Source organism: Pedococcus cremeus (genome assembly GCF_900111375.1).
GTDB classification, from domain to species: Bacteria; Actinomycetota; Actinomycetes; order Actinomycetales; family Dermatophilaceae; genus Pedococcus_A; species Pedococcus_A cremeus.
Genome location: NZ_FOHB01000008.1, coordinates 168,240 through 225,179, shown reverse-complemented (window position 1 = coordinate 225,179; position 56,940 = coordinate 168,240). Strand labels below are relative to the sequence as shown.

The 56,940-nt window shown below is 70.0% G+C and carries 52 protein-coding genes and 1 tRNA gene (2 of these 53 running past the window's edge); 27 read left to right on the top strand and 26 right to left on the bottom strand.

The features are described from left to right. On the bottom strand, positions 1-65 hold the start of the coding sequence (locus BMW78_RS16210; protein WP_091761842.1) for a DUF4118 domain-containing protein. The gene continues 730 nt to the left of window position 1, outside the view; only the first 65 of its 795 coding nucleotides appear in the window; its start codon is at positions 63-65; its stop codon lies off the left edge, out of view. Between the two features lie 90 nt (positions 66-155). Between BMW78_RS16210 and kdpF the strand changes: the two genes are divergently transcribed. The 7 genes from kdpF to BMW78_RS16175 all read left to right on the top strand — a co-directional run bounded on the left by kdpF (position 156) and on the right by BMW78_RS16175 (position 9,974). After that, positions 156-326, top strand: a complete 171-nt coding sequence (gene kdpF / locus BMW78_RS21225) for a K(+)-transporting ATPase subunit F (protein ID WP_245735913.1) — start codon at positions 156-158, stop codon at positions 324-326. Then, positions 326-1,975: a potassium-transporting ATPase subunit KdpA gene (kdpA, locus tag BMW78_RS16200; protein ID WP_091761837.1), complete on the top strand. Its 1,650-nt coding sequence runs from the start codon at positions 326-328 to the stop codon at positions 1,973-1,975. The genes kdpF and kdpA overlap by 1 nt, the downstream gene beginning before the upstream one ends. After that, the gene (gene kdpB / locus BMW78_RS16195; protein WP_091761835.1) at positions 1,972-4,020 is read left to right on the top strand and encodes a potassium-transporting ATPase subunit KdpB; all 2,049 of its coding nucleotides are present in this window, start codon (positions 1,972-1,974) and stop codon (positions 4,018-4,020) included. The genes kdpA and kdpB overlap by 4 nt, the downstream gene beginning before the upstream one ends. A gap of 6 nt (positions 4,021-4,026) precedes the next feature. Next, positions 4,027-4,602, top strand: coding sequence for a K(+)-transporting ATPase subunit C (gene kdpC / locus BMW78_RS16190; RefSeq protein ID WP_281247094.1), 576 nt, complete (start codon positions 4,027-4,029; stop codon positions 4,600-4,602). 114 nt (positions 4,603-4,716) lie between these two features. Further along, positions 4,717-7,209 (top strand): DUF4118 domain-containing protein, encoded by a 2,493-nt coding sequence (locus BMW78_RS16185; RefSeq protein WP_245735912.1) that lies wholly within the window; start codon positions 4,717-4,719, stop codon positions 7,207-7,209. After that, positions 7,206-7,889: a response regulator transcription factor gene (locus tag BMW78_RS16180; protein WP_091761830.1), complete on the top strand. Its 684-nt coding sequence runs from the start codon at positions 7,206-7,208 to the stop codon at positions 7,887-7,889. Before BMW78_RS16185 ends, BMW78_RS16180 begins: the two co-directional genes overlap by 4 nt. A 153-nt stretch (positions 7,890-8,042) precedes the next feature. Then, positions 8,043-9,974 (top strand): potassium transporter Kup, encoded by a 1,932-nt coding sequence (locus BMW78_RS16175; protein ID WP_091761982.1) that lies wholly within the window; start codon positions 8,043-8,045, stop codon positions 9,972-9,974. Positions 9,975-10,700: 726 nt separating this feature from the next. On the opposite strand, the gene BMW78_RS16170 is transcribed toward BMW78_RS16175, so the two are convergent. The 3 genes from BMW78_RS16170 to BMW78_RS16160 form a co-directional block, all read right to left on the bottom strand. Further along, positions 10,701-12,233, bottom strand: a complete 1,533-nt coding sequence (locus BMW78_RS16170) for a SulP family inorganic anion transporter (RefSeq protein WP_218144386.1) — start codon at positions 12,231-12,233, stop codon at positions 10,701-10,703. Positions 12,234-12,328: 95 nt separating this feature from the next. Beyond that, positions 12,329-12,727 (bottom strand): MerR family transcriptional regulator, encoded by a 399-nt coding sequence (locus BMW78_RS16165; protein WP_245735911.1) that lies wholly within the window; start codon positions 12,725-12,727, stop codon positions 12,329-12,331. 138 nt (positions 12,728-12,865) lie between these two features. Further along, positions 12,866-14,044, bottom strand: coding sequence for a cation:proton antiporter domain-containing protein (locus BMW78_RS16160; RefSeq protein ID WP_245735910.1), 1,179 nt, complete (start codon positions 14,042-14,044; stop codon positions 12,866-12,868). Positions 14,045-14,337: 293 nt separating this feature from the next. Here BMW78_RS16160 and BMW78_RS16155 point away from each other — a divergent pair, with 293 nt between their 5' ends. Further along, entirely contained in the window at positions 14,338-15,030 is a 693-nt protein-coding gene (locus BMW78_RS16155) for a DUF4396 domain-containing protein (protein WP_091761826.1), read from the top strand. A 28-nt stretch (positions 15,031-15,058) separates the two neighbouring features. Here the strand turns inward: BMW78_RS16155 and BMW78_RS16150 are convergent, their stop codons facing one another. From BMW78_RS16150 to BMW78_RS16140, 3 genes are all read right to left on the bottom strand, one after another. After that, positions 15,059-15,847: an ABC transporter permease subunit gene (locus BMW78_RS16150; RefSeq protein WP_091761824.1), complete on the bottom strand. Its 789-nt coding sequence runs from the start codon at positions 15,845-15,847 to the stop codon at positions 15,059-15,061. Beyond that, positions 15,837-16,772: an ABC transporter ATP-binding protein gene (locus BMW78_RS16145; protein WP_091761822.1), complete on the bottom strand. Its 936-nt coding sequence runs from the start codon at positions 16,770-16,772 to the stop codon at positions 15,837-15,839. Before BMW78_RS16145 ends, BMW78_RS16150 begins: the two co-directional genes overlap by 11 nt. 191 nt (positions 16,773-16,963) lie before the next feature. Further along, positions 16,964-17,443, bottom strand: coding sequence for a MarR family winged helix-turn-helix transcriptional regulator (locus tag BMW78_RS16140; protein WP_218144385.1), 480 nt, complete (start codon positions 17,441-17,443; stop codon positions 16,964-16,966). Between the two features lie 365 nt (positions 17,444-17,808). Here BMW78_RS16140 and BMW78_RS16135 point away from each other — a divergent pair, with 365 nt between their 5' ends. The 3 genes from BMW78_RS16135 to BMW78_RS16125 are packed head-to-tail and all read left to right on the top strand — an operon-like array spanning position 17,809 to position 21,313. Then, a complete protein-coding gene (locus BMW78_RS16135; RefSeq protein WP_218144384.1) occupies positions 17,809-19,533 on the top strand; it encodes a chloride channel protein in 1,725 nt (574 codons plus the stop codon). A 29-nt stretch (positions 19,534-19,562) separates the two neighbouring features. Continuing rightward, positions 19,563-20,516: a cytochrome c oxidase assembly protein gene (locus BMW78_RS16130; protein WP_218144383.1), complete on the top strand. Its 954-nt coding sequence runs from the start codon at positions 19,563-19,565 to the stop codon at positions 20,514-20,516. After that, positions 20,513-21,313, top strand: a complete 801-nt coding sequence (locus tag BMW78_RS16125; protein ID WP_091761820.1) for an SCO family protein — start codon at positions 20,513-20,515, stop codon at positions 21,311-21,313. Before BMW78_RS16130 ends, BMW78_RS16125 begins: the two co-directional genes overlap by 4 nt. Before the next feature lie 438 nt (positions 21,314-21,751). Here the strand turns inward: BMW78_RS16125 and BMW78_RS16120 are convergent, their stop codons facing one another. The 6 genes from BMW78_RS16120 to BMW78_RS16095 form a co-directional block, all read right to left on the bottom strand. Continuing rightward, positions 21,752-23,479 carry a SulP family inorganic anion transporter gene (locus BMW78_RS16120; protein ID WP_091761818.1) on the bottom strand — a complete coding sequence of 576 codons (1,728 nt, stop codon included), beginning with the start codon at positions 23,477-23,479 and terminating at the stop codon, positions 21,752-21,754. Then, on the bottom strand, positions 23,454-24,800 hold the full coding sequence (locus BMW78_RS16115; protein ID WP_091761970.1) for an anaerobic sulfatase maturase: 1,347 nt from the start codon (positions 24,798-24,800) through the stop codon (positions 23,454-23,456). Before BMW78_RS16115 ends, BMW78_RS16120 begins: the two co-directional genes overlap by 26 nt. A gap of 35 nt (positions 24,801-24,835) precedes the next feature. Continuing rightward, complete coding sequence (locus BMW78_RS16110) at positions 24,836-26,083, bottom strand: cation:proton antiporter (RefSeq protein ID WP_091761816.1); 1,248 nt, start codon at positions 26,081-26,083, stop codon at positions 24,836-24,838. Positions 26,084-26,334: 251 nt separating this feature from the next. Continuing rightward, a complete protein-coding gene (locus BMW78_RS16105; RefSeq protein ID WP_091761814.1) occupies positions 26,335-26,793 on the bottom strand; it encodes a DUF6325 family protein in 459 nt (152 codons plus the stop codon). Positions 26,794-26,850: 57 nt separating this feature from the next. After that, the gene (locus BMW78_RS16100) at positions 26,851-29,754 is read right to left on the bottom strand and encodes an arylsulfatase (protein ID WP_091761812.1); all 2,904 of its coding nucleotides are present in this window, start codon (positions 29,752-29,754) and stop codon (positions 26,851-26,853) included. 63 nt (positions 29,755-29,817) lie between these two features. Beyond that, entirely contained in the window at positions 29,818-30,885 is a 1,068-nt protein-coding gene (locus BMW78_RS16095) for an AI-2E family transporter (RefSeq protein WP_177180437.1), read from the bottom strand. A gap of 620 nt (positions 30,886-31,505) precedes the next feature. Between BMW78_RS16095 and BMW78_RS16090 the strand changes: the two genes are divergently transcribed. Genes BMW78_RS16090 through BMW78_RS16080 form a run of 3 tightly spaced genes read left to right on the top strand, consistent with a single transcriptional unit; the run spans position 31,506 to position 32,268 of the window. After that, complete coding sequence (locus tag BMW78_RS16090; protein ID WP_143056304.1) at positions 31,506-31,736, top strand: hypothetical protein; 231 nt, start codon at positions 31,506-31,508, stop codon at positions 31,734-31,736. Positions 31,737-31,771: 35 nt separating this feature from the next. Continuing rightward, a complete protein-coding gene (locus BMW78_RS16085) occupies positions 31,772-32,041 on the top strand; it encodes a replication initiator (protein ID WP_091761806.1) in 270 nt (89 codons plus the stop codon). Between the two features lie 2 nt (positions 32,042-32,043). Continuing rightward, complete coding sequence (locus BMW78_RS16080) at positions 32,044-32,268, top strand: replication initiator (RefSeq protein WP_091761804.1); 225 nt, start codon at positions 32,044-32,046, stop codon at positions 32,266-32,268. A gap of 179 nt (positions 32,269-32,447) precedes the next feature. On the opposite strand, the gene BMW78_RS16075 is transcribed toward BMW78_RS16080, so the two are convergent. From BMW78_RS16075 to BMW78_RS16065, 3 genes are all read right to left on the bottom strand, one after another. Beyond that, positions 32,448-32,520 (bottom strand) — tRNA-Ala (locus BMW78_RS16075). A gap of 50 nt (positions 32,521-32,570) precedes the next feature. After that, positions 32,571-33,338, bottom strand: a complete 768-nt coding sequence (locus BMW78_RS16070; RefSeq protein ID WP_091761803.1) for an anti-sigma factor family protein — start codon at positions 33,336-33,338, stop codon at positions 32,571-32,573. Then, positions 33,335-33,856, bottom strand: coding sequence for a sigma-70 family RNA polymerase sigma factor (locus tag BMW78_RS16065; protein ID WP_245735909.1), 522 nt, complete (start codon positions 33,854-33,856; stop codon positions 33,335-33,337). The genes BMW78_RS16070 and BMW78_RS16065 overlap by 4 nt, the downstream gene beginning before the upstream one ends. Before the next feature lie 182 nt (positions 33,857-34,038). Here BMW78_RS16065 and BMW78_RS16060 point away from each other — a divergent pair, with 182 nt between their 5' ends. Next, positions 34,039-34,590, top strand: a complete 552-nt coding sequence (locus tag BMW78_RS16060) for a COG4315 family predicted lipoprotein (RefSeq protein WP_091761800.1) — start codon at positions 34,039-34,041, stop codon at positions 34,588-34,590. Positions 34,591-34,602: 12 nt separating this feature from the next. Beyond that, a complete protein-coding gene (locus tag BMW78_RS16055; RefSeq protein WP_091761798.1) occupies positions 34,603-35,043 on the top strand; it encodes a DUF2231 domain-containing protein in 441 nt (146 codons plus the stop codon). Positions 35,044-35,096: 53 nt separating this feature from the next. On the opposite strand, the gene BMW78_RS16050 is transcribed toward BMW78_RS16055, so the two are convergent. The 6 genes from BMW78_RS16050 to galU are packed head-to-tail and all read right to left on the bottom strand — an operon-like array spanning position 35,097 to position 39,923. Further along, a complete protein-coding gene (locus BMW78_RS16050; RefSeq protein WP_091761796.1) occupies positions 35,097-36,134 on the bottom strand; it encodes a hypothetical protein in 1,038 nt (345 codons plus the stop codon). 10 nt (positions 36,135-36,144) lie between these two features. Then, positions 36,145-36,780: a GNAT family N-acetyltransferase gene (locus BMW78_RS16045; protein ID WP_245735908.1), complete on the bottom strand. Its 636-nt coding sequence runs from the start codon at positions 36,778-36,780 to the stop codon at positions 36,145-36,147. 26 nt (positions 36,781-36,806) lie between these two features. Beyond that, positions 36,807-37,286, bottom strand: coding sequence for a MogA/MoaB family molybdenum cofactor biosynthesis protein (locus tag BMW78_RS16040; RefSeq protein ID WP_091761792.1), 480 nt, complete (start codon positions 37,284-37,286; stop codon positions 36,807-36,809). Continuing rightward, positions 37,283-37,714: a cyclic pyranopterin monophosphate synthase MoaC gene (gene moaC / locus BMW78_RS16035; RefSeq protein ID WP_245735918.1), complete on the bottom strand. Its 432-nt coding sequence runs from the start codon at positions 37,712-37,714 to the stop codon at positions 37,283-37,285. Before moaC ends, BMW78_RS16040 begins: the two co-directional genes overlap by 4 nt. Positions 37,715-37,770: 56 nt before the next feature. Then, a complete protein-coding gene (gene glp, locus BMW78_RS16030) occupies positions 37,771-38,991 on the bottom strand; it encodes a molybdotransferase-like divisome protein Glp (RefSeq protein ID WP_091761790.1) in 1,221 nt (406 codons plus the stop codon). Continuing rightward, a complete protein-coding gene (galU, locus tag BMW78_RS16025) occupies positions 38,988-39,923 on the bottom strand; it encodes a UTP--glucose-1-phosphate uridylyltransferase GalU (RefSeq protein WP_091761789.1) in 936 nt (311 codons plus the stop codon). Before galU ends, glp begins: the two co-directional genes overlap by 4 nt. 63 nt (positions 39,924-39,986) lie before the next feature. Here galU and BMW78_RS16020 point away from each other — a divergent pair, with 63 nt between their 5' ends. Then, a complete protein-coding gene (locus BMW78_RS16020) occupies positions 39,987-40,571 on the top strand; it encodes a 5-formyltetrahydrofolate cyclo-ligase (RefSeq protein ID WP_091761787.1) in 585 nt (194 codons plus the stop codon). Here BMW78_RS16020 and BMW78_RS16015 read toward each other — a convergent pair. After that, complete coding sequence (locus tag BMW78_RS16015; protein ID WP_342707741.1) at positions 40,542-43,115, bottom strand: penicillin acylase family protein; 2,574 nt, start codon at positions 43,113-43,115, stop codon at positions 40,542-40,544. The genes BMW78_RS16020 and BMW78_RS16015 overlap by 30 nt on opposite strands. Positions 43,116-43,194: 79 nt before the next feature. Between BMW78_RS16015 and BMW78_RS16010 the strand changes: the two genes are divergently transcribed. The 5 genes from BMW78_RS16010 to mscL all read left to right on the top strand — a co-directional run bounded on the left by BMW78_RS16010 (position 43,195) and on the right by mscL (position 47,280). Continuing rightward, positions 43,195-44,724, top strand: a complete 1,530-nt coding sequence (locus BMW78_RS16010; RefSeq protein ID WP_091761783.1) for a potassium/proton antiporter — start codon at positions 43,195-43,197, stop codon at positions 44,722-44,724. A gap of 89 nt (positions 44,725-44,813) precedes the next feature. Beyond that, positions 44,814-45,101, top strand: coding sequence for an FmdB family zinc ribbon protein (locus BMW78_RS16005; RefSeq protein ID WP_091761781.1), 288 nt, complete (start codon positions 44,814-44,816; stop codon positions 45,099-45,101). Between the two features lie 173 nt (positions 45,102-45,274). Next, positions 45,275-46,135, top strand: a complete 861-nt coding sequence (locus BMW78_RS16000; protein WP_091761780.1) for an S-methyl-5'-thioadenosine phosphorylase — start codon at positions 45,275-45,277, stop codon at positions 46,133-46,135. 144 nt (positions 46,136-46,279) lie between these two features. Further along, on the top strand, positions 46,280-46,870 hold the full coding sequence (locus BMW78_RS15995; protein WP_177180436.1) for an SAF domain-containing protein: 591 nt from the start codon (positions 46,280-46,282) through the stop codon (positions 46,868-46,870). 41 nt (positions 46,871-46,911) lie between these two features. Further along, positions 46,912-47,280 (top strand): large conductance mechanosensitive channel protein MscL, encoded by a 369-nt coding sequence (gene mscL / locus BMW78_RS15990; protein WP_091761776.1) that lies wholly within the window; start codon positions 46,912-46,914, stop codon positions 47,278-47,280. 118 nt (positions 47,281-47,398) lie between these two features. On the opposite strand, the gene BMW78_RS15985 is transcribed toward mscL, so the two are convergent. Both BMW78_RS15985 and BMW78_RS15980 read right to left on the bottom strand, forming a co-directional pair. Next, entirely contained in the window at positions 47,399-51,676 is a 4,278-nt protein-coding gene (locus BMW78_RS15985; RefSeq protein WP_245735906.1) for an AAA domain-containing protein, read from the bottom strand. Positions 51,677-51,731: 55 nt separating this feature from the next. Next, the gene (locus BMW78_RS15980) at positions 51,732-52,994 is read right to left on the bottom strand and encodes an MFS transporter (protein WP_245735905.1); all 1,263 of its coding nucleotides are present in this window, start codon (positions 52,992-52,994) and stop codon (positions 51,732-51,734) included. A gap of 123 nt (positions 52,995-53,117) precedes the next feature. Here BMW78_RS15980 and BMW78_RS15975 point away from each other — a divergent pair, with 123 nt between their 5' ends. Next, positions 53,118-53,738 carry a vitamin K epoxide reductase family protein gene (locus tag BMW78_RS15975; protein WP_177180435.1) on the top strand — a complete coding sequence of 207 codons (621 nt, stop codon included), beginning with the start codon at positions 53,118-53,120 and terminating at the stop codon, positions 53,736-53,738. Positions 53,739-53,883: 145 nt separating this feature from the next. Further along, entirely contained in the window at positions 53,884-54,183 is a 300-nt protein-coding gene (locus tag BMW78_RS15970; RefSeq protein WP_091761770.1) for a hypothetical protein, read from the top strand. Between the two features lie 132 nt (positions 54,184-54,315). Here BMW78_RS15970 and BMW78_RS15965 read toward each other — a convergent pair whose 3' ends face one another. Further along, positions 54,316-55,215 (bottom strand): universal stress protein, encoded by a 900-nt coding sequence (locus tag BMW78_RS15965; protein ID WP_091761769.1) that lies wholly within the window; start codon positions 55,213-55,215, stop codon positions 54,316-54,318. A 247-nt stretch (positions 55,216-55,462) separates the two neighbouring features. Here BMW78_RS15965 and BMW78_RS15960 point away from each other — a divergent pair, with 247 nt between their 5' ends. The 3 genes from BMW78_RS15960 to BMW78_RS15950 form a co-directional block, all read left to right on the top strand. Continuing rightward, positions 55,463-56,068: a hypothetical protein gene (locus BMW78_RS15960; RefSeq protein WP_218144382.1), complete on the top strand. Its 606-nt coding sequence runs from the start codon at positions 55,463-55,465 to the stop codon at positions 56,066-56,068. A gap of 177 nt (positions 56,069-56,245) precedes the next feature. Beyond that, entirely contained in the window at positions 56,246-56,512 is a 267-nt protein-coding gene (locus BMW78_RS15955; RefSeq protein ID WP_091761765.1) for a hypothetical protein, read from the top strand. 243 nt (positions 56,513-56,755) lie between these two features. Next, positions 56,756-56,940, top strand: the 5' portion of a protein-coding gene (locus BMW78_RS15950) for a hypothetical protein (protein WP_143056303.1). It continues 88 nt past the right edge of the window; only the first 185 of its 273 coding nucleotides appear in the window; it begins with the start codon at positions 56,756-56,758; its stop codon lies beyond the right edge, outside the window.

The window sequence follows — 56,940 nt, the reverse complement described above, 5'->3', positions numbered from 1 at the left end:
GGCAGACCCGCGGCGAGCACGGTCGTCGCAAGGCGGTGGGCGCGTATGACCGACCTCAGGTTCATGTCCTCATCACGCGTGCCCCGGGGTCCGCCTGTCAAGAGACTTAACGCCTTCCGTACGTGGCGAGATCGGGGACGAGTGTCCGGGAGCACTTGGGCCGTCAAGATCACGTCAAGAGCCGTTACCAGGACGTCAATGGGGTCCGACGCACGCGAAGCTGGCTCTTCACTGGGGGCGTGAGCGAGAACGTCATCGCGGCCGTCCTGGCACTGGCCCTCATCGCCTACCTCGTGTACGCCCTCATCCGGCCGGAGAAGTTCTGATGTCTGCCACGGTGAGCGGCCTGCTCACCATCGGCGTGCTCATCGTGGCGCTCGCGGTCTGCTACCACCCGATGGGCGCCTGGATGGCCCGAGTCTTCACCGACCGGGGTCATTGGCGCATCGAGCGAGTCGTCTACCGGGCCGTCGGGGTCGACCCCGACTCCGAGCAGGGCTGGCGGGCCTATGCGACCAGCGTCGTGGCCTTCTCCCTGGTCAGCATCGCGGCCCTCTTCGTGCTCATCGTGGTCCAGCTGCGTCTCCCGCTCACCCAGGGTTCCACGGGCATGGGTGTCAGCACGGCCCTGAACACCGCGGTGTCCTTTGTCACCAACACCAACTGGCAGTCGTATGCCGGTGAGGTCGGCGTCACGCCGCTCGTCCAGACGGTGGGCCTGACGGTCCAGAACTTCGCCTCGGCGGCGGTCGGTCTGGCCGTGGCGGTGGCCATCACGCGAGCGGTCGCCCGCCGGTCGAGCAGGGGGATCGGAAACTTCTGGGTGGACCTCGTCAGGGGGACACTGCGGGTGCTGTTGCCCCTCGCTGCCGTTGCCGCGGTGGTGCTGCTCATCGGGGGTGTGGTGCAGAACCTGAGCGCCCCCGAAACGGTCAGGGCTGCCGCTGGCGGCGAGCAGATCATCCGTGGCGGTCTGGTCGCCTCTCAAGAGGCGATCAAGGAGCTCGGCACCAACGGGGGCGGGTACTTCAACGCCAACTCGGCACACCCGTTCGAGAACCCGAACCCGTTCACCAACCTCCTCGAGGTCTTCCTGCTGTTGCTGATCCCGTTCGCCCTGACGCGTACCTACGGGATCATGGTGGGCGACCGACGGCAGGGTTGGGCGCTTCTCGGCTTCGCAGGCTTCCTGTGGGCCGCCGGGGTCGCGGCCACGACCGCATCCGAGGTCGCCGCCTCCGGTGCGGTCGGCGACGCCATGGAGGGCAAGGAGCAGCGGTTCGGCGTGTGGTCCTCAGCCCTGTTCGCGGCTTCGACCACCGGCACGTCGACGGGCGCCGTCAACTCCATGCACGAGAGCTACAGCCCACTCGGTGGCGGAGCGGTTCTCGCGAACATGCTCCTGGGCGAGATCTCCCCGGGAGGTGTGGGTTCCGGCCTGTACGGCATCCTCATCGTCGCCATCATCGCCGTGTTCATCGCCGGGCTCATGGTCGGTCGAACCCCCGAGTTCCTGGGCAAGACGGTGGGGCGCCGCGAGATCACCTGTGCCGCTCTGTACATCCTCGTCATGCCCCTGCTCGTCCTGGCCTTCACCGGGCTGTCGCTCGTGATGGACGGCCCCAGGTCGGCGATGCTGGCCTCCGGCCCACACGGTCTGTCCGAGGTCATGTACGCCTTCGGCTCTGCGGCCAACAACAACGGCAGCGCGTTCGCGGGCCTGACGGCCGACACTCCCTGGTTCAACCTGACGCTCGCGGCGAGCATGTTCCTCGGACGCTTCGTACCCATGCTGCTGGTGCTGCGCCTGGCCGGACTACTCGTCGAGCAGCAGCCCAGGCCCGCCAGCGCCGGCACGATGCCCACCCACACACCCCTCTTCGTGGGCCTGCTCACCGGCGTAGCCGTCATCGTCGCCCTGCTCACCTTCTTCCCGGCCCTCGCGCTGGGCCCCATCGCGGAGGCTCTTTCATGACGCGGCACATGGTCACCGGTGGGCACTCGCTCAGGGAGGTCGTCCCGCAGGCATTCGCCAAGCTCGACCCGCGCCATGTTTGGCACTCGCCCGTCATCTTCGTGGTCTGGGTCGGGTCGGTGTTCACAACCGGGCTGGCCATCACAGAGCCCAGCCTCTTCAGCTGGTCGGTGACGGGCTGGCTGTGGGCCACCGTGCTCTTCGCCAACGCCGCGGAGGCGGTCGCCGAGGGGCGGGGCAAGGCACAGGCCGCGACCCTCCGCCGGGCCAAGAAGGAAACCACGGCTCGCCGGTTGAGCCAGGACGGGGCGGAGGAGATCGTTCCCGGCTCGGCGCTGCGCGTCGGTGACGAGGTCGTCGTCGAGGCCGGTCAAGTCATCCCGGGTGACGGTGACGTCGTTGAGGGCGTCGCCACCGTCGACGAGTCGGCCATCACCGGCGAGTCGGCCCCGGTCATCCGTGAATCCGGAGGCGACCGCAGCGCAGTCACCGGTGGCACCACCGTCCTGTCAGACCGCATCGTGGTCAAGATCACCACCAAGCCGGGCGAGAGCTTCATCGATCGGATGATCGCCCTGGTGGAGGGCGCGGAACGACAGAAGACCCCGAACGAGATCGCCCTGACGATCCTGCTGACGACGCTGACGATCATCTTCCTGGTGACCGTCATGGCCTTGCAGCCCCTGGCGGTGTACTCCGGGAAGGCCCAGTCGGTGCTGGTGCTCGTCGCCCTGCTCGTCTGCCTCATCCCGACGACCATCGGCGCCCTGCTGTCCGCCATCGGCATCGCAGGCATGGACCGGCTGGTGCAGCGCAACGTGCTCGCGATGTCCGGGCGCGCGGTGGAGGCCGCCGGCGACGTCTCGACGCTGTTGCTCGACAAGACGGGCACCATCACGCTCGGCAACCGGCAGGCGTCGGAGTTCATCAGCCTCGACGGCGAGGGTGGACGTGACCTGCCCGAGGCTGCCTATCTCTCCTCGCTGGCGGACTCCACCCCGGAGGGCAAGTCCATCGTGGAACTGGCCCACACGGCATACAGGGTGGACGGGTCTCGCACCGCGAAGGCGCTGGCGGTCGAGGGCGCCAAGTTCATCGAGTTCACTGCGACCACCCGCATGTCCGGGGTCGACCTCCCCGACGGCTCAGGGGTCCGCAAGGGCGCCGGTTCCGCGGTCGCGACCTGGGTGCGCGAGACGGGCGGCAGTGTGCCCCCATCGGTGCAGCAGATCGCCGACCGAATCGGCGAGTCCGGTGGCACCCCGCTGGTGGTGGCCGAGCAGGTCGACAGCGACGCGCCGGCACGGGCGCTCGGTGTCGTGCACCTCAAGGACATCGTCAAATCGGGTATGCGTGAGCGGTTCGACCGCCTGCGCCGCATGGGGATCCGCACCGTCATGATCACCGGCGACAACCCGTTGACCGCCGCCGCTATCGCGAGGGAGGCAGGCGTCGACGACTTCCTGGCGGAGGCAACGCCCGAGGAGAAGATGCGCCTCATCAGGGCCGAGCAGGCGGGCGGCCGCCTGGTGGCCATGACGGGCGACGGCACGAACGACGCACCGGCCTTGGCGCAGGCGGACGTCGGTGTCGCGATGAACACCGGCACGTCGGCGGCCAAGGAGGCCGGGAACATGGTCGACCTCGACTCAGACCCCACGAAGCTGATCGAGATCGTGGAGATCGGCAAGCAGCTGCTCATCACCCGCGGAGCGCTGACCACGTTCTCGATCGCCAACGACATCGCGAAGTACTTCGCGATCATCCCCGCGATGTTCGTCGTGCTCTTCCCGGGCCTTGACGCACTGAACATCATGCGACTGTCCTCGCCGGAGTCGGCGATCCTGTCGGCGGTCATCTTCAACGCGCTGGTCATCCTGGCTCTGATTCCACTGGCGCTCCGCGGCGTCCGGTATCGGCCGAGCAGTGCAAGCGCGCTCCTGAACCGCAACCTCCTCATCTACGGCCTCGGCGGGGTGGTGGTGCCCTTCGTCGGCATCAAGGCCATCGACCTCGTCGTCTCGCTACTCCCCGGATTGAGCTGAGAACCCGTGTCCTCCCCCCTCACCCGTCAGGTCGGCGCCGCCGCACGGATGCTCCTGGCACTCACCCTTCTGCTCGGTGTGCTCTACCCCGCCGCCATCTGGGGCATCGGTCGGCTCGGCCTCTCGTCGCAAGCAGACGGCTCCAGGGTCCAGCGCGCCGGTGTGGTCGTGGGATCCTCGCTGCTCGGCCAGAACTTCACCGACGAGCGGCACTTCCAGAGCCGGCCCTCAGCCAGCAGCTACGCCGGTGACGTGAGCGGCGGCACCAACCTCTACGCCTCGAGTGACGAACAGCGGAAGGCTCTCGCAGAGCGGAGCCGCGGATATGCCAACGCACATGGAGGCGTGCAGGGACCCGCCGATGCCCTCACGGCCTCTGCCAGCGGCCTCGACCCGCACATCTCACCGTCGAACGCACTGGCTCAGGCTCCGCGCGTCGCGGCCGCCAACGGCCTCGACGAAGGCATCGTCGTCGAGCTCGTGCACCAACACACCCAGGGGCGGACGCTAGGCTTCCTGGGCGAGCCGCGGGTGAATGTCCTCGAGCTCAACCTCGCGCTGGACAGGCGAGCCGGTCGATGACGATGCGGCCCAGCGTCGCCTGATCTGGTCACGGAGGGCGAGAATCACGTCATGGCCAGGGGAAAGCTGCGCATCTACCTCGGTGCCGCACCCGGTGTCGGCAAGACCGTCGACATGCTCTCCGAGGCGCGCCGCCGCATGGAGCGCGGCACGGACGTCGTGATCGGCGTCTGCGAGGCCCACGGCCGCATGTACACCGCCGCCCTGATGGAGGGCATCGAGCAGGTGCCCCTGCTCGAGGTCACCCACCGAGGTGCTGCGCTGCGCGAGCTCGACCTGGACGCCGTCCTGGCCCGCAAACCTGAGGTGGCGCTCGTGGACGAGCTCGCCCACACCAACGCGCCGGGCACCCGAAACCCCAAGCGGTGGCAGGACGTCGACGAGCTGCTGGATGCCGGTATCCATGTCATCTCGACGCTGAACATCCAGCACCTGGAGTCCCTCAACGACGTGGTCGAAGCGATCACGGGCGTTCGGCAGCAGGAGACGGTGCCCGATGAGGTTGTCAGGGCGGCCGACCAGATCGAGCTGGTCGACATGTCGCCGCACGCGCTGCGGCGGCGGCTGGCCCACGGCAACGTCTATGCGGCGGACAAGGTCGACGCAGCTCTGTCGAACTACTTCCGTGAAGGCAACCTGTCCGCGCTCCGGGAGCTGTCCCTCCTGTGGCTCGCGGATCGGGTGGAAGAGGGCCTGGACCGCTACCGCGCGGATCATGACATCACCGAGTCGTGGCCGACCCGCGAGCGAGTCGTGGTGGCTCTTGCGGGCGGGAAGGAGGGGCGCAACCTTCTGCGCCGCGCCGCCCAGATCGCGTCGCGTGGGGCCGGAGGTGAGCTGCTCGCCCTCTATGTCACTCCTCCGGATGGTCTCGTCGACGCCAGTCTCGAGACGCTTGGCGAGCTGCGTGAGCTGACGACCGAGCTCGGTGGCACCTTCCACACGGTCACCGGCGAGGACACAGCCGAGGCCATCCTCGATTTCGCTCGAGGCGTCAACGCCCGTCAGATCGTCATCGGCACCTCGCGACGGCCTCGCTGGCAGGCCGCGCTCTTCCCCGGGGTCGGTCGACGGGTCGTCGACGCCTCAGGTGAGATCGACATCCATCTCGTGTCGCACCAGCTCGCCGGGCCCCGTCGTGGGCGCCTGTCGATCGGGCCAGCGCTCGGGCGTCGTCGCACCGTGCTCGGCTGGCTCGTCGCCACCGCGGGTGTGGTCGCCCTGAGCGCTCTGCTGGACGTCATCCGCAGTTGGCACGACCTGCCGCTGGACGTGCTGCTCTACCTTCTCCTCACCGTCCTCGCGGCCCTCGCCGGTGGCTTGGGACCCGCCCTGGCAGCTGCCGTGCTGGGCAGCCTCGCGCTGAACTGGTTCTTCACACCGCCGCTCTACACACTGACGATCGCGGACTCGGAGAACCTGGTGGTGCTCTTGGTGTACGTCGCCGTCGCCCTGGCTGTGTCCTCGGTGGTGCATCTCAGCGAACGCCGAGCCGCCGCAGCAAGAGCGGCACAGCGGGAGGCGGCCGCCTTGGCGAAGTCGGCCGAGACCCTCCTCGCTGAGCATGACCAGCTGCCCGCTCTCCTGCGGCAGGTGGTCGAGTTCTTCAACGTGGACGCCGCGGCACTGGCACGGCGCCGCAGTGTCCGTGATCCATGGGAGGTCGTGGCGGCCACCGATGACTTCTCGGTCGAACAGATTGCCACGGCGTCGGTCCGCGCCGCTGTCGACGACGAGAACACGCTCGTGCTGGTTGGCCGGGTGTTGAGTGGAGAGGACCGCCGGCTGGTATCGGCCTTCGCCTCACGGGCCGCCCTCATCCTCAGCCGTGACCTGCTCGAGGAACAGGCACGACGCGCCGGCCAGCTGGACAAGGACAACCGCGCCAGGACGGCCCTGCTGGCCGCGGTGTCACACGACCTGCGCACCCCGCTTGCCAGCATCAAGGCCGCCGCCTCCAGCCTGCGGCAAGCCGACGTCGCGTTCACGGCGGAGGATGAGGCAAGCCTGCTCGAGACCATCGAGGACTCCACTGACCAGCTCACCGGACTGGTGGCGAACCTGTTGGACATGTCACGCCTGCAGTCCGGGACCGTGCAGGCGCGTGAGGACTCGCTGGACATCAGGGATGCCGTCCTGGGCGCGACGCGCTCGTTGAGCGAGCCGCACCGGGTGAGGATCCTTGTGGAGGAGGACACGCCCTCGGTGATGGCGGACGCCGGCCTGTTGGACCGGGTACTGGCCAACATCCTGGAGAACGCGCTCCGGCACAGTCCTGGACGGCAAGAGGTACTGGTGCGCGCGTCGTCCGTGGCTCAACGTGTTCAGGTTCGGGTGATCGACCGCGGCGTAGGCGTTCCTGACACGGCCAAGGAGTTCATCTTCGCGCCGTTCCAGCGGTACGGGGATGCGCCGAGGGGAACGGGCGTCGGTCTCGGCCTGGCCGTCGCGAAAGGGCTCATCGAGGTCATGGGAGGCGCGATCGCGGCCGAGGACACACCCGGAGGCGGACTGACGATCGTCCTGGAACTTCGCCCGGCCCCGGGGTCGTCGACCGGTGCGGAACCCCGCCATGTCCCCGTGGCAGCGGACGGAGACCTCGCATGAGCGTGTTGCTTCTGGTGGATGACGAGCCGCACCTCCTGCGCACCCTGTCGATCAACCTCAGGGCTCGCGACTACGAGGTGGAGACCGCCGGCGACGGCCGCTCCGCCCTGCAAGCCTTCAACGAGCGGGAGCCGGACCTCGTGGTGCTGGACCTGGGACTGCCCGACCTGGACGGCGTCGAGGTGCTGCGCCGCATCCGCGAGCGGTCCTCCGTCCCCGTCATCGTGCTCTCGGCCCGCAGCGAGTCCACCGACAAGGTGGAGGCACTGGACCTCGGCGCCGACGACTACGTGACCAAGCCCTTTGGCATGGAAGAGCTCCTGGCGCGTGTCCGGGTGGCTCTGCGTCGACGTACTGAGGGCGAAGAGGCCCCCCAACCGCCCTTCGTGACGAGGCGGTTCCGGCTCGACTTCGCTGAACGGCGAGCGGTGATCGACGGCGTCGAGACTCGGTTGACGCCGACCGAGTGGCGGCTGCTCTCGGTTCTGGCACGGCAACCGGGCCACTTGGTCTCCCAGCGCGAGCTGTTGCGGGAGGTCTGGGGGCCCGGCTACGGGCGCGAGTCGAACTACCTGCGCGTGTACGCCAACCAGCTGCGCCGCAAGCTCGAGCCAGACCCTGGCCGCCCACGTCACCTGGTGACGGAGCCGGGGCACGGCTACCGGCTGCTCGGCGACTGAGGTGCGCCTGGCCAAGCGGCGGCAGGCAGCCCGAGTGGAAATCGGACCGGGTCGTCGGCCCCTCGTCCGGCGTTAATTTCGCATCAAGAAGGACCACCGGTGCTGGCTTGACGGCATCTCGGCGCCAAGGCCAGTCCTAGTGTGGTTGTCATCATGGCTGTTCACCGGCACTCCACTCGTCGCCCCAAGACGCATGCCCCCGCCTCGCCTCCCGGTTCGGGCTTGTTGGTGTTGGCGGTCGGGGCGCTCGGGGTGGTCTTCGGTGACATCGGCACGAGTCCCCTCTACGCGGTACAGACCGTCTTCGCGCTCGATGGTGGGATCGTCAAACCCACTCCGGGTGACGTCTACGGGGTGATCTCGCTGGTCTTCTGGTCGATTACGGCGATCGTCTCCGGAAAGTACGTCACCCTCATCCTGCGAGCCGACAACGACGGCGAGGGTGGCGTCATGGCCTTGGCGGCTCTCGCGCGTCGAACTGTGCGCCCTGGGGGCAGGCGGTTCGCCCTGGTGATGATTCTCGGCGTTGTGGGCGCATCGTTGTTCTACGGCGACAGCGTCATAACGCCCGCGATCTCGGTGATGTCGGCCATAGAGGGGCTTTCCGTGTCGGCGCCGGGGCTGGGTCACCTCGAGGTTCCGCTGGGGGCCACCATCATCGCCGCCCTCTTCGTGGTGCAGCGCTTCGGCACCAACATCGTCGGGCGGTTCTTCGGGCCCGTGATGATCGTGTGGTTCGCGGTCCTTGCCGTTCTCGGGGTGGCCCAGATCGCTGGCGACCCGAGCATCCTGCAGAGCCTGCTGCCGCACCACGCAGTGCTGTTCGTGCTGGATCATCCCTTGATCGCCTTCATCGCGATGGGCGCCGTGGTGCTGGCCATCACGGGCGCTGAGGCGCTCTACGCCGATATGGGGCACTTCGGTCGAGCGCCCATCCGACGGGCATGGTTCGGCCTGGTCTTTCCGGCCCTGACTCTGAACTACCTGGGTCAGGGAGCGCTCATACTCGATTCGCCGTCGTCCATCTCCAGCCCGTTCTACCTCATGGCGCCGCGTTGGGCGCAGCTGCCGTTGGTGGTCCTCGCGACGGCTGCCACCATCATCGCCTCCCAGGCGGTGATCTCGGGTGCCTACTCCGTCTCGCGGCAGGCGGAGAGACTCGGTTACCTGCCCAAGCTGACGATCCGACACACCTCTCAGCACGAGGGCGGACAGATCTACGCTCCAGCGATCAACTGGACGCTGTGCGCGGGCGTCCTGCTGCTCCTCCTGACGTTCCAGTCATCCACCAAGCTGGCCACGGCCTACGGGCTGGCTGTGACGGGGACGTTCCTCCTCACCACCACGCTGGTTCTGATGTACGCCGAGTCCGCCTGGCACTGGAACCGCACCAAGTTGCTGGCCGTCGGAGTGCCTTTGGGAATCCTGGAGGTGACGTACTTCTCGGCGAACCTCACGAAGGTGGCGCACGGCGGTTGGCTCCCGCTGCTCATTGCCGTCTCCGTGGTCACGATCATGCTCACGTGGCAGCGAGGAAGAGTCCTGGTCACCGAGCGTCGCACCTCCTTGGAGGGCAGGCTGAACCACTTCGTGTGGAACCTCGAGGGACAACAGGTCCGAGTCGTGCCCGGAACGGCGATCTTCCTGCACCCCAACCACGTCACGACGCCGTTGGCTCTGCGTGAGAACGTCGGCTACAACCACGTCATCCACGAGCACGTCTTCATCGTCCGGACCGTCTCCGAGAACGTCCCTCACGTCCTGGGAACGGACCGTTGCACCTGGCAACTCCTCCCAAGCCCTCTGGGCACGATCACCCTGGTCACGCTGCGCTTCGGCTTCCAGGACGAGCAGGATGTCCCGAAGAGCCTCGAGGCCGCCCGGGAAGCAGGCCTGGACATCAACCCCGAACAGGCGAACTACTTCCTGTCGCGGATCACGCTTCAGCGCGGTCGAGAGCCTGGCATGGCAACCTGGCGGAAACGGCTCTTCATCGGGCTGGCTCACAACGCCGCGAACCCGAGCCACTACTTCAGCCTGCCTCAGGACAGGACCGTCGTGATGGGCGCGCAGGTCACCCTGTAACGGCAATCTGCCGTCGGGTGGGGCTGAGGGGAGCCGTCGTCGCTCGTCCCTCGCTCCTCCTCCCCGAATCCCCCATACACATCCAGGGAATGAAAAAGGACCGGACGACAAGCGTGTCCGGTCCAGTTTCATTCGGTGGAGCTGAGGGGATTCGAACCCCTGACCTTCTCATTGCGAAGGCCTCTAGGCTCTCAACGGCAACGGTTTTCGTGCTCTGGCTCGCACGGTTGACCTCGGTTTGGGTGCGCCTGCTGAAGGCTGGGGGCACGCCGGGGGCACACGCGATTGGCCATGGCCGGGGAGAGCCGGCGACCCGATGGCGGAGCAGTGGAGGTCGGCCGTCGAGGCGGTCAAGGTCGCCCTGATCGCGGGATGGTGATGTGGCCGTACACGGAGTGTGCACCGTGACCCGGCTGGGAGCTGCGGCCTTGACGGGCTCGTGAGTGCCGGCCGGATGCTCGGAGTCGGGTCGGCGGCTCGGTGGTGAGGAGTGCCTCGGACTGGTTCCGGGGCACTTCTTGCTGTGGCCGGCCGCCGGCGGTTCCGGCCGCGCCCGGAACGGCCGCCAGGCCGCATGCCCGGCACGGCCGGGGCCGCAGGCCCCGGCCCGCGGCGGAGCCGCGTTTGAGCCAGTAAGGAAAGTCCTCACCGAGTGGACATGCGAGCCGTGCGACCGCTGCTCCCGGCCCGCCCAACAGGGGAGGCTGTCCGTCTCGCTGATCGCTCTCAGTGAGCGCCGGCGAGGTGTCCGGCCAGGCGCTCGTGACGCTCCTGGCTCGCGTCGTTCAGACCGATGATCGCGACCTTCTTACCCTTGGCCTCGTACTTGGTCTGGATGGCGTCGAGAGTCGCGACCGTGGAGGCGTCCCAGATGTGGGACTGCGACATGTCGATGACCACGTTCTTGGGGTCGCCGACGTAGTCGAACTGGGTGACAAGGTCGTTACTGGAGGCGAAGAACAGCTCGCCGACCACGGCATACACGCGGGTGTCCTCATCGGGGTGGGCGACGTCGACGACCTCGGTGAAGTGGGCGACGCGGCGGGCGAACATGACCATCGCGACGAGCACGCCGACCACGACGCCGATGGCCAGGTTGTGGGTGGCGACCACGACGGCGACGGTGGCGAGCATGACGAGGGTCTCGCTCTTGGGCATCCGTTTGAGGGTCGCGGGCTGGATGCTGTGCCAGTCAAAGGTCCCTACAGACACCATGATCATCACCGCGACCAGTGCAGCCATGGGGATGATGCCGACGATGTCGCCGAGCCCGACGACCAGGACGAGCAGGAACACGCCGGCGAGGAAGGTCGAGATCCGGGTCCGGGCGCCGGAGCCCTTCACGTTGATCATGGTCTGGCCGATCATGGCGCACCCGCCCATACCGCCGAAGAAGCCGGTGATGATGTTCGCGGCGCCCTGGCCCCACGCCTCTCGCGACTTATGGGAGTGGGTGTCGGTGACATCGTCGACGAGCTTGGCAGTCATCAGCGACTCCATCAGCCCCACCAGCGCCATGCCGAGGGCGAACGGGCCAATGATGGACAGCGTCTCGAGGGTGAGCGGCACGTGCGGGAAGAACAGACTGGGCAGGCTGTCGGGGAGCTTGCCCTCGTCGCCGACCGTGGGCACCGCGATGGCCGCGGCGACGGTGACCACGGTCAGGCCGACGATGGCGACCAGCGGCGCGGGCACCACGGTGGTGACCCGCGGCAGCAGCACGATCACGGCGACGCCGACGGCGACCAGCGGGTAGACGACCCACGACACCCCGATCAGGTGCGGCAGCTGGGCCATGAAGATCAGGATGGCCAGGGCGTTGACGAAGCCGACCATGACCGAGCGGGGGATGAACCGCATGAGCTTGGCGACCCCGAGGACACCGAGGACGACCTGGATGATGCCGGCGAGGATGACCGTGGCGATGAGGTAGTCCAGGCCGTGTTCGCGCACCACCGGGGCGATGACCAGGGCGACAGCACCGGTGGCGGCGGAGATCATCGCGGGGCGACCGCCGAGGAACGCGATCGAGACCGCCATGGTGAAGGAGGCGAACAAGCCCACGCGGGGGTCGACACCGGCGATGATCGAGAACGAGATGGCCTCGGGGATCAGGGCCAGCGCCACGACGAGGCCACCGAGCACCTCGACCCGCAGGCGCTTCGGCGAACGCAACGCGGCACGGACGGAGGTGACGTCGCGTTCGTGGGCGAACTCGGCTGGGTGGTCCAGCGCAGGGCTGGGCGGGGCAGCAGACACAGGGGTACTCCAGTGGTGTTCGTGATGGGTGGCCGCGATGGCCAGCCCCGGCACCTCGATGTGCAGGGGGCGAAAGCTCTCAGGGTGAAGCCGGTCTAGCCCAGCTCGTGGCGCAGCTGGTCGGCGAACGTCTGGGCGTTGTCGACCTTGTCGCGCAGGGTGGCGAGCTGGTGCTCGACCAGCGACTGGTAGGCCGCCAGCCGCTCGAGCAGGGAAGAGCGGGTCTTGGCCGACAGCCGCGGACTGGCAAGCCGCTCGCGGACCTCGATGAGGTCACGCATCTCCTCAAGGGTGAAGTCCAGCGGCTTCATCCGCTTGATGACCAGCAGCCGTTGCACCGCCTCCTCGCCATAGAGGCGGAACCCTCCTGGGCTGCGCTCGGCCTGCGGCAACAGGCCCACGTCCTCGTAGTGACGAATGGTGCGCAGGCTGAGCCCGGTCCGCTCGGCGACGTCGCCGATCTGCATGCGGTCGCTGCGGGTGGAGTGGCTCATCAGGTACTTCCTGCGTGAGGAGAGGAGGCGGGTGGGCCCGAAGCCGTTCATACTCCCCCTCGCGCTGAACGGCCCTGAACCGCAGAGAACCCTACCCTCACGTTAGGTCAGATATCAAACGATCCTTGGGGCCTGGCGTCAGCGCAGCGATGCCTCCTGCTTGAACTGGCGTGCGACCACGACGTCGGTGGACGAATGCGCGATGATCGAGACCGCGATGGTCAAAGCGATCAGATGGAACAGCACGTTGGCGTCCGCGATGCCGGAGTCGAGCACCAAGAGGCCGTAGACGACAGAGGCGAATCCCTTGGGCCCGAACCACATGACTGCCGCCTGCTCGCGCATCGCCAGCCCTGAGCCGGCCAGCGAGATGAGCAGTGCCAGTGGGCGGACGAGGACCAGCGCGATGACAGCGAAGACCCAGCCGGTCCAGGGTGTCTCCTGGAACAGGAACGCAGGGGTGATCAGGGCGCCGAACACCAGGATGGCGAGCAGCTTGAGCTGTTCGGCGACGAGCTCACCGAGCTGCTCGAACTCGTGACGGAACTCGGGCGCGAAAGAGGCGACGGTGATGCCCGCGGCGAAGGCGGCAAGGAAGAGGTTGCCGCTGGTGGTCAGGCACAGACCCAGCACGAGCAGCCCGATGGCGGCAGGGAGAAGGGGCTGCAGGCTCTTGGTGGCCGCCAGGAACGGCAACCGCTCGAGGGACAGCACCAGCAGCGGCACGACGACACCGATCGCCACGCCCAGGCCCAGCTCCCAGGCAAGCCCCCAGCCGCTGGCGTCGGCCCCACCACTGGCGGCCAGGAGCACGAGCACAATCGGCAGGGCGAGTCCGTCGTTGAGCCCCGACTCCACGTTCAGCAGGTGACGTAGCCGCCCGGGCACCTCCTCGCGCCCGACGATGGCGGCCGCGAACACAGGGTCAGTGGGTGACAGCACGGCGCCGAGCAGGAGGGATGGCAACCAGTCGAGCCCCACGATGTAGTGGGCTGCAACAGCGGTGAGCAGCAACGTGATCGGTAACCCGAGCAACAGCGCCCGCCCGGGCAAGCGCCACGCGCGGCGCAGGTCACGGAAACCGACCTTCATCCCGTCGCTGTAGAGCACGGAGAAAAGCGCCAGCTCAGCCAGCACGGAGACACCCTCGTCGCCGGCCTCGATGTGGAGCACGTTCAGGGCACCCGGCCCCAGAAGGAAGCCGCCGAGCAGGAAGAGCACCGCCGTGGACAGCACGGTGCGGTTCGCCAGCTCGGAGATCAGCACCCCGATGACGAGGAGCACCGCGAAGCACAGGGTGAGCAGTCCCGCATCCACCTGCGCCGCTCCTTCCGCCGGGCACCGGTCAGCGTCCGTGCCGGCTCGGCAAGCATCGTCAGGTAAGCCAAGAGCCGCAACAGTTCGAGAAGGTCGTGGCCCTTGCGCCGCTCGACCACGTCGGCGCTGCCATGAGATCCGGCGCAGTGAGGTCTGCTCCGAGAACCGCCGTCCCGGCCAATGACCTCCACCAGCGTGGCGGGGGACATTCCCGGCGCGGCCCACATCGTGCATCCCCGTACGACGCCTTGTAGTTGTAGGGATATTTCGTCACTTTTGGGTAGGAAGGAGTCATGGTTCCGCAATGGTTGGTCATCATCTCCTGGGTGTCGATCGTGCTCGCATTGGTGTGTGCGACTGACATTGCCACTGACATGTGGTTGCGGAAGTACCGCCAGCCGATGCGGGTCATGGAGGCGGTGTGGCCCGTCACAGCCTTGTACTTCGGACCCTTGGCTTCGTGGGCGTACCGCCGGTTCGGTAGGCCGATGTCGCACCGCTGGCAGCGAGAGCGGGACGCTGACGGGCCACCGGAGAAGCCCAAGTGGGCCACGACCGCAATCGGTGTCAGTCACTGCGGTGCTGGGTGCACCCTCGGCGACATCATCGCGGAGTTCGCCATCTTCGCGGCAGGAGTCACCATCGCTTCCAAGGCTGTCTTCGCCGAGATGATCGGCGGCTACATCGCCGCGGTTCTCCTCGGAGTGGCGTTCCAGTACTTCGCGATCGCCCCCATGCGGGGCCTGGGGCTGCGCAAGGGCCTGGCCGCAGCGGTCAAGGCGGACATCCTGAGCCTGTCGGCGTTTGAAGTAGGGTTGTTCGGCTGGATGCTCCTCATGGCGTTCGTGTTCTTCCCTGGTCCGCACCTGCATCCCAATCAGGTCACGTACTGGTTCCTGATGCAGATCGGGATGGTCATCGGCTTCTTCACCGCGTGGCCGGCGAACGTTTGGCTTATTCGCCGTGGGATCAAGGAGGCGATGTGACCGAGCCATCACGACCGGCCCCGGTTCCTCAGCGCAGGTCGAGCCTGTCGAACGCCCAGAATGCGATACCGCTGAGGACGGCGGCAGTTGCGATGAAGGCGATCAGCGATGACATAGGCAGCCCGTTCTCAACCTGGTTCTGCCCGACCGCCCAGTACAGAGGTGACAGGAGCCGTAGGTGGTGCACCCAGACGACGCTGCCGGACAGGGAGCTGATCACGTACGAGGCGGCTGCGACGGCTGACGAAACGCCGATGGCGGTCCCTCTGCTGTTGGTCAGGCATCCCGTGGCAAGGGCGAGGCAGCCGAAGACCATGGCCGTCAACGCCACCCCGGCAGTGACACCGACCAAGCCCTGCCACGAGGGCCGCAGCTGGTAGAACCGGCCGACCACGTCGGCTGCGAGCGTCGCGACAGCCACAGGCAGGGACAGCACCCCCAGTGCCAGTAGCTTCTGCGCGAGCAACGAGTGCCGGCTGACCGGCAGGGCTGCGAGCAGACCAAGTCGTTCGTCCCCGTTGTCACCGGCGACGGCTGCGGCCCCGTATCCGATGGTCACCAGCAGCGCGAAGAGCGGAACGATGTTGGCGTACAGGTTCGCGTTCAACCATCCCGCCGGAGACGTCAGCGAGCCGGAGACGCCGAACAGGGCTGCCATGGTGGGGTTGCCGCGCATCAGCTGGTCCAGCGACGTATCGTGCTTGAAGGCCGGGTAGAGCAGGACGATGAGCAGGGCGTACGCGCCGATACCGAGCGAGTACGCCCACGAGCCCCGCCGCCTCAGGCGCAGGTCCAGACGAGCGAAGTCAGTACGCATGGATCTCCTCCCCTCGGGGGATGTCCTCGTAGAAAGACCGGAAGATCGCGTCCAGGGAGGCCGGTCGGGCGGTCAGGTCGGCGACGCCCAACGGCTGTACGGCCTGCAGGAGCTCGCCCAGGGGGCCGGTCACCTCCAGCCGCAACTCCGTCGCGTTCGCATCCAGCGCCCGGACCCCTGGGAGGGCCAGGATCCGGGTCGGGTCGACGGGTTCGGCGAAACGCACCTCGACCAGTCGCGGGGCTCTCTGTCGCAGCTGGTCCAAGGTGTCGACGCCCACCAGTCGGCCCCGCCGGATGATCGCGACCCGGTCGACGACGCGGTCGACCTCGTCCAGGTCGTGGGAGGACAGGAAGACCGTCGCGCCGTCGCGGACTCGTTCTCTGACCAGACCTTCGAACTCCTCCTGCAGCAGCGGGTCCAGCCCGGAGCTCGGCTCGTCGAGCACCAGAAGGTCGGGTTGGTGCATGAACGCCAGGATCAGGCCGACCTTCTGCCGGTTCCCCTTGGACAGAGCGCGGATCGGGCGGTCGAGCTCCACGCGCAACCGCTCGACCAGCTGGTCGACCCGTCGAGGTTCGACACCTCCGCGCATAAGGGCCACTCGTCCGATCAGCTCTGCGCCGCTCAGTGAGGGGTACAGGGCCAACTCACCCGGCAGGTAGCCGATGCGCCGGCGCACAGAGACATCGTGGCGAGGGTCAGAGCCGAACACCCGAACCGACCCGGAGGTGGGCAGCAGCAGGCCCACCACCAGCCGAATCGTTGTGGACTTCCCTGCGCCGTTGGGGCCGAGGAATCCCAAGACCTCCCCTGCCTGAACCTCCAAGGACACGCGCTCGATCCCACGTTGTCGACCAAACCTCTTGGTGAGCGCCTCGAGCGCGACCGCTGTCGTAGACGACCGCCGTTGCCCGGCTTCCATCGCCACTCCATCCGTTGCGTCCCTCAATAATTGCACTGCGCAATCGTTTTGGAAAGATGCAGTAACCTGGCCGGGCACATGCAAAGGGCGCAGCTTGCTTGTCAGATCGTCGTGAGCGGCGACGAGTATGGCCGGAGCTTGAGCCTGGGGGTAGACGGGCGGGCCACGTCAGCTCCGAGGAGCAACCGCGGTCACCAGCCCCACATCGTGGCGGCGTCGAGGGCGACTGCCGGCTCGTCCGCAGCAGCGGCAAACGCCGTCAGGGCCTTGACAAGCTGCTTTGCCTCCGGTCGAGGCATGCTCTCGGCGATGGTCCGGATCGCCGACCGTCGTTGTGCCGTTACTTCGTCGACGACCCGCACCCCTCTGTCGGTCAGGTGGATAACCACCTCACGTCGATCCTGGTCGTTCTCTCTTCGGGTCACCAAGTCGGCGGCGATCAGCCGGTCCACGGTTCGCAATGCCGTCGACGGGCTCACCCCCAGGCGCTCGGCAAGCAGGTTCAAGCGCGTCTCGCCGTGCCCGCGCAACACGACCAACACGCGGAACTGTGTCACCGTGACCGACTCGTCGAGGTGGGCGAGAGAGCGCGCGGAGACGCCGACCAGGACCCGAGATGCGGTCAGCAGGGCCGTCACCAGGTCGTCGACGTCGGGCCGATCACCGGGCACGCGCGATTCTCCCCATGTCATCGGCCCCATCGCGGTCGTGTGGCATACCTACGCTCATCGCCTCAATTCTTGCACGATGCAATTCATGATTTCCGACGAGTCCTAGCAACTGCCGAAACCCGCCCGCCGACAGGCGTCTGGTCGAACGCGGGACACGGCTCATCGCTGACCCGCGGCCTTCCCAGCGGGGCGGCTCGGCGGTTGGACGAGTTTGTGTTGATGCGAGCAAGTATTGCAGTATGCAATTCATGGCCAGCTCCTTTCCCGCTTCCGTGCCAGCGACCACCGCAGCGCCTCCAGGGCGTCGGCTGGCGGGCAGGACTGGCACTCGTCTGGGCGCCGCAGCCCGTACGTCGAATGCTGGCTTGCTGGCCCTGTCACTGGCCGTGGGAGGCGCCGCCGCCGCCTTCGCGGTGCTCTTCCGGTGGCTCATTCGAACGTTCACGCTGCTGCTCTCGGGGCATGCGGACTACGCCGGCGCCGCGGGGGCCGCGCACCCGTCACTGCCTTCTCTGGGTCGCTGGTTCGTCATCGGCGCGCCCGTCGTGGCTGGTCTGCTCTACGGCCCCCTCGTGCACTTCTTCGCGCGGGAGGCGCGCGGGCACGGCGTCCCCGAAGTCATGTATGCCGTGTCGCATCGTGGCGGTCGAATCGCCCCGCAGGTTGCCGCCGTGAAGGCCCTGGCGTCGGCGCTGTGCATCGGTGGCGGCGGTTCCGTGGGGCGGGAGGGCCCCATCGTGCAGATCGGCTCCGCACTCGGCTCCACCCTGGGTCGCGCCCTGCGCGTCCCGGAGGTGCGGCTGCGCGTCCTGGTCGCCTGCGGGGCAGCCGCCGGTATCGCGGCGACGTTCAACGCCCCGCTGGCGGGCGTGTTCTTCGCTATGGAGCTGATCCTGGCCGACTTCACCGCCCAGGCGTTCGGCATGGTCGTGCTCTCGTCTGTGGCTGCCAGCGTCATCGGCCGCGCCGTCCTGGGCGACACGCCGTTCCTCAATCTGCCGCCTTTCACCGTGCAGCACCCTTCGGAGTACCTTCTCTTCGCCCTGCTGGGCCTATTGGCCGGCGGTGTGGGAGTCCTGTTCACCAAGGTGCTCTACGCCATCGAGGACCTGTGCGACAGCGTGTGGCGAGGGCCGGAGTGGCTGCGTCCCGCAGCCGGCGGCATCCTCCTGGGCCTGCTTCTGCTCGTGCTCCCCCAGATGTACGGCGTGGGCTACCCCGTACTGGGCGACGCCGTCGACGGCCGCTACACCGTCGCATTCCTCCTGCTGCTCCTGGTGGGCAAGATGGTGGCGACCAGCCTGACGATCGGCATCGGCGGCTCCGGTGGCGTCTTCGCCCCCAGCCTGTTCATCGGCGCCATGCTCGGGGCGGGATTCGGGGAGGCCGCCCACATGCTGGCACCGGCCATCGCGGGTCCGGTCGGCGCCTACGGTCTCATCGGCATGGGGGCGGTGTTCGCCGGCGCCGCGCGCGCACCCATCACCGCCGTGATCATCCTCTTCGAGCTGACCGGCGAGTACACGATCATCCTCCCGCTGATGGCCGCGATCGTGCTCGCTACGGGCATCAGCCACCGGATCTCAGCGGACACCATCTACACATTGAAGCTGCGTCGCCGCGGGGTCTCCCTCGCCCGCCCGGAGACCCTGGTCCCCCACCACGGGCCGGTACATGTCCATGAGGTGATGACCCCGGTGCCGCAACCGGTCTCCGAGGACGCGGCCCTCGCCGACGTCGCCACTGCTCTCGCTGGCAGCCGGTTCGGCATCCTGCCAGTCCTCGCGGAGAGCGGCGACTACCTCGGTGTCGTCACCGCCCGCGGCGTCTCGGCGGCCCTCGCGGACGGAAGGCACGACGCCGCAGCCGCGTCGCTGGCCACCGAGGTGCCCACCGTCATCCGCGGCGGCGACACTCTGGACACAGCCGCTGAAGCACTGTCGCGCGACGACACGAGCGCGCTGCCCGTTGTGGATGAGGACGACACGGTCATCGGGTGGCTCGACTACCGCGCCCTGTTCACCGCCCGACGTGGCGCGGCAGGAGGGGGAGGGACAACCCACCAGTCGGCCGCACCCCAGCAGGCGTGACCGTGGGGCCCCTCGGCAACCTCATGTGGATGCCGCTGCACCCGCCGGTGCTGCGGCGATTGCTGGCCTGGCATCCCCAACCACTCCCCGTACTGCCGGTGCTGTGCCTGCTCGCGTTCGTTGCGTACAGCTGGGGCGTCGTGCACCTCCTCCGGCGCGGCCACACATGGCCCGTCGGGAGGTGGATCAGCTTCACCAGCGGTTTGCTGATCGTCCTGGCGGTCACCGGCACCGCGCTCAACGGGTATGCGATGCGGCTGTTCAGCGTTCACATGGTGCAGCACATGGTCTTGAGCATGCTCGCGCCACTGCTGCTGCTCATGGGGGCCCCGGTCATGCTGTGCCTCCGAGCGACCCCCGCCCAGGGAGCCGGCGCGATCGTCAGGCGTCTGGTCGTGCGGTGCCTGCACAGTCGAGTCCTTGCGGTGATGACAAAGCCTGTTGTCACGTTGCCCCTGTTCATCGCCAGTCTGTACGGGCTCTACTTCACGCCGGTGTTCGACGCTGCCATGCGTACCTGGTGGGGTCACGACCTGATGCTGGTGCACTTCCTCGCAGTGGGGCTCCTGCTGTTCTGGCCCATCATGGCCATCGACCCCAACCCCCGTGCCACGAGTCCGGTCCTGCGGATGCTCGAGCTGTTCGTGGCGATGCCGTTCCACGCCTTCTTCGGCGTCATCGTGATGACCAGCACGACGCTTCTCGTCAGGACGTACAAGACAGCGCCACCGGGTTGGGGTACGACTCCGGTGACCGACCAGCAGCTCGGCGGGGGAATCGCGTGGGCCTTCAGCGAGATCCCCACGTTGCTCGTGGTGGCAGTGCTCTTCGTGCAGTGGGCCCGCGCCAGTGACCGGGAGGCGCGCCGGGCCGACCGAGCCGCGGACCGCGGCGATGAAGCGTTGAACGCCTACAACGACTGGTTGGCCCAACTCGCGCCACAACGCAGCACCCCCATAGGTGAACAGGGCGACCGACGATGACGCATGCCACCGGTAGGCGAGGGCCGGTCGTCCGCGCGCGGCGCGCGAGCGTGGCCCTGGGTCTTTGCGCTGCAGTGCTGCTCTCAGGTTGCAGCAACGCCACCCCTTCCCAGTCGAGGACACCCGCCACGCCAGCCTCCGGCACAGTCCTGGACGAAGCGCTCCCTGACACCATCGCGAACCTGCCGTTGTCCGATCAGCACGGCCGGCACTTCACCCTCGCGTCCCTGCGAGGCAAGACGGTGGTGCTCGGTGACTTCCTGACCCTGTGCCAAGAGGTCTGCCCCCTCACCAGCGTCAACCTCCATGACGTCGCCGCAGCGATCCAACGCGACGGGCGCTCGGGCGACGTCCAAGTGATAGAAGCGACAGTTGACCCCGGCAGGGACACCGTGGCCCGACTCGCCGCATATGAGAAGCTCTTCGGCGCCGCTCGCGACTGGACGCTCGCCACCGGTAGCAGGCAGGGACTCGACGCTCTCTGGACGTTCCTCGGCGTCTACCAGCAGCGGGCCAAGGAAGATGTGACCCCCGCCCCGAGGGACTGGTGGACGGGTGCAGCGCTGACGTACGACGTGCACCACCAGGACGTCGTGTACGTCATCGACCCACGTGGCCATGCTCGATGGGTTGACGACGGCACACCCAACACGTCGGGCAAGAGACCGTCCGGACGGATGTTCCGGTTCCTCAACTCCGAGGGCATGCACAACCTGACGTCCCCCACCGATCCGAGCTGGACGGTTCGCGACGTCGAAGAGGCCGTCACCTACGTTTCGGGGAAGCCCCTCGACTGAGGCGACCCGCGGCGAGGCCACATCACGCCAGGTGAAGGTGCAGTGAGGTCCGACCGGGTCCTGCCGCTGGTCCGCTCGATGGCCGCCGGACGGGAGGCGACGCTGCCCTGTTCGTCACCTCCTCGGGGCACCGGCTGCACTCGACGGCGTTCAAGCGGACCCTCGGCTGGTCGACGCTGGCGGAGGGCCGGCCTGGATGGGGCACGCGTCCATCGCGACAACGAACCTCTACCTGCACCACCTCGGCACCCCCGCGGACCGGGCCGGACTGGCGCGTCTGAACGCTCGGGGGCACGCCGGGGCACACGAAAAGAGGCGGGGTCAGAATGACAAAGGAAGAACCCCGCCCGATCTCGCGCGTTTGCGCTGGTCAGACGGGGTTCCCGTCGGGTGGAGAAAGGACGACGGGGAGGTGACCTCACCCGAAAGCGACGTCCGTCAGTTCTTCGACTTGACGACCCAGGCCTGTGCCTCGTGCAGCGCTGCCCAGGTGGCTTCGCCGATGACTGGGGTGGCTCCGAATACTCGCTCGGGCGGTTCAGCGGTCACCGGAACGGTGCGGGCCAGCAGCGCGGCCATGTCGGAGTCGAGCCCGGACAGGTAAAGGCGACCCCCTGAGGCGCCGATCTGTTCGGCGTAGGTGGCGAGGATCCGGAAGAAGGTCGCGCCGAGCGAGGTCCGGCCGCGCAGGCGGAGGACCACCGCCGGTCTCTGGGCATGCCCGACTTCGGGCAGTCGGGCTTGCAGCGTACGGGCGCCGGCGAAGAGCAGGCTGCCGTAGACGTCGAGGACGGTCACCTGGTCACTGCGCAGAGACTTGGGCGCCGGCTGCTCCTCGAATCGCCCGTCATCTCGTGGTATCAACTCGACGACAGTGAGGTCCATCGCTTCCCGGTTCAGCTGCAGGAGCAGGGAGATCGCAACGCCGACACCGACGGCCACCGCAACGGGAAGGAACAAGGTGGCCACGAACGTGGCGGTCAAAGCGATCTGGGACAGACGCCCAGTGCGCCAGATCGCGGCGAGAACTCCCAGTCGGAGCGACCCCACTGCCGCGAAGATGAGCACCGCGGCCAAGGTGGGCATGGCGACCTTGCCGACGAGTCCGGCGAAGAGCACGAGAATGACCACCATCCAGAGGCCGGACCAGATTGCTGCCCAGCGGGTCCGCGCTCCCACCGAGACATTGAGGGCCGTCTGCCCCACGGATCCGCCTACGGGTTGGCCTGAGAACAGGCCTGAGGCGAGGTTCCCGATCCCCTCGGCAGCGAAGTCCTGATTCATGTTCGAGGGTCGCCCGTCCCCATTCGGCGCAGCCTCGCTCACGCCTGCACCCTGGACCAGGATGATCACCGCGATGGCGCACGCGTTGAGAACGAGGTCGACTGAGATCAGGCTCAGGTCGGGCAGGGACGGCATGGGCAACGACCGCGGGATGTCCCCGCTGTCGGCGACCCGGACGACGGCAGTGGCGCCGGCGAGAGCGACCGCCAAGGTGGGCAGGATGAGCGCGACGAGGGCACTCATGGTGCTCAGGCGTGTCCGGGCCAGGCCGAACAGGATGCCCAGGGCACCGAGACCCGCCAACATCGCCGCCACCTCGATGCTGCTCGGGTGGGTGATGACGTCGAGTGCCTTGGCCAACGAGTTGGCCCCCTCCGGGGAAACCCCTGTCAGGTCGCCCAGCTGGCCACAGATGATGTTGACGGCGACACCGGTCAGGAAGCCGGTCATGACCGAGTGGGAGACGAACCGGGTGTAGCGGCCCAGCTTGAGCAGCCCCGCCCCGACCATCACCAGGCCCGCGAGGAAGGTCAGGAGGAACAGCGCCCCCGGTCGTTGCTCGGCGTCGAACCCTGACACGGCCGAACCTGCCGCGATGGCCGCGGCGGTCGTGGTGGTGATCACCATCAGTCGTGTGCTGGAGGTGAGGCCGCCGGCGACCGGGCCCGCAATGCTCGCGTACAGGCCGTACACGGGGTTCACCCCGATCAGCACCGCGGAGGCCATGCCGTCGGGGACGCTGCTGATTGCGCCCGGCAACCCAGCAACGACGTCCTTGCCGAAGTCCTTTCGATCAGGCTTGATCGAACGGACCCAGCTCCGAAGTCCGTTGAGGAGGGGGTGGCTTCTGCGGGTGTCAGCGGTCTGCTTGGGGTCTGTCATCGCCCACCGATCCGTGGCACTTCTTCCACGTCTTGCCCGACCCACATGTGCAGGGCTCGTTGTGCCCACGGTCCGCGTCGTCGCGGGCGTACACGGCCATCAGCTCTGACGGGGCGCGGCCCTCCCGCAAGAGGTGGGCCATCGCCTCCATCGGCTCGCGGACATGGTGGAAGAACGACAGGTAGCCCGAGCACAGGTAGTGCTGACCGGACTCTCCGTTCGGAGCAGTCGTGAACCGGTCCTTGGGACATCCCCCGTTGCAGGCGAAACGTACGTCGCAGTTGCGGCAGAACTGGGTCAGCGTGTCACGCTTGTCCTGCCCGAACTTCCGCTGCTGCGGCAGGTCGACCAGCTCGAGCATGGTCCGGTCGCCGATGTTGCCCAGCAGGTAGCCCGGCTCGACGAAGTGGTCGCACGAGTACAGGTCACCGTTGTGTTCCAGGGCCAGCTGGGACCCGCAGGTCTCCGCGTGGATACACATGCCTCCGCCCTCGCCATACCAGGAGGCCAACGCGGTGTCGAAGATCTGGACGTACACCGACCCGATGTCGCGGCGGACCCATTCCTCGAACACGTCGATCATGAACCGCCCGTACTGCTCGGGTGAGACTGAGCGGTGGGTCACCAGGGAGCCATCCTGGACGTACAGGGGCCGGCCGTGCACCCCACTCCCCCAGCCCGCGTCCGCGATCTGCAGAGTCTCCGGCGTCGCCCGTTCAATGATCGGGATGAACTGGATGAACGACGCGCCGAGCTCGTCGCGCAGGTAGCGGTAGACCTCGTCGCCGTGATCGTCGTTGCCGGCGTGGATTGTGGTCAGCACGTTCCACTCGACGCCGTGCTTCTTCAGCACGTCGAGCCCCTTCAGCACCCGCTGCGACGTGGGCTTACCGCCCTTGTCGACCCGATACGTGTCGTGCATCGCGGGCGGTCCGTCGATCGAGATCCCGACCAGGAAGTCGTTCTCCTTCAAGAAGGTGCCCCACTCGTCGTCCAGCAGGGTTCCGTTGGTCTGCAGCGTGTTCAGGACCCGCTGACCCGGACGCTTGAACTGCTCCTGCAGTTCCATCGCCCGCCGGAAGAAGCCCAGACCCATCATGGTCGGTTCGCCGCCCTGCCAGGCCATCACGACCTCGGACGCGTCCGGGTGGGCGTCCAGCATCTGCCGGATGTAGGCCTCCTGCAGGTCCTCGGCCATGCGGAACCTGCTGCCGGGATACAGCATCTCCTTGGACAGGAAGAAGCAGTACTCGCAGTCCAGGTTGCACACGGCCCCCGTGGGCTTGACCATCACATGGAAGAGACGTCGTGCCTCAGGCATGGTGGGAGTCGGTCCCGTGGTGGCCTCGTACTTCGTCATCGGCTCAACCGACTGCGCAGCGGGGTGACCTCGACAGGCCCACCGGGCTCAGGACCGGCAGCGGCTGCGAACTCGCCGTAGCGTCGTGCGAGCGGTGCCGCAGTGATTCCGTGGGCGACGACGCTGAGCAGGACGGTCGTCGCGAGTACGGTCACGGCTTCGTCGGCCTGGGTCCCCAGCGTTTCCAAGGCGAGAAGCGCGAACACCAGCGAGGCCAGACCACGGGGGCCGAACCAGCCGATGAACAGGATCGTGGTGCGGTCCAGACCTGCACCGAGCGAGACGAGCGCGACGGGGAGCATGCGGACCACCGTGAGGCTCAGGACGGCGTAGACGATGCTCCTGCCGTCGATGCGGTCGAGCATGATCGGGACGGCGACAGCACCGAAGGCCATCCACACCAGCGACGCCAGCAGCATGCCCATCTGCTCGAGGAACTCCAGCTCGGCCGGAGCCCGGCGACCGGCGCACGCTCCGAACGCCAGACCCCCGCAGAAGGCTGCGACGAAGCCGTTGCCCTGCAGCGCCAGGGCGCTTGCATACGCCGCCAGCGCCAACGCCAGGACGGCGATGCCGGCGAACGACTCCGCGGCGGTCCCATGGCGACGGGCCGTACGCAGTGCCAGACCGCCCACGCCGCCGACCGCGACGCCTACCGCCGCGCCGATGAGCAGCTCGACGGCGGCATGCCCCGCGCTCTCGGCGTGCTCCAGTCCCTCAGCGGCAGCGGCGCCGGCGATGGCGAGCATCACCACGGGGGTGGCGATGCCGTCGTTGAGGCCGCTCTCGACGGTGATGAGCTGCCGGATACGTGAGGGAATGGCGGGGTTGCTCACGACCGGCACACCGAGGGCGGCGTCGGTTGGGGCCAGTGCCGCCCCGACGAACAGGGCCAGCCACATGCCGAGCCCTGGGAAGAACAAGGCGGCCAACCCCCAGCCCAGCAGGATGGTCAGCGGCAGGCCGATCGCCAGCAGGCGGAGGTAGCGGCCGGCATCGCGGCGCAGCTCCTGCACTGGCAACCGCGCCGCGTCGGAGAACAGCACCCACACCAAGGTGAGCTCGACCAGCGGTGTCACGGCCTCTGGCCCTGAGGGGCCGTCGACCAGGCCCAGTCCGGCCAGAGCAAGGCCGACGACGACGAACGCGATCGGCGCCGTGACGTCGGCCCGCTCCAGTCGATTCGAGATCAGCCCCCAGGCGAACAACGCCGCGGTGACCACCACGATGGCCGTGACATCCACGGTGGCTCTCCTGTCTCGGTGGACCCCGGGCAGGGACCGTGCCGGTGCATGAGGTTGGGCGAAGACAGCGGCCGCCTCCGTCGGCTGGGCCCTGTCGATCGGGGATCGGTCAGTCGCGGCCGAAACGGTCGCGGCGGTCGTCGCGGCGGTCTTCTCGTCGGTCAGATCGACGGTTGATGCCGTGCGCTACCACGACGGCACCTCCGACCGCGGCTACGGTCCTTCTCCTGCGCCTGGCTGCCATGGGCATGTCAGTCTCCTTCCTCGTCGGCCTCGGCGGCGTCGGCCTCGACGGCCGCGATCACCGCCTGGATCGGAATGCGCCCGCTGGCTGCTAGCTGGCCGCCAGCACGGCGGACGGCGGAACCGAACGGAGCGGCCCACAGGTTCTCCCACACGAGAACGGCAGCGGCGTTTCCCGGCTCGATGGTCTCGACCAGGTCGTTGACGTCCTGTTCGCTCAGCACCATCGCCAGCTCCGTCTCGTAGGCGCGCAGCTCACCGATGTCGCTGTCCTCCATGTCGGTGGCCTCGAGGACCTCGTACCCGCCTTCCCGGTCCCTTCTCAGGAAGATCAGGTCCAGGACGCGGATCAGCTCGCGGTCGACCAGGTCCTTGAGGATCGGGGCGACCTCGCCGGTGAACTTCGGCTCAGGGAACTCGACCACGATCCAGTCGACCGGGCCGAGCTCGTCGATGTTGATGCTCATGCATGACTCCTCTCGTGCTGCTGGGTACGCCGTACCGGTCGGTTCCGGCGCGGAGGCTCAGCCGGCTGCCCCGTGGGCGAGTGCGGCCTGGGCGGTGGACTCGTGGAGGGAGAGGTCCTCGTCGTGGGCGTGGGGCGCGAGGTCGAAGACGACGTTTCGCACGGTTCCGGTGAAGGCGTACGGCGCCCGGTCCTCGTAGTCGAGGTCGACGACGCCGCCGTTGTCCCGGGAGACGTCCATGCCTGCGTAGGTCGTGAAGATCAGCGAGACGGTGCGCGGGATGTCTCCCTCCCCGATCTGCTTGTCACCGGCCCACAGCGTGACGTGGCCGGATGTGCCGGGGGTCGGCTGGTCGGCGTCGAACAGCATCTTGAGGGTGATGTCGCCTGTGGGGATCGGCTCGGTGGAGGTTTGTCGGTAGGTGTCGATGCCGAGGTACTGGTAGGTGTGGTTCAGGAGCCCCTTCTCGTCGACCCACAGCGCGAACCCGCCGATGAAGTCGGCAAAGGCCACGAGCACGCCCTCGGCGCCCCCTTCGGGCACGTGCACGTCCGCTTCGATGGCGTACGAGCGACCGATGATCCGGGGGATCTGCGTGGTCTGGATGTTCTGGACGTCGCCTGCGAAGGTGAACCGGGTCTGGGTCGGCATCGGCGGCAGGATCCCGAAGAACACCGCGAACCCGCCGAGCAGCGGAAGGACGCGGTTGCGTTCGGCCTCGGCCCAGAAGAGCTCGACCAGCTCGGCGACCTTTTCGGGGTTGTCGGCAGCCAGGTCATGGGCCTGGGAGAAGTCATCGGGCAGGTAGTACAGCTCCCAGGGGTCCCGGCCGGGGTCCCAGCCGCTGCCGGGGCCGAATCTCGAAAGGGTGGCGGGTGAGAAGTCCCAAGGCAGCTTGTCGAGCTTGGTGCAAGCCCACCAGCCGTCCTTGTAGATCGCGCGGCTGCCGTACATCTCGAAGTACTGCACCGTGTGTTGCTCGGCGGCCTCGGGCGTGTCGAAGGTGTAGGCGAAGCTGGTGCCGTCCATCGGCTCCTGCTCGATTCCGTCGACGACGGTCGGCTCGGGCAGCCCGATGACCTCCAGGACCGTGGGGACGATGTCGATGCAGTGGGTGAACTGCGCCCGCAGGTGGCCACCGCCGGCGATCCTCTTCGGCCAGGAGATGACCATCGGGTCACGCGTCCCACCGAGGTGGCTGGCCATCTGCTTGCCCCACTGGAAAGGCGCGTTGTTCGCGTGCGCCCAGGCAGCCGCGAAGTGCGGGGCGGTGTGGAAACCGCCGAGCTCCTCGAGGCCGCCGTACTTGTCGATCATCTTGAACTGTTCCTCGGCGTCGAGCACCACTCCATTGAAGAAGGTGGTCTCGTTGAACGAGCCCGTTACGGTGCCCTCCATCGAAGCCCCGTTGTCGCCCCAGATGTAAATGACCAGAGTGTTGTCGAGCTCGCCCATCTCCTCGACCGCGTCGAGCATCCGGCCGACGTTCCAGTCGGCGTTCTCCGAGTACCCGGCGAACACCTCCATCTGGCGGGCGTACAGCTTGCGCTCCGCGTCACTCAGGCTGTCCCAGGCCGGGTACGCTGCGGGCCGCTCGGTGAGCTCGGTGTCGGGCGGGACGATGCCGAGCCTCTTCTGCCGTTCGAGGGTCTTCTCGCGGTACACGTCCCAGCCGTCGTCGAACTGGCCCTTGTACTTGTCCGCCCACTCCTTGGCCACGTGGTGTGGCGCATGGGTTGCGCCGGTCGAGTAGTAGACGAACCATGGCTTCTCGGCGTCCTGGGCGCGGACTGCGTGCAGCCACTCGACCGCCTTGTCGGTGATGTCGTCCGGGAAGTAGTACGGCTTCCCGTCCGGACCCTCGGGAACACCGAGGGTCGAGTTGTCCTGGGTGATGATCGGGTCGTACTGACCCGCGGCACCGGTCAGGAAGCCCCACCAGTGGTCGAAACCCCATCCCGTGGGCCAGTGGTCGAATGATCCCGCCGTGCCCATGTCATGCCCGGGGGTTATGTGCCACTTGCCGAACCCGCCGGTGACGTAGCCGTTCTCCTTGAGGATCCGGGGCAACGCGGTGCAGGACCGCGGGCGGATACCGGTGTAGCCGGGGAACGGCGCGGGGAATTCCGCGATCCCACCCATGCCAACCCGGTGGTGGTTGCGCCCTGTCAGCATCGCGGCGCGCGTCGGGGAGCAGACCGCGGTCACATGGAACCGGTTGTAGGTGATGCCCTGCTGCTGCACGCGGGTGAGGTTCGGCGTCCGGATGCCGCCGCCGAAGGTGTCGGGTCCCCCGAAGCCGGCGTCGTCGATGAGAACGACGAGGACGTTGGGCGCACCTTCGGGTGCCTTCGTCGGCGCCACGATGCTCCAGTCGCCCACGGACTCGTCGATCGTCCGACCGCCGACGCCGCTGAAGCCGCGGTCCGGTACGGGCAGGACGCTCCGGTCGGGGTTGAAGTTGCCCATCGCCTCGGCCAGCTTCGCCTTCAGCTCCTCGATGCCGCGCTCGTCGCTCTCGACGACGGACTTCAGGGGTGAGCCCGGAAGAACCCGCTCGACGTCGAGGCGAGACTCGGCCGGGAACACGCCGATGATCGCCGCCGTGCCCGCCTTCAGCGCCGCACTTACCTGTTGCTGGATGGCCGCGGTGAGCTTGTGGCCGGCGAAGTGGCCGACCACCGCCCCGGCGGCGGCGCCCACCGCCGCCGCTCCGAGCATGGGCGGGGCGAACAGCCCCACCAGGACACCCGCTCCACCGCCCCAACCCGCACCACGACGGCCGAGGTGGTTGCCGGTGTCCATCAGCCGAGGCGTACCGTCGGCGTCCCTGCCGACGAGGATCATGCCCTGGCTCGACACCTCCTTGGCTCGGACCTTGTCGGCAAGCGCACGGAACTCAGCCTCGGCGACCTCGACATCGGGGTAAGCCGCCACGAGCAGCATCTGCGTCTTGGTCATCGTCCGATCCCTCTCGTACACGGCCACCGATCTGCAAGCCTTTGACCACTGGACCTCAGGACGTCAGAGGCCATCAGAGGCGAAGGACCCACTCTCCGTGAGGTCCTCGCTCCGTAGCGCGTGATAGGCGTTCACCGCAGCGGAGGTCAGCGGCGCGGCCAGAATCGCTCCCATCACTCCGAAGAGCAGCGTCGCCGTCGTCACGGTGAGCAGGACTGCGAGGGGGTGCAGGCGCAGGCGGGTCCCGAACGCGAACGGCTCCACCACGTTCTGGATGGTGTTGTTGGCCAACAGCACGATTGCCAGCATCGCCACCGCGTCGCCGAGGCCGCCGGATCCATATGCGATCAGCACAGCGAACGCGCCGGAGACGAATGCACCGAGGTAGGGCACATAGCTGGTGACGAAGGAGACAAGCGCGATCGTTCCTGCAAGCGGAACGCCGAGCACAAGGGCCCCGATGGCGACGACCACCGCGTTCGCCGCACCTATCAGGGTCAGCCCGGCGGCGTATCCGCGAAAGGCGTTCACTGTCCCGTCGAGCACGCTACGACCCAGCGCCGGAGGCAGCCCGAGGCGGCCGGCCGTCCAACCGACGATCTGCTCCCAGTCCTTCAAGAGGAACAGCAGCATGAACATGGCCAGGACCGACCCGACGACGAGACTGCCTGCGGAGCTGAAGAGGGCTCCCAGGGCCCCTGACGTGAGCACGCGGACGACCTCATGGGCCGCGTCGACGAGGCCGCCCGAGGCTCCGTCCGAAGACGCGGCGTCGTCCACCTGCTTGAGCGAGGCTTCCATCTGGGCCCAGATCTCGTCACTCTGGCTCGTGAGCCCGTTGATGACCACGGCGATCGTGACCACGATCATCGACAGGGCAAGGATGAGGACGAATGTGGCTCCCAGCCAGCGGGGCACGCGCCACCGTTCCAGACGATCAGCAAGTGGAACCAGGATGGCCGCAAGCACAGCAGCAATCGCCAACGGGATGGCCACGTCCGCAACAAGCGCGATCAGTACCAGCAGGAGGGCGAGAACTCCGGCGATGCCGAGCAACAGCCAAGCGCCGAGGCCGGCGTTACGGAACCACGCAGGGACATCCACACCCGCCAGTCCCCGCTGCGCCCCCACGGGAGATCCATGGGTGGATGCACCCTCGACATCACTGGCCATTGGAGTGACCCATTGAGGAGGTTGCCATGCCTCCCCCTCTCGCAGCAGACCGCGACGGCAGCTGTGCTCACCGCTGATCACCTCCACCGTGGGCGGGTCCTGCCGTCCTCGCGTCACCCGCCGCGGATGACCCTGGGTGAAGCGTTGGGTCCGGCGCCCGGCGAGTTGCCGTCTCGGCCTTCGTCCTTCTTGGCGCCGCGGTTCCCGGTCCTAGGTGAAGATCCGGTCAAGGGAACCGGGCAAATCGGACAAGGAGTGGACTAGGGGCCACCTCGACTGTCACCGTCGAAATGTCGACAACGCAGGCGTCGACCGCCCGACAGGACCGCAACCTGCTTGTGGTGCAACGAAATTCGAGACCTGGACTCTGCGGATGCTCGTCGTTGTACGCGATTGGTGTTGATGGCTCCCCGCTCAACCGAACGGTGACACCGACGGCTGGCACATCGCTCATAGACCAGCGACCGAGGGGGACCCGGGCGCTGAAGGCTCCACCAAGGTGGTCCACCCAGTACCGGGTGTGCCGTGGGGACCGGTCCCCCTCGCTCCGCACGGCACACCCTTGGGAGGGGGTGGCCATGTCGCCGACGACTGGCAACCAGGCGGAGCATGGGCCGCCTCTCCTGCGCTCCGGTGAAGACCGCCCGCTCGAACTGGATCTCAGCGAGATCGCCGCGCGCCAGCTCCTCGCCCGCATGCTGTCCAGGGACTACGACGACTGGTCGCAGGCCCTCTCACGGGTGGGGTTCTGCGCCAACCACATTCGCCTGGTCGCGCGGGCGAAGCGTTCGACACCACCGGGGCGCTGATCCGCTCCTACGGCTCGGCGGAGGAGACGCTGGGGGTGACGTTCACCCGGTGCCGCAACCGCCGGGCGGACAAATGCGAGTCCTGCTCGCGCCTGTATGCCGCGGACACCTTCCAGCTCATCCGCGCCGGCATCGCCGGAGGCAAGACCGTCCTCCAGACGGTGGCGGACAACCCTCTGGTCTTCGCCACCCTCACTGCCCCCTACTTCGGCCCGGCCCACGGCACGCGCCCGAACGGCGGTCGGTGCCGGCCCGGCGCGACACCGGCCACCGCTGCGCCCACGGGCGCCCGACGTCCTGCCTAGCGGTGCACGGCGACGACGACCCGGGGGTGGGGCAGCCGCTGTGCCCCGACTGCTACGACTACGCCGCGCAGGTGGTGTGGCAGTGGTGGGCGCCGGAGCTGTGGCGCCGGTTCACGATCGCCCTCTACCTGCACCACCTCGGCACCCCCGCCGACCGGGCCGGACTGGAGCGTCTCAACGCTCGGGGGCACGCCGGGGGCACACGAAAAGAGGCAGGGTCGGAATGACAAAGGAAGAACCCCGCCCGACCTCACGCGTTTGCGCTGGTCAGACGGGGTTTCCGTCGGGTGGAGCTGAGGGGAGCCGTCGTCGCTCGTCCCTCGCTCCTCCTCCCGAATCCCCCCATACACATCCAGAGAATGAAAAAGGACCGGACGAAAAGCGTGTCCGGTCCATTTTCATTCTGTGGAGCTGAGGGGATTCGAACCCCTGACCTTCTCATTGCGAACGAGACGCGCTACCAACTGCGCCACAGCCCCTCGATGCGGACGAAACTGTAACACCGAGCCGCCGGAGGACACGAACCGGCTCACGTGTTGGCGGCGCGCATCACCGTCTCACCGGTGGCGACCAGCCGGATCTCCACCGCGGCGATGTCGCGGGGCGCGAGGGCCGACGGCGCGCTGGGGCGCATGACCTTGTCGGGCCGAGCCGTCCACACCGCGCCCTGGACCGCCTTGCCGTGCCGGTCCACGACCCACACGGCGTAGTCGGCCCAGGCCCACGCGGGGTCGTAGTCCTTGGCCCCCATCGGCCGGCTGGTGGAGGTCGGGGAGGGCCCGGTCGCGGCGTACTGGCACTCCACCTGCACCTGCGTCCCCCGCCCTGACGGGACGAGGTCGACGACTGCGGTCATGGACGACGGGATGACAGGCGAGAACGCCAACCGCGTGGGGCCGTTGGAGGAGACGGCGACCGGCGGCCGCTCGCCCCCGCCGGTCGCCGCGGACACGGCATACCCGCCGACTCCTCCGATGGCCAGGGCGGCCGCGGCAGCCGCGGCCGGCACCCGCCAGTCACGCCGCCGGTACGACGTCCCCTCCACCACCGGGAGCACGGGCATCAGGGAGGCGGGCGGCTCGGCGCGCAGGACCTCGTCGTCCAGCGTGTCGAGCGCGAGCGCCTCCTGGGCGGGCACCCGGGCGAGCAGCCCCGGCATACCGGCCAGCTCGGCCACCGCACGACGGCAGGCCGGGCACCGGGCCAGGTGCTCCTCGTACTCGTGGCGCTCGGCGCCTGAGAGCGAACCCAGGACGTATGCCGCGTCCCAGTCGGCGTACCGGTCCAGCCCGCTCATGGTCGGGTCACCCCCTTCTCCTGCAGCACGAGGCGCAGGCTGCGCAGCCCGTAGTGGAGCCTCGACTTCACCGTGCCGGCCGGCACCCGCAGCGACTCGGCGATCTCGGCCACCGTCCTTCCCTCGTAGTAGGCCGCGGTGATCACGGCCCGGTGCTCGGCCGACAGCGATCCCAGTGCGTCCGCGATCAACCAGCGGTCGAGCACCTCGGACGTCGCGTCGGGCACCGGCGAGTCGGTGACGTCGGCGGTCCCCCGCTCGTGGCGGGACGCCGCGCTGCGCCAGCGGTCGACGACGATGTGACGGGTCACGGTGAACAGCCAGGCCCGGGCGGCGGCATCACTGCGCCCCTCCAGGCCGGGGTCGTTCCACGCCCGCAGGAGGGTCTCCTGCACGACGTCCTCGGCGGCCTGCGGGTCGTGGGTCAGGTGCAGCGCAAAACGCCAGAGCTCCGGCGCGTGCCGGTCGTGCAGCCCGCGCAGCGCGGCTTCGCGCTGCGCCACTGCTCGCTGGCTCACTCCCACGCATCCTCCCGCCGTCCCGATCGTCTCGCCGCGGTCGCGCGACGTACAGCCGTTTGGTGGGAAGACGAGACAGCCCCCGGTCTGGTTCACCGTGGGGTGACATGAACCTCGGGCCCCGCCGTCTCGTCCTCACGGGCAGATCACCACCGACCCGTCGATCCCGAGAGGACACCGAGATGGTCCCAGCACCGCACCTCGTCCGACACCAGAATCGGGCCCGACTGCTCCTGCCCACCGCCGCCGTGGCCCTGCTGGCACTGGCCGGTTGCGGCTCGTCGAACAGCGGTACCCAGTCGCCGACCACCGCCGCGAAGACGCCCGCCAAGGCCGCCGCGCCCCAGGCGAGCGGCGCGCTCAAGACAGCCGACAGCAGCCTCGGACGCATCGTCGTCGACGGAAAGGGCATGACGGCCTACTACTTCACCAACGACAAAGCCGGCTCCGGCACCAGCACCTGCACCGGGCAGTGCCTGCAGCTGTGGCCCGCCATCACGACGACCGCCACGACACCGACCGCCACCGGCGTGACCGGCAAGCTCGGCACCATCACCCGCCCCGACGGCTCGAAGCAGCTCACTGTGAACAGCCGCCCCATCTACACCTACGCCCCCGACACGCAGCCCGGTGACGTCAAGGGCCAGGGCGTGGGTGGCGTCTGGTACGTCCTGCGGCCCGACGGGACGATGGTCACCCAGTCGTCCGGCGGCAGTGGCAGCGGCGGCTACTGAGCGCGGCTCGTCGTGACGGTCAACGGGCTGCCCGCCCACGTCCTGCTCGTGCACCTCGTCGTGGTGCTCCTACCCCTCACCGCGGTGGCCGCCGTGCTCGTCAGCGTCTGGCCGGCGGCCCAGCGCAAGCTCACCTTCCTCGTGCCGCTGGGTGCCGTGGTCGGCATGGCGGCGGTGCCCCTGACCACCGCCGCCGGGAACGCACTGGCGGCCCACCTGGGCAACCCGCCCTTCATCGCGCACCACCGCAGCCTCGGCCAGCAGGTGCTCCCGTGGGCGGCGGCGCTGGCCGTCACGACGACGGCGCAGTGGCTGTACCTGCGCCGTCAGCCGCGGCCGGGAGGTCCGGGACGCCTCCTGGCCGTGGCCGTGGTCGTCGCTGCGGTCGGCACGGCAACGGTGGTCGCCCTCACCGGCGAGGCAGGGGCCCGCGCGGTGTGGGGCAACCGCTGAGCAGTCTGGGTGACGGCCGTTCGGGGGAACGCCCGGTCGGAGGGAACGGCCGGTCAGGCGCCGGCCACCCTGCGCACCGGCTCGTCGTATGCCGCGTCGGCCATCTCCGGGGGCACACCGTGCCCCACCGGGGGCGCCTGGGTGCGCGGCACGACGGCCTTCATCGTGTAGGTCGGGCGCGGCACCGGCACCGGGTCCCACGTCAGCGGGATGTCGTCCTCGTCCACCAGCGGACCGACCGGCACCTGCTGGCCCGCGACCGCGGCGGCCGGGGAATGCACGGTCTGGTGGGGGCCAGACGCACGCTCGACCGCCTCGACGTCGTAGAAGGAGTCGCGGACCGTGGCCGGCTCGGGGTCGGCCTGCTCGGCCTCACCGCGCTGCGGGGCCGAGGAGGAGACGGAGGCCGAGGGCTCGGGGCGGGCCTGCGGCACCCGGGAGGCGTGGGCAGACCCCGCCGGGCGCCCAGCGGTGCGGGCCGGGCGAGCGGCGCCGGGGCGCACGCCGGCGGAGCCGTTGTCCAGCGCAGGGCCACCGGCGCGGGCGGCCCGACGTGCCGCCTGCTCGGCGGCGACGCCACTGCGGACCCACACCAGCGCTCCACCGACGGCGGCGACGGGCGCGAGCACCGCCAGCCACGGCAGCACACCGAAGGCGGCGAGCACGAGGAAGACGAGCACCGAGGCGAGGGAGCCCAGCAGGGTCAGCCCCCGGACCCGGCGGCTCGGAGCGACGGACTGGCGCTGCGGCGCTGCGGCGTCCTGCGCCGACGAGGCGTCACCCGGAGCACCCGCGCGACCGGCGGCCGAGGCTCCCACGGCCTCCACGGTCTCCGGCGCACGGCCGGCGCGCTTGACGAGGATCTCCGGACGCGCCGGGCGAGCCGGGCTCACGGCATACGAACGCGGTTGCGGCGCAGACAGATCCGCGACGGGGAGCGCCGCCCGGTGCTCGAGGACGCGCATCGACTCGGAGAACCGGTCGACGGAGCGGGCGGTCGCGAGGTGCTCGCGGCGGCGGACCCAGTGCTGGACGAAATAGGCAGCCCAGATCGCAATGATGACAAGGAAAACAAGACTGCTGGGCTGCACGGAGACGACGTTAGGTCCCTGTCGGGTCGCCGCCGTGGACGTGCGGCGGTGTGTCGCCAATGTGACTGCTGTTGTTTCTGTGAAAACGCTCCAGCAGGGTCAGGCCGCCGAGGTCCTCCCGGGTCAGTGCGAACGTCCGGTGGTCGCGCCACTCCCCGTTGATGTGCAGGTAGCGCTCGCGCACGCCCTCGTCGCGGAAGCCGAGCTTGTGCACGACCGCCAGGCTCGGCAGGTTGTCGGGGCGGATGTTGACCTCCACCCGGTGAAGGCCCATCTCGCCCATGGCGTGGTCGACCACGGCGGCGAGCGCGGTGGGGGCGATGCCACGGCCGGCCACGGGCTGCGCCACCCAGTAGCCCGCGGCGCACGACAGCAACGAGCCCCACGAGACCCCGAAGAGGTGCATCTGGCCGACGATCCGCCCGTCGGCACGGATCGTGAAGGGCACCGACCGACCCGTGCGGGCCTCGCGGTTGTAGTGGCGGACCAGGGCGCCGTAGCTGAGGTCCGGGCCACGACCGTCCGGGGAGGTGGCCTCCCACCGCTCCAGCCAGCGCCGGTTCTCGGACCGGACCGCGCGCCACTCGGCGTGGTCACGGCGCCGCAGGGGCCCGAGCTCGATGGGCTGTCCGGCGGGTGTGGTCACCCGCACCACCACCGGCCAGCGCACCATCAGTGGTCGCCGCCGCCGATCTGGGACAGGATGTGCGGCATCACGGGACCGAGCACGGCCAGTCCGTCGCGCACCGCGCCGGAGGAGCCGGGCAGGTTGACCACGAGGGTGGAGCCGGCCAGACCGGTGATCCCCCGCGAGAGCATCGCGGCCGGCACGCCGCCGGCGATCCCCGCCGCGCGCAGGGCCTCCGCGATGCCGGGCACCTCCTGGGTGATGAAGGGCGCCGTGGCCTCCGGGGTGCGGTCGGTCGGGGTCAGCCCGGTGCCGCCGGTGGTGATCAGCACGGCGGGCCGCTCGGCGAGCGCCGCGGCGATCGCCTTCGTGACGGCCTCGCCGTCGGCCACCACCACGGGGTCGGCGGCGTCGAGGCCCCACTCGCGCAGGGCAGCGGTGATCTGCGGACCACCCTTGTCCTCGTAGACGCCGGTGGCCGCCCGCGTCGAGCAGGTGATGACGGCAGCGCGGGGTGCGCTCACGCCTCCTCCTCCCAGTCGCCGGACCGGCCGCCGGACTTGGCCGTGACCCGCACATCGGTGATGCGTGCGTGCCGGTCGACGGCCTTGACCATGTCGATCACCGTGAGGGCGGCCACGCTCACCGCGGTGAGGGCCTCCATCTCGATGCCGGTGCGGTCAGCGGTCCGCACGGTCGCCGCGATGGCCACGCCCTCGTCGACCACCTCGAGGTCGACCTCGACGGCGTGCACCGCGATCGGGTGCGCCAACGGGATCAGGTCGGGCGTCCGCTTGACCGCCTGTATGCCGGCGATGCGGGCGACCGCGAGCGCGTCACCCTTGGGCACGTTGCCGGCGCGCAGGGCGCGAACCGCGACGTCCGACAACAGGACCCGGCCCTTGGCACTCGCCTGCCGGGCCGTCACCTGCTTGGCGGAGACGTCGACCATGTGGGCCGAGCCGTCCTCCCGCACGTGGGTCAGCTTCTCGCCCGACACCTGCTCGGTCACGGCGCGTCCGTCCCGAGCAGGGGCAGGCAGAGCAGCTCGTCGCCCTCCTCGACCCGGGCCATCTCGGGCGGCACGACGGCGAGCGCGTCGGCGGCGGCGAGCGCGCCGAGCATGTGGGAGCCCTGGCCGCCGGCGGGACGCACCCGGTCGCCGTCGAGCACGACCCGGGTGAACTCCATCTTCCCCTCCACCGACGGCCACGAGGCGGCGGCGGTGGCCGGCACGAACCCGGGCGGCCAGGCCTTCTCGGGGCGCCCGGCCATCGCCCGCAGCGCGGGGGCGACGAACACGTGGAAGGAGACGAGGGCGCTCACCGGGTTGCCGGGCAGGGTGAAGACGGGCACCTGCGCGGCGCCGAGCACCCCGAAGCCCTGCGGCATACCGGGTCGCATGGCGACCTTGTCGAACTGCACGGTGCCCACCTTGGAGAGCACCTCCTTGACGGTGTCGAAGGCGCCCATGCTGACCCCGCCGGTGGTGATGATGGCGTCGGCCCGCTGCAGCTGGGCCTCGAGGGCCTCCGTGAGCTGGCGCGCGTCGTCGGGCACCCCGCCGACGCGGTGCGGGGTGGCGCCGACCGCGCGGGCGGCGGCGACCAGCATCACCGAGTTGGAGTCGACGACCTGGCCGAACCCGGGCTCCCTGCCCGGTTCGACGAGCTCGTCGCCGGTGGAGAGCACCACGACCCGCGGCTTGGGCACCACCCGCACGCGTGCGGTGCCGGCCGCGGCGAGCAGGGCCACCTGGCCCGGCCCGAGCAGGGCGCCCGCGCGCAGGATGACCTCGCCGGCCCGAACGTCCTCCCCCGCCTCGCGCACGTGCTGGCCCACGGCGGGCGCGGCGTGCAGCGCGACCTTGGCGACGCCGCCGTCGGTGAGCTCGACCGGCACGACGGCGTCGGCGCCCTGCGGCAGCGGGGCGCCGGTCATGATCCGCATGGTCTGGCCCGGGGCCAGCGTCAGGGCGTTGGTGTTGCCGGCTGCGATGTCGGCGACCACCGGCAGCACGACCGGGTCGTCCTCCGAGGCGCCCTCGAGGTCCGCCGCGTGCACGGCGTACCCGTCCATCGCCGAGTTGGTGAACCCGGGCAGCTGCACCGACGCGGTGACGTCCTCGGCGAGCACGCACCCCTGCGCCTCGAGCAGGCCGCTCTCGGTGGGCGGCAGCTGCCGGACCGCCTGCAGGATCCGCCCGAGGTGCTCCTCGACCGAGATCATGAGCGGGTGGCGGCCTGCTCCGCGCGGTCGCCGTCGACGGCCTCGCCGACCGTGCGCTCCTCGCAGAACGCATCGAGCCAGGCGCTGAAGTCGCTGCCGAGCTCGGGGTGCACCAGGCCCAGCTTCACGACGGCCTTGAGGTAGTCGAGCCGGTCGCCGGTGTCGTAGCGGCGGCCGCGGAACACGACACCGTGCACACCACCGCCGGGCTTGTCGGAGGCGGCCAGCTCGGCGAGCGCGTCGGTCAGCTGGATCTCGTTGCCACGCCCCGGCTTCGTGTGCTCGAGCACCTCGAAGACCGACGGGTCGAGCACGTAGCGGCCGATGATGGCGAGGTTGCTCGGCGCCTCCTCGGGGGAGGGCTTCTCGACGAGGCCGGTCACCTTCACGACGTCACCCTCGACCTGCTCGACGGCGGCGCAGCCGTAGAGGTTCACCGACTCGGGCGGCACCTCCATGAGGGCGATGACGCTGCCGCCCTTCTCCTCACGGACCCGCACCATCTCCTCGAGCAGGTGGTCGCGGGCGTCGATGAGGTCGTCACCGAGCAGGACGGCGAACGGCTGGTCGCCGACGTGGTCCTTGGCGACCAGCACCGCGTGCCCGAGGCCGAGCGGCTGGCCCTGCCGCACGAAGTGCACCTTGCCGAGGTCGGCCGACTCGCGGACCCGCTTGAGCCGGTGCTCGTCACCCTTGGCCTCCAGCGCGGCCTCGAGCTCCCAGTTGCGGTCGAAGTGGTCCTCGAGGGCCCCCTTGTTGCGCCCGGTGATGACCAGCAGGTCGTCGAGGCCCGCGCGCACCGACTCCTCCACGACGTACTGGATGGCCGGCTTGTCGACGACCGGCAGCATCTCCTTCGGGGTCGCCTTGGTGGCGGGCAGGAAGCGGGTGCCCAGTCCAGCAGCGGGGATGACGGCCTTCGTGACACTCATGCGCTCACCCTACTTGGGAGCCTCCATGCCGCACGGCGGGTCCGGGAACGTCACACTGTGCCTGTGACGGGGTATGCCGCCGGGTCGGCCAGGGAGGTCAAGCGCGCCCTGCGCGCGCAGTTCCGTGCCGAGCGACGCGAGCGGGCGCCGCTCCGTGACCGGGCGGCCGACGCGGCCGCCATCGCCCGTGCCGGCCTGGCCGTGGTGGACGAGGTCGGCGTGCGGCCGGGCGAGTGGGTCAGCACCTACGAGTCGATCCCGGTGGAGCCACCCACCCACGCCCTCGTCGAGGCACTGCGGGCGCGCGGCATACGGGTCATGGTGCCGATCACGCTGCCCGACCTCGACCTCGACTGGGCGGAGGCCGACACCGACGAGCCGCTGGGGAAGGACGCCGTCGGGTGGTGCCGCGTGGTGTTCGTGCCGGCGCTCTCCCTCGACCACGCCGGCACCCGCATGGGCCAGGGCGGCGGCTGCTACGACCGGGTGCTGCCCCGCTCCCCCCGGGCTCGCATGGTGGCGCTGGTGCACCCCTGGGAGGTGCGCGACGGCGACCTGCCCGCCGAGCCGCACGACCTGCCCATCCCGGAGGTCATCACCGCCGACGGGCCGGTGCGCTCACTGCGACGAGCCGGGGACCAGCTCTAGGTCGTCGCCACCCTCCGCGCGAACCGCCTTCTCGGAGAACGGCCACGGGAACGTCTCGTTCTTGGACCACGCCCCGACCTGGTCGTCGTAGTGGTCGTTGAAGGCGTGGCCGCTGTTGCCGGTGGCGTTGACCCACGTCGACCGGTCGAGGTTGCCGAGGTCCACGACCATCCGCATCGACGGACCGGTGCGGACGTCGTAGCCCTGGCTGGCGTCCCAGCCCATCGCGTTGACGATGGCCGAGCCGCCGGGCACCTGGAAGGGGCCGCGGTTGAACAGCATGCGGACCGGACCGGGCACGGTGTCGGACCCGAGCACCTTGTGCTTCAGCGTCAGCTTGTGCAGCTTGCCCCACTCCCACTCGCCCGGGTCCTTGCCGAGCTCGCGGGTCAGGTCCAAGCGGGCCTGGACCAGGGCCTGGCGCATGATCTCGGTCGCGCCCTCGGTGACGCCGGGCGTGAGCTTGTTGTCCCACCAGGCGTCGCGCGGCTTGTCGAGCAGGTTGAGGGTCGCCTGCATCCACTGGTCGCCGCCGTTGGCCCGCAGGTCCTTGGGCAGCTCGTCGTTGTAGGTCAGGTCGACCAGGTTGCTCCAGACGGCGTTGAAGTAGGCCGCGGCGGCGCTGGCGTCGGAGTCACCGATCGGGTTGGTGAAGTCCCAGCCGCGCAGGAGGTCCTGGCCCTCCTTCGTGAACGGGTCGTCGTCGAGGTCGATGTCGAGCAGCCGCTTGGTGAGGGTCGCCGCGAACTCGCTCCGGGTGTCGGCCTGGATCTGGCTCATCCGCTGGGGCGTGACCTTCTGCTCCTTCTCGAGCAGCGAGCGGATCCGCTGGGCCCGGAAGCCGTAGTCCCACTCGGTGGTGAGGAACGGCGTCGGGCTGGCCGTCACCGCCTGGTTCGCGGTGACGATCATGCCCTCGGGCGGGTCGTAGGCCCAGGGCATCTGGTCGAACGGCACGTAGCCCTTCCAGTCCCAGGCCGAGCGCCACCCGGCGGTCGGCCAGTAGCCCGGCACCGCGCCCGGGGTGTCCGAGCGGCGGATCGGCACCATGCCGGGGGCCTGGTAGCCGATGTGGCCGTCGCGGTCGGCGTAGACGAGGTTCTGGCTCGGCACGGCGAACGACTTGGCGGCGTCACGGAACTGCTGGAAGCTGGTGGCCTTGTTGAGCCCGAAGATCGCGTCGGCGGTCTTGTTGGGCACCAGGCCGGTCCACGCCAGAGAGACCTCGTACTTGCCGGCGCTCTGCCGCCCGGACACCGGGGCCCGGTCGCCCGCCTCGCCGATGTCGCTGATCGCCTCCGACATGATCGGCCCGTGCACCGTGCTGCGCACGGTGATGGTGTGGTCACCCTCGCCGGCGACCTTGATGGTCTCGGTGCGCTGCTCGAGCGGGATGTACTTGCCGTCGCGCTGGTAGGTGCCGCCGCGGACCTGCTCGAGGTAGAAGTCGGTGACGTCGGGGTCGAGGTTGGTGAAGCCCCAGGCGATCTGCTGGTTGTGCCCGATCACGACACCGGGCAGTCCCGAGAACGAGAAGCCGCTGACGTCGAACGGGCAGCTCTGGCTGAGCGAGCGGCAGTGCAGGCCGACCTGGTACCAGATGCCGGGGATGTTGAAGCCGAGGTGCGGGTCGTTGGCCAGCAACGGCTTCCCGGTGCTGGAGTGCTCAGGCCCGACGACCCACGAGTTGGACCCCACGCCCGGACCCCGGCCGATCGTCTGGGGCACGGCCTCGAGCGCGTGCTGCACCGCGGCATACGCCTTCTCCGCCCCCGGGGTCGTGCGCTCCTGCAGCGGCACGGCGCTCGGGACGCGGGCGCCGGGCACGGCGGACGCGGCGCTCTGCTGTCCCTCACCCTTCGGGCTCCAGGCCTGCTGGGACAGGATCGGCTTGTGCTTGCCGTAGGGGTAGGCCGGGAAGAGCTCGTTGATCTGCGGGATCGGCACGCGGCCGACGAGCCGGGCCCGCATGAGCTCGCTCTCGTAGTCGCCGCGCAGGTCCCAGGCCATCGCCTTGAGCCAGGCGAGCGAGTCGGCGGGCGTCCACTGCTCGACGCGGTAGTCCTTGACCTGCTGGCCGAGCACGACGTACTCCAGGGCCATCCGCGAGGGGCTGCCCTGCCGGTCGATGTAGGCGTTGACGCCGTCGGAGTAGGCCTGCAGGTAGCGACGGGTCTCGGGGGCGAGCTTCGGCAGCTCCTCCTCGGCGACCCGGCGCCAGCCCATGGTGCGGATGACCTTGTCGGTCTCGAGCCCCGACTTGCCAACCATCTCGGAGAGCCGGCCGGCGGTGATGTGGCGGCGCAGGTCCATCTCGAAGAAGCGGTCCTGGGCGTGCACGAAGCCCTGCGCGCGGAACAGGTCCTGGGCGTTGTCGGCGTAGATCTGCGGCACGCCACGGTCGTTGCGCAGCACCGTGACCTTGCCCGTGAGCCCGGGGATGGAGATCTGGCCGTCCGTCGTCGGGAAGGGCCGGCGCACCCAGGTGACACCGAGGATGGCGGCCACCACGAGGAGCACGACGACGAGGGCGGCGACAGACACGGCGATACGACGGACAACAATGGCGCGCGACACCCTGCGAGACTAGGACACACCGCGATCGAGAGGACGTGACGGGGCCGTGGACGCGACTTTCCTCGCGGCACAGGGCGGCTTCAGCCTGCACGACCTCACCCTCGCCCTCCTCGTGGGCTCGCTCGTCCTGCTCGTCTCGGTCGCCGCGGTGCGCCTGTCGGTCAAGTCCGGGCTGCCGTCGCTGCTGCTCTACCTCGCCATCGGGCTGGCCATCGGCGAGTCCGGGTTCGGCATCAACTTCGACAACACCGAGCTCACCCAGGTGCTCGGGTACGCCGCGCTGGTCCTGATCCTCGCCGAGGGTGGGCTGAGCACCAAGTGGGACGGCATCAAGAACTCCGTGGCACCGGCCGCGGCGCTGTCGACCGTCGGCGTCGTCGTCTCGGTCGCCGTCGTCGGGTCGGCGTGCCGCTTCCTGCTCGACCTGCCGTGGGTCACCGCGCTCATGGTCGGTGCCATCCTCAGCTCCACCGACGCGGCCGCCGTCTTCTCGGTGCTCCGCCGGGTGCCGCTGCCACGCCGGATCACCGGCCTGCTCGAGGCGGAGTCGGGCTTCAACGACGCGCCGGTGGTCATCGCCGTGACGGCCCTGGCCACCGCGAGCACCGACCCCTCGCACGCCGAGGCGTGGTGGGTGCTGGCGTGGCACGCAGGCGCCGAGCTGGCGGGCGGTGCCGTCGTCGGCCTCGCGGTCGGGTGGCTCGGTGGTCAGTTCATGCGGAGGGTCGCCTCCGGCTCCTCGGGCCTGTTCTCGATCGGGATCATGGCGCTGACCGTGCTCGCGTATGCCGCGGCGGCGGCCGTGCACACCAGCGGGTTCATCGCCTGCTACCTGGCCGCGCTGGTGCTGGGCAACATGGCCCTCCCCCACCGCCAGGCGGTCTCGGCGTTCGCGACGTCGCTCGGCTGGTTCGCCCAGATCGGGCTGTTCGTGCTGCTCGGCCTGCTGGCCTCGCCGGCCGGCATGGGCGCCCAGCTGGTGCCGGCCATCGTCATCGGCCTGGTGCTCCTGCTGCTGGCCCGGCCGCTGTCGGTGGTCGTGTCGATGACGCCGTTCCGCGTGGGCTGGCGCGACCAGGCCTTCCTGTCGTGGGCGGGCCTGCGCGGCGCGGTTCCGGTCGTGCTCGCCACCGTGCCGCTCACCCTCGGCGCCCCCGACGTCCGGTGGATCTTCGACCTGGTCTTCGTGCTCGTCGTCGTCTTCACCCTCGTGCAGGGGCCGACGCTGCCCTGGGTGGCGCGCAAGCTCGGCGTCACCGACACCTACCAGGCGCTGAACCTGGCCGTGGAGTCCACGCCCCTCGAGGAGCTGAACGCCGAGCTCTTCCAGGTCAGCGTCGGCCCGGCCTCGAAGCTGCACGGCGTCGAGGTGTTCGAGCTGCGCCTGCCGCAGGGCGCCAACGTCACCCTCGTCGTGCGGGGCGGCTCGGGGTTCGTGCCCGCGCCCAACACCGCCATCCGCCGCGGCGACCAGCTGCTCATCGTGGCGACGGGCGAGACCCGCAAGAAGGTCGAGGAGCGGGTGCGCTCGGTCAGCGAGAACGGCCGGCTGGCCGGGTGGAGCCGCGGCGGCTGAGGGGCCGGCCGATCGTGGCGGGCTGACCTGCCACGACGACGTATACTTGGCACTCGAAGACCCTCAGTGCTAATCCCCGGGAGGACATCGTGCCCACGTACGCCTACGCGTGCACCGAGTGCGACCACCGCTTCGAGACCTTCCAGTCCTTCAGCGAGGACTCCTTGACGCAGTGCCCCCAGTGCGAGGGCCGGCTGCGCAAGCTGTTCAACGCGGTGGGCGTCGTGTTCAAGGGTGGCGGCTTCTACCGCACCGACTCGCGCAGCGGCTCCTCCGCGTCGGTGCCGGCGTCATCCGAGTCCGGGAAGTCCTCCGGGAAGTCGTCTTCCTCCTCGTCGTCGTCCTCGTCGTCGTCCGCGGACGGCTCCGCCGCCTGACGCTGAGCCGAAGTCCCAGACTTCGGGTCTCCTCGGCCTGTGACGGCCGAAGTCCCAGACTTCGGGTGACGCGTGCCGACCGGCACCGTCCACAAGCGGGTATGCCGCGTCCCGGCTTCCACAGCCCGCCGCACCCCGGGCGGCACGGGGGCCGGGCCTCGTAGGCTCGGCCCATGACTGAGACCTCCCCCGCGGCTCCCCCGGCGGACGCCCCGCGCGCCGACCTCGGCGTCATCGGCGGCTCCGGCTTCTACGAGTTCCTCACCCACGCCGAGCGGGTGCCGGTGACGACCCCGTTCGGCGACCCGAGCGACGACCTGGTGATCGGCGAGCTCGAGGGCCGACGGGTGGCCTTCCTCGCCCGGCACGGCCACGACCACCGGTTCCAGCCGCACAAGGTCAACTACCGCGCCAACCTGTGGGCGCTGCGGTCGGTGGGGGTGCGGCAGGTCCTGGCTCCGTGTGCGGTGGGGTCGCTCCGCGAGGAGCTCGGCCCCGGCACCATCGTGGTCCCCGACCAGGTCGTCGACCGCACCTGGGGCCGGGCGCACACGCTCTACGAGGAGGAGGGACCGGTCGTCCACGTCGGCTTCGCCGACCCGTACTGTCCCCACGGTCGGAAGGTCGTCGTCGACGCTGCCCGGGCCGCGGGCAAGCAGGTCGAGGACGGCGGCACGCTCGTCGTCATCAACGGTCCCCGCTTCTCGTCGAAGGCCGAGTCGCGCTGGCACCAGCAGGCGGGCTGGACCGTCGTGGGCATGACGGCCATGCCGGAGGCGGCCCTCGCCCGCGAGCTGGCCATGTGCTTCACCACCATCGCGCTGGTCACCGACCACGACGCCGGGGTGCACGGCGGCGAGGCCGTGACCCACGAGGAGGTGCTGCGCGTCTTCGCCAAGAACGTCGAGGGCCTCAAGCAGCTGCTCCGCTCGACGCTGGCCGCGATGCCCGAGACCGAGCCCGACGCCACGGCCTCCTGCCCGTGCCGTCGCGCCCTCGACGGCATCACCCTGCCTGCCCCGCTTCCCGGCTGAGCCGTCGTGCGACGCCTGGGGGGAGGCACGTTGTCGGGAAGGGCATTGTCGGGAAGGGCCTGGTCGGGAGGAGCACTTCAGGGCACCGCGCTGCTGGGTGCGGGACGTCGGGGCGCGTGGCGGCGACGGCTGCTGCGACGCGCGGTGTCGGCGGTCCTGGCCGGCGCGGCGGTGCTCGGGTGCGTCGCCGTCGCACGCACCCCTGAGGGAGGGCCACGGACCGCGGTGGTGGTCGCGGCGCGTGACCTGCCGGCCGGTCACCTGCTGCGCCCGGGCGACCTGGTGGCGCAGCAGCGGCCGGCCGGCTTCGCCCCCGGGCGGCCGGTGCACGACCCCGGCGAGGTCTCCGGGCGCCGGCTGGCCGCGCCCGTCACGGCCGGCGAGGTGCTGACGGCGGGCCGCGTGCTCGGCCCGGGCCTGCTCGACGGGCGTGACGACGGTGCACGAGCCGTGCACGTGCCCGTCGCCGACGCCGGTGCCCTGGCCATGGTGGGCGCCGGCGACACCGTCGACCTGCTCGCCTCGACCGGTGAGGTGCTGGCCAGCGCGGTGACCGTGCTGTCGGTCGACACACCGTCCGGGAGTGGCGGCCTCACCGGCGTCCCCGGCACCGGCGGCGGCATCGTGGCCGCGGTCGACGACCGGCAGGCTGCTCGCCTGGCGAGCGCGCCGCCCGACGCGGTCGGTGGTGCTGGCCTCGTGGTGGTCCTGCGCGGCAGTCCGTCGCTACGGTGAGCCCACAGGCACCATCGGTCAACTGAAGGGCGGGGCAGTACATGAAGGGCTTCAAGGACTTCATCATGCGCGGCAATCTCGTGGAGCTTGCCGTCGCGTTCATCATTGGCGCGGCCTTCGCCACGGTCGTCAAGGCCTTCACCGACATGCTGCTCGAGATCATCGCCAAGGCGGGAGGCGCCCCCAACTTCGACAAGTGGGAGGTCTTCGGGCTGACCAAGGTGGGGCCGTTCCTCTCTGCCCTGTTCGCCTTCCTGCTCATTGCCTTCGTCGTCTACTTCTTCGTGGTCAAGCCCTACGAGGCTGCGCGCAACCGCTTCGTCCGCAAGGAGGTGGACGCCGCTCCCCCGGAGGACGTCCAGCTGCTCAAGGAGATCCGCGACCTGCTGGCCGGCCGCCCCACCGCCTAGTCCTCCACCGCCCCGTCCAACGACTTCTGGCCACCGGCTCGGCTTACCCCGGACATTCAGCTGGGGCATGCCGCGTCAGTGGCCAGAAGTCGGAATGACCAAGGCGGGGTCAGCCAGTTCAGTCGCGGCCCCAGTGCGGGGGACGCTGCTCCTCCAGCCACCGGTCGTGGGCGCTGGAGTCGAACAGCTCACCCCATCCGGCGTCGGTGTCGTCCCGCGTCTGCTCGGGAGCCCGCTTCGACTTCCGGCGCAGGCCCCGCCGCTTCCTGCCCTCGTCCTCCGGTGCGGGCTCGGCTGCCGGCTCGGGGAAGAGCGTGCCCTCCTCCGCCTCGGCGCTCCGCTCGTCGGGCTGCTCGTCCGCAGTGGTCTCGAGCTCGGCGTCGTCCGCCGTCCCGAGCTCCGCCTGCGGCTGGTCCTGTGCCGATGCGTCCTGCTCTGCCACGGACCCATTGTCCGCCCCGACCGGCGCACCACCGCGCGCGCCCTCGGAGGTGCGATGGGTGATGGCGACCACCCGGGCGACGTCGCGGGCCGGGTCGCGGAACAGGTCCGTGCTCCACACCCGCACGTGCTCCCAGCCGAGCCGGCCGAGCTGCTCGCCCCGCAGGCGGTCGCGGTCGCGGGTGCTGCGCATGGCGGCATACGCCGGTCCGTCGGACTCGACGGCCACCAGCACGTGGCCGGGCCGGCGCGGGTCCTCCACCGCCAGGTCGATCGGGTGCACCGAGCCACCGAACGCCTCGTGCACGACGAGCCCCGCCTCGCGCAGTCGCCGGGCGAACTCGCCCCGCACGGGTTCGGCCTGCGGCGTCGGCGTCGCCGTCTGCGCTTCCGTCTGCGCTGCCGCCTCGGCATCCTCGGAAGCGGTCGGTGCCGGGAGCACGGACGCCTGCGACTCGGCATACGCGAGGAAGTCGCGCAGCATCGCAGCGCCACGTGCCTTGAGGCGCGAGGGGTCGAGGTCGGAGGCCAGCAGCGACGAGACCACGGTCATGCGACGCCGGGCGCGGGTGATCGCGACGTTGAGGCGGCGCTCACCGCCCTCGAGGTTGAGCGGCCCGAACCGGTGCAGCACCCGGCCGTGCGGCGTCTTGCCGTAGCCGATGGAGAGGATCACGGCGTCGCGCTCGTCGCCCTGCACCCGCTCGAGGTTCTTGACGAAGAAGCGCTCGGGGCGGTCCTCGTCGAAGAAGTCGCCGACGCCCTCCGCGGTCGACAGTGCGCGCCGCAGGGCCTCCTCGATGCGGTTGGCGTGCTTGATGCCCAGCGCGATGACGCCGAGCGACTCCTGCGGGCGGGTGCGGGCGTGCTCGAGCACGAGCTCGACGACCCGCTCGACCTCGGCCTCGGTCGACTCGATGGCCTCCTCGCCCGGCTGCACGACCCCGGCTCCCTCGACCGCCTCGAGGCGCACGACGGCATCGCTGCCGGTGCCGGGGAAGGTGACCAGGCTGCCGTCGTACATCTGGCTGTTGGCGAAGGCGATGAGCCGCTCGTCGAGCGAGCGGTAGTGCCACGAGAGGCGCCGGGTCGGCAGGGCTGCGGCCAGCACGTCGAGCACCGACTCGAAGCCCTCGGTGAGCGTCTCGGTCTCGGCGGCGCCCTCCTCGTCGACGGCCGCTGTGAAGAACGACGTCGGGGGCAGCTGCCGCTCGTCACCGGCGACGACGACCTGGTGGGCGCGGGAGATGGCCGAGATCGCCTGGGCGGGCGGGATCTGCGAGGCCTCGTCGAAGATCACGACGTCGAACCAGCGACCGGGCGGCAGCACCGAGGCCACGACCAGGGGGCTCATCGCCCAGGCCGGCTTGATGGCGGTCAGCGTGCGGCCGGCCTTGGGGAGCATCTCGCGCAGCGGCCGGTGGCGCCGGGCCTTGCCGGCCTCGGCCCGCACCAGTGACTCCTGCTCCGGGTGGTCGGCCAGCACCTCGCGCAGCCGGCGCCCGGCGGCGGCCCGCACCCGCTCGGCGGTGCCCGTGAGGTGGGCGTGGTCCGCGGCGACGTACTCGCGGGCGATGCGGCGCAGGTGGTCGCCGTCATGGGCGCCGTAGGCCGGGTCCTGCACGGTCAGGTGCTCGGCGAGCGAGGTCCACCAGACGAACTCGAGCTCGGAGGCGACGTCGTCGACGTCGACCTTGCGGCGGGCGAGGTCGTCGACGAGCGGTCCCATGCCGGCCTCGCGCAGCGAGTCGAGGGTGCCGAGCACGCGCGGCAGCACGGTGAGCCGCTCGGGGCGGCCCGCGAGCGCAGCCATGCGCCGCTGCAGCGCCTCCATATCGGTGTGCAGCAGGTCGCCGCCCTCGGCGGTGGTGCCCAGCCGATCCCCGAGCCAGCGCAGGTCGTCGGCGAGGGAGTCGTATGCCGTGCGGGCCCGGTCGAGGTCGACCGGGATCTCGGGGCGCCCGCCGGCGCCGGCCATCTGGTGCCAGGCCTGCCGCTGGTGCTGGGCGTCGACGAGTGCGGAGTGCAGGTCGGCCGGCGGGGTGCCGGGGCGCAGCAGGCTGCGGGCCTGTCGCCGCAGCCGCCACCGCGACACCCAGCCCAGGGCGACGCCGTTCTCGTCACGGAACTGCTTCGTGCCGGTCGCCGCCACGAGGTCGCCCAGTGGGAGGTCGAACACCTCGGGCCGGAACACCTCGAGGGTGTCGCGCACCCGGCCCACGGTGTCGAGCACGACTCCCCAGTCGGCGACCCGCTCGGCCTGGGGCAGGGTGACCTCGGCGAAGACCTCGTCCATGGTCTTCTGCACGTCCTGCAGGCCGCTCTGGCCGAGTCTGCCGGTGATCTCCTGGGCGCGGACGGCGTCCTCGGTGGTGCTGATCCGCGCGGCGTACCAGGGGTCGGTGCCGTCGTCGGTCGACCAGGCGCCGAGCGAGGCGGCCTCGGTGAGCTCCTGGGCCAGCTCGTCCACCCGCTCGCGGCTGAGCCCGGTCAGCTGCTCCCCCCGCACACGGATGCGCGAGGTCGGCGGGTGGCGGCGGGCGGAGAGGGTGGCGATCGCGTTCTGCACCTGGTGGGCGCTGACGCCCCACGGCTCGCGCACCCGGTGCAGCGCCTCGCTGTGCTCGACCAGGCGGGCGCGCCGCTCGACGAGGGCCCGCTCGACAGCGCTGGTGTCGGGCTCGGCAGCGGCGGTGCCCCGCTCGAGGGCGGCGCCGAACTCCTGTGCCAGCCGGCGCTTGTTGCTGGCGCCGTCGTAGGCGTCGAGCACCAGGTCGGCGAGCCCGACCCGCTCGAGGCGGGAGAGCACGGCGTCGATGGCGGCGCGCTTCTCGGCGACGAAGAGCACCCGCTTGCCCTCGCCGGCGAGCGAGGCGATCAGGTTGGCGATGGTCTGCGACTTCCCTGTGCCGGGCGGGCCCTTGATGACGAGGTGGGCGCCGCTGCGGACGGCGTCGATGGCCGACTGCTGGGTCGAGTCGGCGTCGAGGATGAGGTGCTCGCGGGAGGGGTCGGCGTCGGCCGGGCTGTCGGGCACCGTCGACCGCACGGCCTTGAGCGCCCCCGGGTCACCGGCGAGCGCGGCCACGACGTCGTGGTTGGCCAGCTCGTCGCCCTGGGCGGCGAGGTCGGCCACCATCGGCAGCTTGGCGTAGGAGAACGTGCCGACCACGAGCCGCGGTGCGACGGAGAAGTCGGGCACCTGCTCGCAGAGCCGCGTCAGGGCGGCATACACGGGGTAGGGGTCGAAGCCGTTGCCGGCCGTCGACATCTCCTCCAGCGCGCCGGTGTCGAGGTCGAGGCCCTGCTCGGAGCGCAGGTAGTGGTCGAGCACGGGGTTGAACTCGACGTCGTTGCCGAGGTCGATGCTGAAGTCGTCCTGCGCGGCGCCGGTCGGCTTGAGCACGCAGGAGCGCAGCAGCACGGGTGCGGCCGGTGGGCGGGAGGCGCCGCGCACGGTCCAGGTGGCCATGCCGATGGCGATGAAGCCGGCGGCGATGCCCCGCTCCTCGGAGAGCTCGAGGGTCTTGGCGCGGATGGTGCGGGCACGGCGACGGGCCTCGTCGAGCGCGGCTGGCTCGCGCATCAGGTCGGAGAGGCGGGTGGGGCGGCCCGCCATGAGCATGGCGACACCGCCGGGGTGGGCGGTGGTCAGGTCGAGGGTGCCGCTGGGCAGGTCGCGGTACCAGAGCAGGGTGTTGCGCCCGCCGAGGTCGACGAGGTGGCGCTGCCACGCCTGCACCGCGGCGGCGACGCGCTCCGCCCGCGGATCGGTCTGGGGTTCCGGCGCGGGGCTCGGGACAGCCGCGGTGTCAGGGTCAGCGTCAGGGACCGTGGCGCTCTCGGGGCCGTCGGCGAGGTCGCTGCTCCCACCCTCCGGCGCGCGGCCCTCCCCGGTGGCGGGGGCCGTGTCGCTGGCGGGCTGGGCTGGAAGCTTGGAGCGTCGCCGAATCACCAGTGCAGGCTAACGAACGACCCCTGCCTCGACCGCGGTGACAGACCGGGACGGCTCAGGCGGTTGTGACGGGGCGCCGAACGAGCAGGGCGACGGCGGCGATCGTCGCGGACAGGACGGCGGCACAGAGCCCGAGCACGTCGTAGCCCAGCTGTCCGACCACGAGCCCGGCGAGCGCCCCACCACCGCCGGCGGCCACCCCCATGGCGAGGTCGGAGGCGCCCTGGACGCCGGCCCGCTCGTCGACCGGCACCGAGCCGGCGATGAGCGTCGAGCCGCTGACCAGCGTGAACGACCAGCCGACGCCGAGCAGGAACAGGGCCGCGGTCAGGACCCAGGACCAGCCGGTGGGGGCTCGCGAGGCCAGCAGCGTGGCCGCGATGAGCACGCCGGAGCCGACCAGCGCCATCGGCCGGGCCCCGAACCGGTCGACGGCGAACCCGACCAGCGGCGAGAAGGCGTACATGCCGAGCACGTGGATGCTGATGACGAAGCCGATCACCCGCAGCTCGGCTCCGCCGTGGTGCATCTGCAGCGGCGTCATCACCATGACGCTGACCATCACCGCGTGCCCCAGGCTGACGGTCAGGATGCCCAGCAGGGCGGCCGGGATGCCGGCGGCGACGCGGAACCCCCGCCACACCGACCCGTGGTGGGCCAACGGCTCGACGGCCGCGGCCTCCGCACGGGCCCGGGCGTGCAGCAGCGGGTCGGGTCGCAGCCGCAGCGCCAGCAGCGCCGCGGCCAGCACGAAGCCGGTGAGCGAGAAGAGGAACGGCCCGGTCAGCGACGGGATGCCGAGGACGTTGGCGAGCCGGCCGGCCACGCCCACGAGGTTCGGGCCGAGCACGGCGCCGATGGTCGTCGCCCAGACGACGATGGACAGGTCGCGGCCGCGGTGCCGTTCCTCGGCGAGGTCGGCGGCGGCATACCGGGCCTGGCTGTTGGCGGCCGTGGCGCCGCCGAAGAGCACGCTGCCGGCCAGCAGCAGCGGGAACGAGCGCACGACGCCGGCGGCGGTGAGCGCGAGGGCACCGGCGATGCCGAGGAGGTAGCCGAAGTTCAGGCCGGGCCGGCGCCCGCGGCGGGCCATGATGCGCGCCATCGGCACCGCGACGAGCGCGCCCCCGAGCACCTGGAACGTGCCGCCGAGGCCGGCGAGGTCGGGTGAGCCGAGGATCTCCTCCGCCAGCAGCGACCCGACGGCGATGCCGCTGGAGACGCCGACGCCGCCGAGCATCTGGGAGCCGACGAGGGTGCCGACGGTGCGGCGCTGCAGTGCGTGGTCGGCAGGCGTGGCGACGCCGGTGATGGGCACGGCGCCAGTATGCCGCCCGGCTCGCCGTGCGGCTGCGAGCCGGTCGTGCCCGCACGGCATACCGGGTGAATCGGGGCTTTGGGCCCTGACCGCCCCTCGAGCCGCATGGCTAGCGTCGGGAGCGTGACGTCGACCCTGCCACGCCCGGCACCTTCCGAGTCTCCCTCTCCGACCAGGGGGTTGCGCCCCTGGTACGCGCTGATGCTGGCCGGCGGGGCGCTCGGGTTGTCCACCGCGGGGTGGCAGACGGTCGAGCGGATCGCGTGGGCGGCCGACCCGAACGCGACGTCGGTGTGCGAGATCAACTCGGTGCTCTCGTGCAGCAGCGTGTTCTCGCACTGGCAGTCGTCGGCGCTGGGCGTGCCGAACTCGCTCATCGCGATGGGGGTGTTCGGCACCGTGATGTCGGCGGGGCTCGCGGGGGTGCTGGGCAGCCGGCTGTCGCGCGGGTACGTCGCGACGGTGTTCGGGCTGACGGTCTTCATGACGGCGTTCGTCGTCTGGTACCTCGAGCAGTCGGCGCTCTCGATCGGCGTGCTCTGCCTGTTCTGCGTGGGGTGCGCGGTGAACATCGTGGTCGCCGGGATCGCTGTGACGCGGGTGGCGTCACGCACGGGCGCACTCGGTGGTGGCGGGTTCGGGCGTGGGGTGGCGGCCATGGTGGGATCGGGCGCCGACCTCGTCGCCTGGCTGGGGCTTGCCGCCCTGCTGGCGCTGATGATGTGGCTGGGGCTGGCGCTGTAGGGCCCGTTCCGCCTTGCGGGCCCCGCTCCCCCACCTAGAGTGGAAGGACACGGCGGACCCGGACCCTGCCCGCCGGCACCCTCTTTCAGGACTGCTCCGGACCCTGCGGCAGCCGCATCAGACGGACATGCGACGGGGAGGAAGCATGACCACGCAGCACACGCGGGCGGTCCACCCAGCCGGGACCGAGCGCCACCACGACCTCGGGGAGCTCGGGGTGCGTGAGCTCATCACCGAGCTGTCGAGGATCGAGGATGACCTGCGAGGAGTGCCCTTCATGGTGCGCCGCCACGGGATGATGGTGGTCAACCCGGAGGTCGCGCCGCTCCTGGCCCGGCAGCGCGCCGTGTCGGCGCAGCTGCGCCAGCGGCGCGTCTCGTGGAACGCCCACCCCGCCGGCCGACGCGGACCGTCGGCCTCGTGGCCAGCCCCTCCGTGGAGCTGAACCGCCCCTGAGCGGCGGTGCGTCCGGTCGGGTGCTCGTGGTCAGACCCGCTCGGGCGCACCGCCACACCCAGACAGCAGGCCCCCTCCTCGAGAGCCCTGCTCCTCGAGCAGCGCCACTCCTCGAGCAGCCCTACTCCTCCAGCCCGCGCACCACCATCACCGGGCACTCGGCGCGGTGGATCACCTTGTGGCTCACGGAGCCCAGCAGCAGACCGGCGAAACCGCCCCGGCCGCGGCTGCCCACGACGATGAGCCCGGCCTTCGCGCCAAGGGTGGTGAGCACGTCGCCCGGGTCGCCGTAGAGGATCTCGGTCTCGAGCGGCAGGTCCGGGTGTGAGCGGCTCACCTGCTCCTTGGCTGCGTCGAGGGTGCGCTGCGCCTCGTCGGTCACCGAGCGGGAGTGTCGGGTGCCGCCCTTCTCCGACTCGGCGTAGGCCCAGCCCGGTGCCGAGACGAGGTGGCCGACGCGGACCACGTGCAGGCCGGCGCCGGAGCGGGCGGCCACGTCGGCGGCCACCTCGAGCGCTCGCTGCGAGGGCAGTGAGTCGTCGACGCCGATGACGACCTTGTGGTCGGCGTCGGGGTGCACCGGGGTCTCGCCGCGCACGACGATCGCCGGGCAGCGGGCGTGGGCCGTCACGGCATACGACACCGAACCGAGCAGCCCACCGGCAACCCGTCCCCTTCCCCGCGAGCCGGTCACGACGAAGTCGGCCTTCTCCGAGGCCTCGACGAGCGCCGCGGCCGGCGTGAGGTCGACCGAGACGGCGCTGATCTCGGAGCGGTCGAGCACGGTGGCGGCCTTGTCGACGCCGTCCTGGAGGATGCCGTGCGAGACCTCGGCAAGGTCCTCGGCAAGGCGTTCGGCGCTGTATGCCGGTTCCACCGGGAACGCGGCCGGCTCACCGGAGTGAAGCACGGTCAGCGGACGTCCCTGCCGCTTCGCGGCATCCGCCGCCCACATCAGGGCCGTCTCCGAGCCCGGTGAGGCGTCGTATCCCACGACGATCCCGCGGACGTTGCCTTCCATGGTTGACCTCCTTGTCGTCGGCCGGGGGCACACGCGGGTGCCGGGCACGCGCGAGCCGGCTCCCCCATGGTGGCCGTGGGCGAACCTGCAGGTCGAGGGCCATAGGTCCCCGAGCGCCGGCCCCATGCCGGTTCACGCGCGTCGGGTCGTTGGGCCCTGTGGGACGGCGCCGCGCTGACGTGCACTGGTCGGTGAGGAGGTCTGGATGAGACAGCGGGGCACAGGCCTGGGGGACGAAGGCGGCGGCGTGGTGACAGGGCGAGCCGGCGTGTCCCTCTACTGGCTGCCGCTGGGCGCGGGCGGCCACGTGGTGCGGTGGAACGGCTTGGTCTACGAGGCGCTGGCCGCGCGATGGGGGCACCGGTCGATGCAGAACCTCTACCACTCGGCGCTCGAGGTCATGCTCGGCCGGCGGCGCTGGGTGATCGAGATGGCGCCGGTGTGGAGCCGGGAGGAGGCCGAGCGCGGCGTGGTGCAGGTCGGACCGGTGGCGCTGCCGCTGCTGGGGTCGTCGGCGCTGTTCCGGTACGAGGTGCGGTGCTGGCTGGGCGGGGTGATCCCCGATGCCGACGAGGCGGTGGCCAGCCCGGTGCTGCTGAGCTCCGACGCCGCCCGCGCCCGGCGGGTGCTGGCGTTGGTGCCCGAGGTGCCCGCGCTGACGTGGGGCCGTGACCAGCTGGGGGCGGGCGAGATGTGGAACTCGAACTCGCTCACCTCGTGGCTGCTGGCCCGCACCGGCCACGACGTGCCCGGCATCGCCCTGCCGCCGCACGGACGGGCTCCCGGATGGCGTGCCGGGCTCGTGCTCGCGGCCCGGCAGGACCGGCCCAGTGGCTCGAAGAGCCTTGTGTGACAGGAGTTTGCTATGTCCCTACGCCTTTCGTTCGAAGAGTGAAATGACTAGCCGTTCGATGACCCGAAATGACTAGTCATCAGGCACCATGGGTGGGTGACCCCCGGCAACACCCCCCTCTCCAGTACGACTGGCACGCCCCGCAGGGTCCGTGCCCACCGCGGCTTCGTCCGCCCCATGACGCTGGTGCAGCGCCAGAACCTGGCCCGCTACCTCGTCTACTTCACCCTTCCCGTCCTCAGCCTGGCTGCCATGGGGCTCGTCCTCGACGGCAGCCGCCGCGCGGTGACCTTCCTCGCGTTGCTCGCCCTCCTGCCCGGACTGCTGCTGTTCTCGCGGTCGCGGCTCGAGCCGGTGGGCCCGTGGGTGGCCCGCCGCACGCGGCGACGCGAGATCGCGCTCCTCGAGCGACTCTGGGCGTCCTCCCCGACCGCCCACTCCTGAGCCGCGCGCTCCTCCCCGTCAGCTCCCCACCCCCGAACAGCTGAGTCATGCCTGCCGCACTACGCCTATGGGACTCCACCAACTGTCGAGTCCTCCCGGTCCGGTCAGCCGATACCGCTGCCTTCTGCATCGGGCGTTCCATGGGAGGACGCCCGAGAACGAGCGGCGTGTCGGAGGAACACTGCCTGCGATCCCGTTGCTGTACTCGTCAGAGACAGCACACGCCATCACGAAGGGATGGCCATGATCCAACCGCATGAGGAACGCGTGGACATGGTGGCGGCCTGTACCGTCGCCGCCGCCCACCGCCGCGACCACCAGCACGACCACTTCACGCAGGAGTGCCACCCGCACTCCGTCGAGGTGGTCCACCTCGGGCACCGGGCCGTCGCCGTCTGCCACGACTGCCACGCCGACTCCGGCTTCCT

What these genes read in the sequence shown, in the direction of transcription:
- kdpA (WP_091761837.1), top strand. Translation starts at nt 326, where the DNA reads ATGTCTGCCACGGTGAGCGGCCTGCTCACCATCGGCGTGCTCATCGTG.
- kdpB (WP_091761835.1), top strand. Translation starts at nt 1,972, where the DNA reads ATGACGCGGCACATGGTCACCGGTGGGCACTCGCTCAGGGAGGTCGTC.
- BMW78_RS16185 (WP_245735912.1), top strand. Translation starts at nt 4,717, where the DNA reads ATGCTCTCCGAGGCGCGCCGCCGCATGGAGCGCGGCACGGACGTCGTG.
- BMW78_RS16180 (WP_091761830.1), top strand. Translation starts at nt 7,206, where the DNA reads ATGAGCGTGTTGCTTCTGGTGGATGACGAGCCGCACCTCCTGCGCACC.
- BMW78_RS16175 (WP_091761982.1), top strand. Translation starts at nt 8,043, where the DNA reads ATGGCTGTTCACCGGCACTCCACTCGTCGCCCCAAGACGCATGCCCCC.
- BMW78_RS16165 (WP_245735911.1), bottom strand. Translation starts at nt 12,727, where the DNA reads ATGAGCCACTCCACCCGCAGCGACCGCATGCAGATCGGCGACGTCGCC.
- BMW78_RS16155 (WP_091761826.1), top strand. Translation starts at nt 14,338, where the DNA reads ATGGTTCCGCAATGGTTGGTCATCATCTCCTGGGTGTCGATCGTGCTC.
- BMW78_RS16150 (WP_091761824.1), bottom strand. Translation starts at nt 15,847, where the DNA reads ATGCGTACTGACTTCGCTCGTCTGGACCTGCGCCTGAGGCGGCGGGGC.
- BMW78_RS16145 (WP_091761822.1), bottom strand. Translation starts at nt 16,772, where the DNA reads ATGGAAGCCGGGCAACGGCGGTCGTCTACGACAGCGGTCGCGCTCGAG.
- BMW78_RS16130 (WP_218144383.1), top strand. Translation starts at nt 19,563, where the DNA reads ATGCCGCTGCACCCGCCGGTGCTGCGGCGATTGCTGGCCTGGCATCCC.
- BMW78_RS16125 (WP_091761820.1), top strand. Translation starts at nt 20,513, where the DNA reads ATGACGCATGCCACCGGTAGGCGAGGGCCGGTCGTCCGCGCGCGGCGC.
- BMW78_RS16120 (WP_091761818.1), bottom strand. Translation starts at nt 23,479, where the DNA reads ATGACAGACCCCAAGCAGACCGCTGACACCCGCAGAAGCCACCCCCTC.
- BMW78_RS16115 (WP_091761970.1), bottom strand. Translation starts at nt 24,800, where the DNA reads ATGCCTGAGGCACGACGTCTCTTCCATGTGATGGTCAAGCCCACGGGG.
- BMW78_RS16105 (WP_091761814.1), bottom strand. Translation starts at nt 26,793, where the DNA reads ATGAGCATCAACATCGACGAGCTCGGCCCGGTCGACTGGATCGTGGTC.
- BMW78_RS16100 (WP_091761812.1), bottom strand. Translation starts at nt 29,754, where the DNA reads ATGACCAAGACGCAGATGCTGCTCGTGGCGGCTTACCCCGATGTCGAG.
- BMW78_RS16090 (WP_143056304.1), top strand. Translation starts at nt 31,506, where the DNA reads ATGTCGCCGACGACTGGCAACCAGGCGGAGCATGGGCCGCCTCTCCTG.
- BMW78_RS16070 (WP_091761803.1), bottom strand. Translation starts at nt 33,338, where the DNA reads ATGAGCGGGCTGGACCGGTACGCCGACTGGGACGCGGCATACGTCCTG.
- BMW78_RS16060 (WP_091761800.1), top strand. Translation starts at nt 34,039, where the DNA reads ATGGTCCCAGCACCGCACCTCGTCCGACACCAGAATCGGGCCCGACTG.
- moaC (WP_245735918.1), bottom strand. Translation starts at nt 37,714, where the DNA reads ATGGTCGACGTCTCCGCCAAGCAGGTGACGGCCCGGCAGGCGAGTGCC.
- glp (WP_091761790.1), bottom strand. Translation starts at nt 38,991, where the DNA reads ATGATCTCGGTCGAGGAGCACCTCGGGCGGATCCTGCAGGCGGTCCGG.
- galU (WP_091761789.1), bottom strand. Translation starts at nt 39,923, where the DNA reads ATGAGTGTCACGAAGGCCGTCATCCCCGCTGCTGGACTGGGCACCCGC.
- BMW78_RS16000 (WP_091761780.1), top strand. Translation starts at nt 45,275, where the DNA reads ATGACTGAGACCTCCCCCGCGGCTCCCCCGGCGGACGCCCCGCGCGCC.
- mscL (WP_091761776.1), top strand. Translation starts at nt 46,912, where the DNA reads ATGAAGGGCTTCAAGGACTTCATCATGCGCGGCAATCTCGTGGAGCTT.
- BMW78_RS15970 (WP_091761770.1), top strand. Translation starts at nt 53,884, where the DNA reads ATGACCACGCAGCACACGCGGGCGGTCCACCCAGCCGGGACCGAGCGC.
- BMW78_RS15965 (WP_091761769.1), bottom strand. Translation starts at nt 55,215, where the DNA reads ATGGAAGGCAACGTCCGCGGGATCGTCGTGGGATACGACGCCTCACCG.
- BMW78_RS15955 (WP_091761765.1), top strand. Translation starts at nt 56,246, where the DNA reads ATGACGCTGGTGCAGCGCCAGAACCTGGCCCGCTACCTCGTCTACTTC.